Origin of the sequence: Arthrobacter sp. BPSS-3 (genome assembly GCF_044628475.1) — a bacterium.
In the GTDB taxonomy this organism is placed as follows: Bacteria; Actinomycetota; Actinomycetes; order Actinomycetales; family Micrococcaceae; genus Arthrobacter.
In genome coordinates, this window is the sequence record NZ_JBIMMV010000001.1 from 560,458 (window position 1) to 610,786 (window position 50,329).

A 50,329-nucleotide genomic window follows, 5' to 3' on the forward strand; every position below is an offset into this window, starting at 1 on the left:
GACTGGGGCAAGGCCCTGGGCAAGGGTGGCTACGACGCCACCATCTTCGGCTGGATCAACCCGGGTGTCGGCGTTTCCGGCGTCCCGCAGATCTTCAAGACCGGCAACGACTCCAACTTCAACAAGTTCTCCGACAAGGATGCTGACAAGTTGATGGACGAGCTGATCGTCACCACCGACAAGAGCAAGCAGGACGGCCTCATCCAGCAGATCGACAAGAAGATCTGGGATTCCGCGTACGGTCTGCCGCTGTTCCAGGCAGTGGGCGTTGACGCCTACTCCGACCGCATCACCGGTGTGAAGTACATGCCGAACCAGACCGGCGTCTGGTGGAACTTCTGGGAGTGGGCTCAGAAGTAGCCGACGACCGCAAGTAACACGTGCTGGCGAAAGGCGTCGGGACCAAGGCTCCACGGTCCCGACGCCTTTCTAGCGGCACCCCACAGAGGTTTGGCCCGCCGTATCCCCGCGGCAGGCGCGAACCCAGCAACCGGTCCCGGCAATCCCAGGACCTGAATACCGAGGTTGTACTCCCATGGTGACTTACGTAGTCCGGCGGCTCATGACGGCCGCCCTCATCCTTCTCGGCGCTTCCTTCCTGGTCTACCTCCTGACGGCGGCGTCCGGAGACCCCCTGGAGGAATTCCGGGTCAATAACTCCCCGCAGAAACAGGCCCTGATGGACGCCCGGACGCAGCTGCTGCAGCTGGACGTCCCCGCCCCGGTGCGCTACTTCCGCTGGCTCGGCGGAGCGGCCCAGTGCCTGGTGCCGTTCGCCAACTCCTGCGACTTGGGCAAGAACATCGCCGGGCAGCCCGTCACGGACGCCCTCGGCCACGCCCTGATCCAGACCCTGACCCTGGTCACCGGTGCCACGATCCTGGCCATCCTGATCGGCATCACACTTGGCATCATCACCGCCCTGCGCCAGTACAGCGCCCTGGACTACGGCGTCACCTTCATGGCGTTCCTGTTCTTCTCGCTGCCGATCTTCTGGGTCGCCGTCCTGCTCAAGGAATTCGGCGCCATCGGCTTCAACAACTTCCTGAGGGACCCCGACGTCCCGCTGCCCATTGCCCTGGCCATCGGCCTGGTCCTCGGCGTGATCGTCGCCGTCGCCGCCGGCGGCGCACTGCGGCGGCGGCTCACCGTCGGCGCCGTCGTCTTTGCCTTCGTCAGCGCCGTCCTGATCTACTTCTCCGCGACCCTCTGGTTCAAGAACCCGGGCCTCGGACCAGTGGTGATCGCCATCGCGGGCGTCGGCATCGCCTTCGCCGTCACCCTGCTCTCGGCGGGCCTGAAAAACCGCAAGGCGCTGCAATCCTCGCTGATCGCCGTCGCCGTCGGCGTCGTCCTCTACTTCGTGGTCCAGCCGCTGCTGGACCAGGCGACCTTCCTGATGATCGTGTTGCTGGCCGTCGCCGCGGTCCTGGTGGGCCTCGGCATCGGCTACCTGATGGGCGGCTACGACCGCGGCCAGTCCATGCGCGCCGCCGCGATCACCTCGTTCCTGGTCGGCGGAATGATCCTGCTGGACCGGTTCATGCAGGCCTGGCCGAGCTACTTCGACAACAGCCGCGTCCGCGGCCGCCCGATCGCCACGATCGGCGCCGGCACCCCCAACATCGAGGGCGACTTCTGGATCCTGGGCCTGGACTCCTTCACCCACCTGATCCTGCCCACCATGGCACTGATCCTCATCTCGCTGGCCAGCTACACCCGCTTCACCCGGGCCTCGATGCTGGAAATCATGAACATGGACTACATCCGCACCGCCCGCGCCAAGGGCGTCTCGGAACGGACCGTGGTCATGCGGCACGCCTTCCGGAACGCCCTGATCCCCATCGCCACCATCGTGGCCTTCGACATCGGCGGCCTGATCGGCGGCGCCGTCATCACCGAATCCGTGTTCTCGGTGCGCGGCATGGGCTTCCTGTTCCTGGACGGCATCTCCCACACCGACCCCAACCCGGTCATGGGCGTCTTCGTCTGTGTGGCCATCACGGCCATGGGTTTCAACCTCATTGCGGACCTCGCCTACTCCGCACTTGATCCGCGCGTAAGGGTAAAAGCATGAGCCAGCCAAGCCAGCAAGACGAAATCATGGCCGAGGACGCGGCCCTCAAGGGTGCCCCCGCGGCCGGCATAGAACCCGTCCTCGAAGCCAAGGGCCTGAGCCAGGGCCAGATCGTACGCAAGCGCTTCCTCGGCCACACCGGCGCGATCATCGGCCTGGTGGTCTTCGCCATCATCTTCCTGATGGCCTTCACCTCCGTGGGCTACCTCGGCATCCCCGGCTGGTGGAAGTACAACCACGAACAGGTCTCCGCCCTGGTCAACGACGGCGCCCCCACCTCCTCGCTCTGGCCGCTGGCCTGGGGCGAGCACCCCTTCGGCCAGGACCGGATCGGCCGCGACCTGTTCGCCATGACCATGCGCGGAGCGCAGCAGTCCATCACCGTCATGGTGGTCATCGGCCTGATCGCCGGCCTGCTCGGCGTCCTGGTCGGGGCGATTTCCGGCTACTTCCGCGGCTGGGCCGAGGCCATCCTGATGCGCCTCACCGACGTCATCATCATCATCCCGGCGCTGCTGCTCGCGGCGGTCATGGCGCAGATGGCCGGCCGGCGCGACTCCGGCAGCTGGTTCGCCTCCTTCGCCAGCAGCAACGGCGTCCTGGCCCTGGGCATCTTCCTCGGCCTGATCAGCTGGGTCAGCCTCGCCCGCCTCATGCGCGGCGAGTTCCTGTCCCTGCGGGAACGCGAATTCGTCGACGCCGCCCGGATCTCCGGTGCCAGCAACGCCCGGATCATCTTCAAGCACATCCTGCCCAACGCCGTCGGCGTCCTGATCGTCAACGTCACCCTCACCATGTCCGCGGCCATCCTCACCGAGACCGCTCTGAGCTTCCTGGGCGTCGGCGTCAAGGCCCCAGACACGTCCCTGGGCCTGCTCATCTCGCAGAACCAGCAGGCCTTCGCCACCCGGCCCTGGCTGTTCTGGTTCCCCGGCCTGTTCATCGTGCTGATCTGCCTGAGCATCAACTTCATCGGCGACGGACTGCGGGATGCCTTCGACCCGCGGCAGAAGAAGTTCAACGCCAAGAAGGCCCGCGAAGCCGACGCCGCCGCGGGCACCCCCGCCGGTTCTCCCGCTGCAGCGGGTGCCTCGCCGGCAGCGGAAAAGTCCGCGGTCACCGCCTTCGATGGCACCAAGGACGACTAAGGTGACAGCCCCGAACCCGGGCCGCAGGCTAGACGGCGGCGACGGTCCAGACGCTGGCCGCCAGCAGCACCACGGCGACGGCGATCGCCGCCCACCGCGGGGTCACGGACACCGCGGTGGTGGCGGCCTCGCCGGCGGCCAGGGCGCCGCTCTCCACCAGAGCCTGCCAGCGGCCGCGCACCAGCCGGGCGGCCTGGCCCGAGTCGGTGGTCTTCAGGTCTCCCGGGCGCACCGAGTTGCCCGGGCCGTAGCTGGTGTCCGGCAGCCCGCGCAGGTCCTCGGGGCGGGCGTTGCGGCCGCCCCAGATGCCCGGCGCGGGGGCTGCCCACGCGGCGTAGCTCTTTTGTGCCGTCACGAGCGTCAGGGCGTAGCCGGTGTCCACATGCACCAGCGCCGCCCACGGCACCTCGACGGACCGGAACGGGTTCTCCAGGGTGACCCCGCCGTCGTGCACCACGACGGCGGGAAGCCAAAAGAACTGCCAGCCCAGGAAGGCCACCAGCAGCAGGGGAGCGGTGCCCAGCAGCCCCGCGGGACCGGCCGAGGCCACCGTCACGACCAGGCCCAGCAGCCCCACACCCCAGGCCAGGCCGGCGAACCATTTATTGGTCCGGGCCTTGAAGATTTCGACGTTACCGGCATCGGGCGCTGTGCTCATGCCCCCCATATTTCAGCATTCCGGCCGAACGCACTAAATTCCCGGTGCGGCGGCCCGGCGGAAGGAACACCCCATCATGACTGACTTCATCACCGTGGACCCGGCGCAGCCCTCCGCCCCCGGCAAGGGCGACGTCGTCCTGGAGGTCCGCGACCTCAGCGTCGACTTCGGCGTGGACAAGAAATGGGTCCCGGCCGCCATCCGGCTGAACTACGAGGTCCGGGCCGGCGAGGTCCTCGCGATCGTCGGCGAGTCCGGCTCCGGCAAGAGCGCCAGCTCCATGGCGCTGCTGGGCCTGCTGCCGAGCAACAGCCGCGTCAACGGCAGCGTCAAGCTGGCCGGCAAGGAACTCCTCGGCGGCAGCGAAGCCAACATCAGGGCCGTCCGCGGCAAGGACGTCGCCGTCATCTTCCAGGAGCCGATGACCGCACTGAACCCGGTCTACACCGTCGGGGCGCAGATCGTGGAAACCATCCGGCTGCACAACGAGGTCTCCCCGGACCAGGCCAGGGAACGGGCCGTGCGGATGCTCGAGCTGGTGGAGCTGCCGGACCCGGAGAAGGCCTTCCGCTCCTACCCGCACCAGCTCTCCGGCGGCCAGCGGCAACGCGCCATGATCGCCCAATCGCTCTCCTGCGACCCCAAGCTGCTGATCGCCGACGAGCCCACCACGGCCCTCGACGTCACCGTCCAGGCCGAAATCCTGGACCTGATGCGGAACCTCCGTAACAAGCTCGACAGCGCGATCGTCCTGATCACCCACGACATGGGCGTCGTCGCCGACCTCGCGGACCGGATCGCGGTCATGCGCCGCGGCGTGATTGTGGAGACCGGCACGGCGGCGGAGATCTTCCACAACCCGCAGCACGAGTACACCAAGGCGCTCCTGGACGCCGTGCCGCACCTGGGCCAGGGCGGGGAGGCCGACGGTGACGTCGACGTCACCGCGGCCCTCGCCGCCGCCACCCAGGCCGACCTCGAGGCCATCCCGCACGAGGAACTCCTCCGCCGGGAACGGGCCAATGCCGCGGCCCTCGCCGCCGCCGCGGAGACCGCCAAGCCGCAGGGCGACCCGGTCCTGGAACTGACCGACGTCGCGATCGAATACCCCAAGCAGGGCCGGGTGCCGGCCTTCCGCGCGGTGGAGGGCGCCAACCTGGCGATCTACCCGGGCCAGGTCGTCGGCCTGGTGGGGGAGTCGGGCTCCGGCAAGACCACCATCGGACGCGCCGCCGTCGGCCTGCTGCCCGTCGCGGCCGGCACCATGAAGGTGGTGGGGCAGGACATCTCCGCCGCCAAGCGCAACGGCCGGCAGCTGCACGAGATGCGCCGCCACGTGGGCATGGTCTTCCAGGACCCGTCCTCCTCGCTGAACCCCCGCCTGCCCATCGGCGAGAGCATCGGCGAGCCGATGTTCCTGGCCGGCGTCGCGAAGGGTGCCGAGCTGCAAACCCGGATCGAGGCGCTGCTGGACCAGGTGGAGCTGCCGCGCAACTACCGCAACCGCTACCCGCACGAACTCTCGGGCGGCCAGAAGCAGCGCGTCGGCATCGCCCGGGCCCTCTCCCTGAAGCCAAAGCTGATGGTGGCCGACGAACCCACCTCCGCCCTCGACGTCTCGGTCCAGGCCAAGGTGCTGGAGCTGTTCCAGAACCTGCAGAAGGAACTCGGCTTCGCCTGCCTCTTCGTCACCCACGACCTCGCCGTCGTCGATGTCCTCGCCGACCGCATCTGCGTGATGCAGCGGGGCCGGATCGTCGAACAGGGCAGCCGCGACCAGATCCTGAGGAACCCCCAGGAGCCGTACACCCAGCGCCTGCTGGCCGCCGTGCCGCTGCCGGACCCGGAGAAGCAGCGGGAGCGGCGCGAGCTGCGGGCCCAGCTGCTCTCGGGCGCCAGCTAGGAGAGGGGCTCGGAGAGAGGCAACAGGGAGGGAATCCACGAGGAAGGGGAGAAGCGGGCACGTATCCTACCAGCCAGTAATCTGTGACTTGAAATACGTTGCGCTTGACGCTAGCCGTCACAGTGCTGTCGAGTCACGGTTTGGCAACGGAGTTCCATGATCTGGACATCTTGCGGTTAGGCTACTTCCATATGTAGGCCACGTCACAGGGATATCCCTGTGCCCGCGCCTGCCGGGAAGCACAAGTCTCTCCCGCAGAACTCCCACAACTCTTAGGAGGAGGAATGCGTTTTTCGCGCACTTCCAAAGCACTGGGCCTGGTGGCTATCGCTGCCATGACCCTGACCGGTTGCGGCGGCGGCGGTTCCAACACCGCCGGCGGCAGCACCGGTGGCGACACCAGCAAGGTCATCATTGCTGACGGTTCCGAGCCCCAGCGTCCGCTGATGCCTGCCGACACCAATGAAGTTGGCGGCGGCAAGGTCATCGACATGATGTTCTCCGGTCTGGTCAGCTACGACCCCAACGGCAAGCCCGTGAACGAACTGGCCGAGTCCATCGAGGGCAAGGACGGCCAGCACTTCACGATCAAGATCAAGAAGGACCAGAAGTTCACGAACGGCGAGGCCATCACGGCCAAGACCTTCGTTGACTCCTGGAACTTCGGTGCCGCCGCGAAGAACGCACAGCTCAGCGGTGGCTTCTTCGAGTCCATCAAGGGCTACGACGAGGCCAGCAAGGAAGGCTCCACGGTCGAGACCATGTCCGGCCTGAAGGTCGTTGACGACCAGACCTTCACCGTTGAACTCTCCCAGCCGGAATCCGACTGGCCGCTGCGCCTGGGCTACACCGCCTTCGTGCCGGTCCCGTCCGGTGCCCTGAAGGACCCGAAGGGCTTCGGCGAGAAGCCGGTCGGCAACGGCCCGTACAAGATGGCCGACGGCGGCTGGCAGCACAACGTGCAGATCCAGCTGGTCCCGAACCCGGACTACAACGGCCCGCGCAAGGCCAAGAACGCCGGCGTGACGTTCAAGATCTACCAGAACGACGACGCCGCGTACCAGGACCTGCTGTCCAACAACCTGGACATCCTGCAGACCATCCCGACGAGCGCCCTGAAGAACTACAAGTCCGACCTGGGTGACCGCACCATCAACAAGCCGTACGCCGGCAACCAGACCATCGCCATCCCGGAATACCTGCCGGAGTGGAGCGGCGAGGCCGGCAAGCTGCGCCGCCAGGCCATCTCCATGGCCATCAACCGCGATGAGATCACCAAGGTCATCTTCAACGGTGCACGCCAGCCCGCCAAGGACTTCACCGCCCCCGTGCTGGACGGCTACAGCGACTCGATCCCGGGTTCTGACAACCTGAAGTTCGACGCCACCAAGGCCAAGGACGCCTGGGCCAAGGCCGACGCGATCCAGAAGTGGGACGCTGACAAGACCTTCACCATCGCCTACAACGCCGACAAGGGCGGCCACAAGGCATGGGTTGAGGCTGTTGTGAACCAGCTGAAGAACACCCTCGGCATCAAGGTTGAGGGCAAGCCCTACGCCACGTTCAAGGAAGCCCGCAACGACGCCACCGCCAAGACCCTGACCGGTGCCATCCGCGCCGGCTGGCAGGCCGACTACCCGTCGCTGTACAACTTCCTCGGCCCGATCTACAAGACCGGTGCCGGCTCCAACGACGCGAAGTACGCGAACCCGACGTTCGACAAGGCCATCTCCGACGGCCTGAACGCCTCCACCGTCGCCGACGGCAACAAGGCCATGAACAAGGCCCAGGAAATCCTCCTGACCGACCTTCCGGCCATCCCCCTGTGGTACCAGGTTGCCCAGGGCGGCTGGAGCGACAAGGTCACCAACGTTGACTACGGCTGGGACGGCGTCCCGCTGTACTACAACATCAGCGGCAAGTAAATAACTGAACGACGGCGGGGGCTGCCTGGATTGGGGCCTCCGCCGTTGTTCTGCTTCCACTCTGTTTTCCGGACAGATCCCCGCAAGTTCTCCCTGACAGTCCGCCCTGACGGCCACCGCCTCGGGTGAACTCTGCAGCCCGTCCTCCGTGACCGACCCGGCGCCGGGCTGCAGTCCAAAGTGAAAAGGTTCTTCGATGAACAACTCCGCCGCATCCCTGGACCGGATGCCTGCTGACAAGGGTGTGCTTCGCTGATGGCGACTTACATCCTCAAGCGTTTTCTCCAACTGATCCCCGTCTTCCTGGGCGCAACGCTGCTGGTCTACTTCCTGGTCTTCAGCCTCCCCGGTGACCCGATCGTCGCCCTCTTCGGCGACAAGCCGGTCAACGAGGCCGTCGCCGCGAAGCTCCGCGCGCAGTACCACCTGGACCAGCCGTTCTGGATCCAATACCTGCTCTACCTCAAGAGCATCTTCACCTTCGACCTCGGCCAGGACTTCTCCGGCCGTCCCATCGCCGCCGTGCTGGGCGAGGTGTTCCCGGTTACCGCCCGCCTGGCCATCATGGCGCTGATCTTCGAGGCCGTCTTCGGCATCATCTTCGGCCTGATCGCCGGCCTGCGGAAGGGCAAGCTCTTTGACGCGACCGTCCTCGTGGCGTCCCTGATCGTCATCGGCATCCCGATCTTCGTCCTTGGCTTCCTGCTGCAGTTCACCATCGGCGTCCAGCTCGGCTGGGCCAAGCCCACGGTCAGTTCCGCGGCCACGGTGCAGGACCTGATCCTGCCCGCGATCGTGCTGGGCCTGGGCTCCTTCGCGTACGTGCTGCGCCTGACCCGCGCCTCGGTGATCGAGAACATGAACGCCGACTACGTGCGCACCGCCACCGCCAAGGGCCTGTCCCGGTTCCGCGTGGTCCGCGTGCACATCCTGCGCAACTCCCTGATCCCCGTCATCACCTTCCTGGGCGCGGACCTGGGCAGCCTGATGGGCGGCGCGATCGTCACCGAAGGCATCTTCAACGTGCCCGGCGTCGGCAACCGGCTCTACCGGGCCGTGCTCTCCGGCGAGGGACCCACGGTGGTCTCGATCGTCACCGTCCTGGTGCTGATCTACTGCCTCTCCAACCTGCTCGTTGACCTGCTCTACGCCTGGCTTGACCCGAGGATCCGCTATGACTCCTGAAACCAATCCCGCACGGCAGGACGCTTCGATGCCCGCCCCGCGCCACATCGAGCACTTCGTCGCCGACTTCTCCGAGACCCCGCTGCAGGCCACGGACAAGGTCAAGGAGGACCAGGCACCCCTGAGCCTCTGGGCCGAGGCCTGGCGCAACCTGCGCAAGCAGCCGCTGTTCCTGATCTCCGCGTTCCTGATCCTGGTGGTCGTGGCCGTGTCCCTCTTCCCGGGACTGTTCTCCGGCATCGACCCCACCTCCGAGGCCTGCCAGCTGGCCAACTCCGACGGCGGCCCCACCGGCGGCCACCCGCTGGGCTTCACCCAGCAGGGCTGCGACGTCTACGCCCGCGTCATCTACGGCACGCGCTCCTCCGTGACCGTCGGCCTGTTCACCACCATCGGTGTCCTGGTCATCGGCGGCATCATGGGCGCTCTGGCCGGCTACTACGGCGGCTGGGTTGACGCGGTCCTGGCCCGCATCAACGACATCTTCTTCGCGCTGCCGCTGATCCTCGGCGCGATCGTCGTCATGCAGCTGCCGATGTTCCGCTCCAACCGCACCGCGTGGACCCTGGTGCTGATCCTAATGGCGTTCGGCTGGCCGCAGATCGCCCGCATCACCCGCGGCGCCGTGATCGAGGTCCGCAACGCCGACTTCGTCACCGCCGCGCGTTCCCTGGGTGTCTCCAAGTTCGGCGCCCTGATGCGTCACGTCATGCCGAACTCGCTGGCCCCGATCATCGTCGTGGCCACCATCTCCCTGGGTACCTTCATCGTGGCCGAATCCACGCTGTCCTTCCTGGGCATCGGCCTCCCGCCCAGCGTGATGTCCTGGGGTAACGACATCCAGGCAGCGCAGGCCTCCCTGCGCTCGAACCCGATGCCGCTGCTCTACCCGGCCATCGCCCTCTCCATCACCGTTCTGAGCTTCATCATGCTGGGCGACGCCCTCCGTGATGCTCTCGATCCCAAAGCGCGCAAGCGATGAAAGGGGAAGCCATGAACACCCCTGTTGAAATCCGTGAAGAGGGAACGGCCGCCGTGCGTCCGCTCCTGGAAATCCGGGACCTGGCGATCACCTTCAAGACCGGCGGCGGCGACGTCAACGCCGTCCGCAACGCCCACCTCACCGTGATGCCGGGCGAAACGGTCGCGATCGTGGGCGAGTCCGGCTCGGGCAAGTCCACGACCGCGCTGGCCGCGATCGGCCTGCTGCCCACCAACGGCCGGGTCTCCGGCGGCCAGATCCTGTTCGACGGCGAGGACATCTCCAACGCCGGCGAGAAGCGCATGATCGAACTGCGCGGCAACAGCATCGGCATGGTCCCGCAGGACCCGATGTCCAACCTCAACCCGGTCTGGAAGATCGGCCAGCAGGTCCGTGAGACGCTCAAGGCCAATGGTCTGCCCGACGGTCCCGACGACGTCGCCAAGGTCCTCTCGCAGGCCGGCCTGCCGGACGCCGCACGGCGCGCCAAGCAGTACCCGCACGAGTTCTCCGGCGGCATGCGCCAGCGCGCGCTGATCGCCATCGGCCTGTCCTGCCAGCCGCGCCTGCTCATCGCCGATGAGCCGACGTCGGCCCTGGACGTGACCGTGCAGCGCCAGATCCTTGACCACCTGGACAAGATGACCACCGAGCTCGGCACCGCCGTGCTGCTGATCACCCACGACCTCGGCCTCGCCGCCGAACGCGCCGACAAGGTGGTCGTGATGTACCGCGGCCAGGTGGTGGAATCGGGTCCGTCGCTGGAACTGCTGCGCAACCCGCAGCACCCGTACACGCAGCGCCTGGTCGCCTCCGCGCCGTCGCTGGCGTCCCGCCGGATCCAGGTCGCCAAGGAGCAGGGCGTCGAGTCCGAGGACCTGCTCGCCCCCGCCGAGGAAGGCGTGGTCGAGGCCGCGAAGCCGGACGAGGTGCTCAAGATCGAGAACCTCCGCAAGGTCTTCAAGCTCCGCTCCGGCCTGGGCCGGTCCACCGACTTCACCGCGGTGGACGACGTGTCCTTCAGCGTCAAGCGCGGCACGACGACGGCGATCGTGGGGGAGTCGGGCTCCGGCAAGTCCACGGTGGCGCAGATGGTGCTGAACCTGCTCCAGCCCACCTCCGGCAAGATCGTGTTCGACGGCGTGGACACCTCGACGCTGAACGCCAAGGAAATCTTCGCGTTCCGCCGCCGTGTCCAGCCGATCTTCCAGGACCCGTACGGTTCCCTCGATCCGATGTACAACATCTTCCGGACCATCGAGGAACCGCTGCGCACCCACAAGATCGGGACCAAGGCCAGCCGGGAAAAGAAGGTGCGCGAACTGCTGGACCAGGTGGCCCTGCCGCAGTCCACCATGCAGCGCTACCCGAACGAGCTCTCCGGCGGCCAGCGCCAGCGCGTCGCGATCGCCCGTGCCCTGGCCCTCGATCCCGAGGTCATCATCTGTGACGAGGCCGTCTCCGCCCTCGACGTGCTGGTCCAGGCGCAGGTGCTGAACCTGCTCGCGGACCTGCAGTCGCGGCTGGGCCTGACTTACCTCTTCATCACCCACGACCTGGCCGTGGTCCGGCAGATCGCGGACCACGTCTGCGTGATGGAAAAGGGCAAGCTGGTGGAGACCGGTTCGACCGACGACGTCTTCGACGCGCCGCAGATGGAGTACACGAAGGCCCTGCTGAACGCCATCCCCGGCGCCAAGCTGATGCTCCCGCCGGACGTCGCCTAACCTCCAGGCAGGACGCCCCTGCGGGTCCGCACGAAGAAAGGGAGCCGGTGACCACCCCGCGGGGTGGTCACCGGCTCCCTTTTGTTTAGCTCTTCCCGGTCCTTACGTACCGCTGCTTAGTTGCCGGGCTCGGTGGTCACGGGCCCGGGCGGGGGAAGTTCGAGGCCCAGATCCTTGAGTTTGCCGGCCAGGATCGTACCCAGCGCGGCGTGGCCGGTGCTGTTCATGTGCACGCCGTCGGCCATCTGCGAGGTCAGGTTGTACTTGGTCAGCCAGTCGCCGGTGCTGATGAACGGGATGGAATGCCGGGCCGCAAGGCCGCCCAGCAGCGAATCCACCTGGGTCCGGCGACCGCCGCCGTAGTTCGCCCCGCGGGCCAGGGTGCCGATCATCGCCAGCCGGGCGGAGGGGTAGCGCTGCTTGAGGGAAGCGATCAGCCGCTCGGCGTTGGCCACGATCTGGGCGTCGGTGGCCCCGCGGGTGGCATCGTTGCCGCCGCCTTCCATCACAACCAGGGCGGGCGCGCCGTAGGGCAGTTTCCAGTCCCCGCGCTGCAGGGCGTCGACGTAGTTGCCGGTCTTCCCGTTCGCCGCGACATAGCCGGTTCCGCCCAGGCCGCAGAAGAAAACGTCGTACCCGGCCGCGGAGAGGCCCTGCCGGGGCCACCCGTTGGTCGGTTCGGACTGGGAGTCGCCGATCAGGAGCGCGGTCCGGGAGATGTTGGCCACGATGACCTCTTCCCGGCCGTTGGCCGGGTTGCGGTATACCGTGCCCGGGGCCATGGTGGCCGGGTTGGGCAGGGGTGCCAGCAGGGACTTCTGCCCGCCGGCGGCGACCGGTTCGCCGGACGCACCTGCACCCGCACGGGCCGCCGACTTTCCGGGTACGCCGGAGGCGGGGGCGCTGGCGCTGGCGCTGGCCGGTGAGTCCGGGCCGGACGAGGAAGTGGTGGGTGCCTGCCCGCAGCCGGCCAGGAGAACGCCGGTGGCGATCACAGGTGCGGCGTAGCGGGTCAGAGCCGAGGCGATTCGCATCTGGGGTCTCCGGGCTTTGCTTTTCTTTACCACGGCAATAATGCGGTACTTCGCTCCCAAAAGCCAGTGACATTCCTCACGTGGACACGACCCCGCCGGGCCGCCGCCGCCGTCGCCGGGCGCCGGGCCCGGTGCCCGGGGATCCCCGCGCCGGCGGGCGATTTAGGCCAATAAATGCCCGAGCCGCTAGAATGGATGCAGGTGCCCTGTGCGAACGGGCCATTCCTGTCGTGCGTTCCGGTCGGAAATGTCGCGATACAACAGCTGACTTCACCACTGAATCGAGCAATAACGCATGTCTGAAACCACCACCAACACTGCGGTAGCCACTGCATTGCGCAGTGACCTGCGCAACGTCGCGATTGTGGCCCACGTTGACCACGGCAAGACCACCCTGGTCGATGCCATGCTCAAGCAGACCAACTCCTTTGCCGAGCACAACCACCTCGAAGACCGCGTCATGGACTCCGGTGACCTGGAACGCGAAAAGGGCATCACCATCCTGGCCAAGAACACCACGGTGGCCTACAACGGTCCGTCCTCCAACGGCGAGACCATCACCATCAACGTCATCGACACCCCCGGCCACGCCGACTTCGGCGGTGAGGTCGAGCGCGGCCTGTCCATGGTCGACGGCGTCGTCCTCCTCGTGGACGCCTCCGAAGGCCCGCTGCCGCAGACCCGCTTCGTGCTGCGCAAGGCCCTCGCCGCGCACCTGCCCGTGATCCTGCTGGTCAACAAGACCGACCGTCCCGATGCCCGCATCGAGGAAGTCGTGCACGAGTCCATGGACCTGCTCCTGGGCCTGGCCTCGGACCTCGCGGACGAGGTTCCGGACCTGGACCTGGACAAGATCCTCGAAGTTCCCGTCGTCTACGCCGCCGCCAAGGTCGGCCGCGCCTCCCTCGAGCAGCCCGCCGACGGCACCGCCCCGGAGAACGAGGACCTGGAACCGCTCTTCAAGACCATCATTGAGCACATCCCGGCCCCGACCTACAACCCGGACGGTGTGCTGCAGGCACACGTCACCAACCTGGACGCCTCCCCGTTCCTCGGCCGCCTCGCCCTGCTCCGCATCTACAACGGCACCCTGCGCAAGGGCCAGACCGTGGCATGGGCCCGCGCCAACGGTGAGCTCAAGAACGTCAAGATCACCGAACTGCTGGCCACCAAGGCCCTGGACCGCGTCCCGGCCGAGTCCGCCGGACCGGGCGAGATCGTCGCCGTCGCCGGCATCGAGGAGATCACCATCGGTGAGACCCTGACCGACGCCGAGAACCCGCAGCCGCTGCCGCTGATCACCGTTGACGACCCGGCCATCTCGATGACCATCGGTATCAACACCTCCCCGCTGGCCGGCAAGGTCAAGGGCGCCAAGGTCACCGCACGCCAGGTCAAGGACCGCCTCGACAAGGAACTGATCGGTAACGTCTCCATCAAGGTCCTCCCGACCGAGCGTCCCGACGCCTGGGAAGTCCAGGGCCGTGGCGAGCTCGCCCTCGCCATCCTGGTCGAGCAGATGCGCCGCGAAGGCTTCGAGCTGACCGTCGGCAAGCCGCAGGTTGTCACCAAGACCATCGACGGCAAGATCCACGAGCCGATGGAACACATGACCATCGACGTGCCCGAGGAATACCTCGGCGCCGTGACGCAGCTGATGGCCGCCCGTAAGGGCCGCATGACCAACATGGCCAACCACGGCACCGGCTGGTGCCGCATGGAATTCATCGTTCCCGCCCGTGGCCTGATCGGCTTCCGCACCCGGTTCCTCACGGACACCCGCGGTGCCGGCATCGCCGCCTCGATCTCCGAGGGCTACGAGCCGTGGGCCGGCCCGATCGAATACCGCACCAACGGTTCGATGGTTGCCGACCGTGCCGGTGTCGTGACGCCGTTCGCCATGATCAACCTGCAGGAACGTGGCTCCTTCTTCGTGAAGCCCACCTCCGAGGTCTACGAGGGCATGATCGTCGGCGAGAACTCCCGCGCCGATGACATGGACGTCAACATCACCAAGGAAAAGAAGCTCACCAACATGCGTGCCGCTTCCTCGGACTCCTTCGAGAACCTGACCCCGCCGCGCGAGCTGACCCTCGAGGAATCCCTCGAATTCGCCCGCGAGGACGAATGCGTCGAGGTCACCCCGGAAGACATCCGTATCCGCAAGGTGATCCTGGACTCCAACGAGCGGGCCAAGGCCAACCGCGCCCGCGCCAAGGCCTAGGGTCCAGCCCGCCAGGGCATCGGCGCGTCCAGCGCCACCACGAGCTGCCGTCGGGCAGGCGGTCCAACCGCCGCCCGGCGGCAGAGCCGTTTAAGCGGCCCTCCCGGTTCTGCCGGTGCCGTGCGGCGCAGCGCCGTCCCGGCGCGCCGCGAAGTGATTGACAGCTGTCACCTCTACTGCAAAGCTGACCCGGTGACAGCCCAGAAACCCGCCGACTTCGCCGCGGATTCCGACGTCGGCGGGGACGCTGAGGCACCGGGGGACACTGCCCGGGAGGCCTCGCTCTGGCGTGACGCCAACTTCGGCGTCTTCTGGACCGCCCAGTCCCTTTCGCAGCTCGGCGCCCAGCTCGGACAGCTCGCGTTCCCCGTCCTGGCCGTGACCCTGCTGCGCGCCACCGAGTTCGAGGTGGGCATCCTCAACGCCGCCGGACTCGCCGCCTTCCTGCTGGTTGGGCTGCCTGCCGGCGCCTGGGTGGACCGCTGGCTCAAGCGCCGCACCATGATCCTCGCGGACCTGGTCCGGATGGTCGCGATCAGCGCCGTGCCCCTGCTCTGGTGGGCCGGTGCGCTGCAGGTCTGGCACCTCTACGTCATCTCCGCCGTCGTCGGCGTCGCCACCGTGTTCTTCGACGTTTCCTATCAGAGCTTCGTCCCCCTGCTGGTGCCCGCCCGCCACGTGGGCGAGGCAAACTCCAAACTCGAGGCCACGGCCCAGATCGCCCGGATCGGCGGGCCAGCCGCCGGCGGAGCGCTCCTGGCCGTGGTGACGGCGCCGGTGCTCTTTGTCGGCCAGTCCGTGGGATACCTGCTCTCCGCCGTGTTCCTGACCCGCACCCGCGACCGTGAGGAGCCCCGCCCGGCCCGGGAACACGGTTCGCTGGGCACCGAGATCCGCGAGGGCCTCTCCTTTGTGGTGCGGCACGAACTGATCCGCCGCGTGGTGCTCTGCACCGCCGGCATGAACTTCGCCAGCATGCTGGTGTTCACGCTGCTGCCGGTGCTGGTGCTCCGGCAGCTGGGGCTGGGTCCCCAGGGTATGGGCATCATCATGTCCGTCGGCGCCGCGGGCGGCCTGCTGGGCGCGGTGTCCGGCCCGTGGCTTGCCCGCCGGATCGGCGAGGGCCGGGTCATCCCGGCGGGGGCACTGCTTGGGTCGCTGGCGCTGGTGCTGGTGCCGGTGGCGGCCCTGCAGACCGAACCCGGCAACGCCCTGGTGCTGCTGACCATCTCCGAGTTCGGCACCACCTTCGGCGCGCTGGTCTACAACATTATGCAGCTGACCATGCGGCAGCGGGTCTGCCCGCCGCGGCTGCTGGGCCGGATGAACGCCTCCGTCCGCTGCGTCGTCTGGGGCGTCATGCCGGTGGCGGCCCTGATCGGCGGCTTCCTCGGCGAGTCAATCGGGATGGTGCCCGCCATGTGGCTGGGCGCCGCGCTGAGCCTGCTCTCCGTGGCGCCGGTGCTGTTCTCGCCGCTGATGTCCATGCGGAAGCTCCCGGACAGCGTCGAGGGACCCGCCTCCTAGGCTTCCTCCGGCCCGGCAGCGTCCTGGGATTTCTCCGGCTCAGTAGAGCCCGGCCTCACCCGCGGCGCCCGGCGGGGCGGAGGCGGCGGCACGGCCTTCGCCGCCACCACGGACGCCAGCGTGATGACCGTGTCCTCCCGGCGCGTGCGGACCGTGCACTCGGTACCGTCGCAACCCAGCAGCTCGCCCAGCGCGTCGGTCAGGCCGCCCTCGATGCGGTACCGGACCACCACCCGGGTGCCCGGCGCGGCGGAGGCCAGAAAGTCACGGGGCCGGGAAGGGGAATCGCTCACCGGACCATCCTAGGTCCGCGGGCAGACCGCCTGCCGCGGGCGTCTTGTGACGGCCGGGTAGGTTGGCGGGAGCGGGCTGGGGGATAATAGGCTCGGAAGTCAGCAGCCCGGCGCTCAGGCCGGGGCAGAACGCCCGGCGGAAGCCGGAGCCAACGTGGAGAGGCCAGGGTCGTGACGTACGTAATCGCGCAGCCGTGTGTAGATGTTAAGGACAAGGCATGCATTGAGGAGTGCCCCGTCGACTGCATCTACGAGGGCGAGCGTTCCCTGTACATCCACCCGGACGAGTGCGTGGACTGCGGTGCCTGCGAGCCGGTCTGCCCCGTCGAGGCGATCTACTACGAGGACGACACACCCGAAGAGTGGGCGGACTACTACAAGGCCAATGTGGAGTTCTTCGACGTGCTGGGTTCCCCGGGCGGCGCCGCCAAGATCGGCAACACCCACACCGACCACCCGATGATCGCCGCCCTGCCGCCGCAGAACCAAGACCACTAGGACGGATCCACGGTGACTTCTGCGGTGCGCAGCTTCGGCCTCAGCCTGCCCGACTACCCGTGGGAGGCGATGGCGCCCTACAGCGCCCGCGCCGCCGGGCACCCCGGGGGAGTGGCCAACCTGTCCATCGGCACCCCGGTGGATGACACGCCCGCCCTGGTCCAGGACGCCCTCCGGGCCGCGGCCAACGCTCCCGGCTACCCGACCGTGCACGGCACCCCGGCCCTCCGCGAGGCCATCGCCGCCTGGTTCGAGCGCCGCCGCGGCGTCCCCGGCCTCGACCCGCAGAACGTCATGCCCACAGTCGGGTCCAAGGAACTGGTGGCCTGGCTGCCGTTCCTGCTCGGCCTGAAGCCCGGCGACGTCGTCGTCCGGCCCACCGTCGCGTACCCCACCTACGACATCGGGGCCACGTTCGCCGGCGCGGAGCACGTCGCCGCCGACGACCTCGATGAACTCGACGCCGGCACCCGCTCGCGCGTCCGGCTCGTCTGGGTCAACTCCCCGGCCAACCCCACCGGCAGCGTCCGCGACGCCGAGTCCCTGCGCCGGATCGTGGCGCAGGCCCGTGAGCTGGGCGCCGTCGTCGCCTCCGACGAGTGCTACGCCGAACTCGGCTGGGGCGAATGGGACGTCCAGCGAGGCGGGGAACCCGTACCCAGCATCCTCGACCCGCGGGTGGCGGGCGGCTCCCACGAGGGGCTGCTGGCGGTCTACTCGCTGAGCAAGCAGTCCAACCTGGCCGGCTACCGGGCCGCCTTCGTCGCCGGCGACGGGGCCCTGATGGCCAACCTGGTCAACAGCCGCAAGCACGCCGGGATGATCGTGCCCTACCCGGTCCAGGAGGCCATGCGCGTGGCGCTCGGCGACGACGCCCACGTCACCGCGCAGAAGGACCTGTACCGCGGCCGCCGCGAGCGGATCGTTCCCGCACTGGAGTCCTTCGGGCTGACCATTCACGAGTCCCGCGCCGGACTCTACCTGTGGGCCACCGCGGGCGAGCCGACCTGGGACACGGTGGGGCGGCTGGCGGACCGCGGAATCGTCGTCGGCCCCGGGGTGTTCTACGGCGACGCCGGCAACGGCTTCGTGCGGGTGGCCCTCACGGCCAGCGACGAGCGGATCGCCACCGCCGCGGAGCGTCTGGCTACGGGACCGTAACGATGCTGTGACGCGGGGCACACAAAGCGCGGATTCGCCGCCTTGAAGGCCCTGCGGATTAGTACCACCCGCGAAGTCCCGGTACTTTTTAACTGACGATCAATGGTGGCTTTCCACAAGAAGGCAGCGCGGCCGTTGGAACCGGCATGTAGATGCGGATTCCGTGGGCGGCTTCACCAGATGTTGGATCAAGCTTTCAACAGGGGCCCAGGGCCTCATGAGGAGAATCCATGACTGAGACCACCAGCGCAACCCTGCGTCATGCAGGCGGCGAGCTTGAGCTCCCGCGCATCAAGGTTGTTGAAGGAAACGAAGGCTACGACGTTTCCAAGCTGCTGAAGCAGACCGGCGCCGTTGCCTTTGACCCCGGTTTCATGAACACGGCGGCCACCACCTCGGCCATCACATACATCGATGGCGACGCCGGCATCCTGCGCTACCGGGGTTACCCGATCGAGCAGCTCGCCGAGCACTCGAGCTTCCTCGAGGTGTCCTACCTGCTGATCTACGGCAACCTGCCGACGCCGGCCGAGCTGGAGGCCTTCGATCAGCGGATCCGCCACCACACCCTGCTGCATGAGGAGCTCAAGGGCTTCTTCAGCGGCTTCCCGCGCGACGCGCACCCGATGCCGGTGCTTTCCTCCGCCGTCTCCGCGCTGTCCACCTTCTACCAGGACTCGCTGGACCCGTTCAACGCCGAGCACGTCGAGGTTTCCACCTACCGCCTGCTGGCCAAGATGCCGGTCATCGCCGCATACGCGCTGAAGAAGTCCATCGGCCAGCCGATGCTCTACCCGGACAACTCCATGAACCTGGTGGAGAACTTCCTGCGCCTGAGCTTCGGCCTCCCCGCCGAGCAGTACGAGGTCGACCCGGTCGTTGCCAAGGCCCTGGACCTGCTGCTCATCCTGCACGCGGACCACGAGCAGAACTGCTCCACCTCCACGGTCCGCCTGGTCGGCTCCTCCAACGCCAACCTCTTCGCGTCCGTCTCCGCCGGCATCAACGCCCTCTTCGGCCCCGCCCACGGTGGCGCCAACGAGGCCGTCCTCAAGATGCTCCGCCAGATCCAGGCCGACGGCATCAAGCCCGAGGACTACATGGAGAAGGTCAAGAACAAGGAAGACGGCGTCCGCCTGATGGGCTTCGGCCACCGGGTCTACAAGAACTACGACCCGCGCGCCAAGATCGTCAAGGCCACGGCCCACGAGATCCTCAGCAAGCTCGGCGGCAACGACGAACTGCTCGAGATCGCCCTCCGCCTCGAAGAGAAGGCGTTGCAGGATGACTACTTCATCCAGCGCAAGCTCTACCCGAACGTTGACTTCTATACCGGCCTGATCTACAAGGCCATGGGCTTCCCGGAGAAGATGTTCACCGTGCTCTTCGCGATCGGCCGCCTCCCCGGCTGGATCGCGCAGTGGCGCGAGATGATCAGCGACCCGAACACCAAGATCGGCCGCCCGCGCCAGCTGTACACGGGAGAGCCGGAACGGAACTACCCGGCCGTCTAGGTCCCATCCAACGGCACTGCACTGCTGAGCACAGCCCGACGGCCGCGGGGGCGCACCCTTTTCCGGGGGCCCCCCCGCCGCCGTTTTCCGTGCCGGAAGTGCCCGTGGCTGGTACAGGAGTGACGGGTGGGACGGCGTGGTTCGCCGTTGACGGGGCACGTGCGTGCTAAAAAGGAGCAATGCCCAAATTTGTCGACGCTGTTTTGCGGCGCCAGGAAATTGTCGACGCGGTCTTCCGCATTATCGCCACCGACGGCCTGGAACGGGCGTCCCTGCGTGAGGTGGCCGACGAGGCCGGCTTGGCCGTCGGCTCCGTGCGGCACTACTTCGCCAGCAGCGACGAGCTGCTCATCCACTCCTTCAGCGTCGCCGTTGACAGCATCACCGGCCGGTTGCTCGGCGCCGAGGAGCAGCTCGTCGCGGCAGCCCCCGGCACCCCCGGCCACCGGACCGCCGTGCTGGCGCTGCTGGAGGAACTGCTGCCGCTCGATGAGGAGCGGGCCGTGGACGCCTGCGTCTGGATGGCCTTCAAGGCCGCAGCCCGTACCCGCCCTTTCCTGGTACCGGAGGCGGACCGCAGCCACCGGGCGGTGGCCGCCGTCGTCGGCCGTCTGGTCCTCACCCTCGCCGGAGACGGCGCGGAGCCGGACCAGCAACAGCTGGTCACCGAGGCCGAGCGGCTCCTGGCAACCCTCGACGGGCTGGTCCTGCATGCCTTGCTGCAGCCGGAATGGATGACGGCACAGGTGTGCCGCGACGTCCTGGAGGCGCACCTTTCGACACTGGATCGGCGGCACCCGGTCCCTGCCTGACCGCCGGGGACCATCACCTGCACCGCCACTAACCTGTGCCCGCCATTAACCTGTGCGGCCAACGGGAATACACTGAAAAAGTACGTCTTGCCAAGGGAGGCACATCGGATGCACCACACAGGCGGGCCCGGCTGGCGGATCACCATGGACACCTCGGGTCCCATGCTGATCGCGCTGTATGTACGGGACGCGGCCGGCCTGGAGACCGTGGGTCATCCGGTCCTCTGCCCGGTCGTTCCCAAGATCCATCCGTCGAACCATTCCCACCTGATCAACGAGGTGGGCGGGATGCCGGCACTGAAGACGGAGTGGGAGGCCTGGTGGTCACAGCTGCTCAAGGCGCACCCGGAGATGGAGCCCGAGCTGGGGCCGCCCGGTTTCCGTGCCTTCGGCAATTCCCCGGCCCTGCGGCGCGTGCTCCAGGCACACTTCGGCGCCGCGCTCAGCTGGGCCCGGGAGCGCCAGGGGGAGTACCGCGCGCTCGAGGCTGAACGGGACGCCAACGGCGCCTCGTCGATCCTGGCCGACATGGTCGAGGACCGCCTGCTGGAGGCCGGCAGGGATGCCCGCGACTTCGAGCTGACCATCATCGAACTGCCGCTGGCCGAGCCGCGGGCCTGGTACCTGGAGCCGGACAAGATCATCATGAGCTCGGCGCTGGCCTCGGACCCGGAGCTGCTCCGCAGCTACGTCCAGCCGGTCATCGAACTGCTGGCCTGATCGGGCGAACGTCGTCCGCGGCCGCCGGTCTTTGCGGCGTACCGGTCCCGGCTACTTGGCCGGTTCCGCCGCGACCGTGATGCTGACCTGGCCGGCCGGGGCGTCCCCGGGCTGCCAGCCGTTGTGGCCGGACCGGGTCCAGGTCTGGCCGTCGACGGCCACCGCGGTGATGGACAGCGACTTCGCGTTCGCCACCGCCCACTGGGCCACGGCCCACGCCCGGGTGTCCTGCGCCTGCACGGTGAGCGTGCGCCCCTCCGTGCCGGCGTCGAGCGCTCCGAATGCGGACGTCAGCCGCTGCTGCACGGCGGCCGGGTCACCGGCGGCGTCGGGGGCACGCAGCGTGCAGTCCAGGGACTGCGGCGACTGCCCGGTCAGTGCGGAGGCGAAGGCCCGGGCCGTGGGTTCGTGCTGGGCGTAGGCGCCCGGGTAGGCCGAACGCTGGACCTCCTGCGCGGCGGCGGTGATGGGCAGCGACTCATAGCCGGGAATCTTGACCAGCGCATCGTAGAAGGCGTTCGTGGCATGGTACGGGTCCATCACCTCGGCCTCGGTGCCCCAGCCTTGGGAGGGCCGCTGCTGGAAGAGCCCGCGCGAGTCCGGTCCGGCCTCGTCCCCGTGGCCGATGTTGCGGAGCTTGGATTCCTGCAGCGAGGTGGCCAGCGCAATGCTGGCGGCGCGGGCGGGCAGCCCGCGCCGCACCGCGATCGCGCTGATCAGGGCCGCGTACCCGGCCTGGTCGGTGGCGAGGTCCTCGTCCGCGCCGGGGACCTTGCAGCCCTCCGTCACCAGGGTCTCGGAGCGCTGCAGGAAGGCGACGGCGGTGTACACGGCGCCGCCCACCATCGCCAGGACCAGCAACAGCACGATCCTGCGGCGCCAGCCACGTCTGCGTGCCACGTCTATACTCCCTCGGGCCCCGCGGGGCCGGTCGAATCCTGAGCCGTCAGGCTCTCGGCCGGTGCCTAGTTGGCGTGCAGAGCCTCGTTGAGCTCCACGGTCTGTCCCTTGCGGGGCAGTACTTCCACCTGGCCGCTGGTGGAGTTGCGGCGGAACAGCAGGTTCGGGACGCCGGAGAGCTCCACTGCTTTGACGATCCGGGTGGTGTCCTCGCCGTCGGCGTCCTTCGGGCCCACCACGCGGACGCGGGTTCCGGCGGTGACGTACAGGCCGGCCTCCACCACGGAGTCATCGCCGATGCTGATCCCTACGCCGGAGTTCGCGCCCAGAAGGACCCGCTCGCCGAGGGAGATCTGTTCCTTGCCGCCGCCGGAGAGGGTGCCCATGATCGAGGCGCCGCCGCCGACGTCGGTGCCGTTTCCCGCGACGACACCGGCGGAGATCCGGCCCTCCACCATGGAGGTGCCGAGCGTGCCGGCGTTGAAGTTCACGAACCCCTCGTGCATGACCGTGGTGCCCTCGGCCAGGTGCGCGCCGAGGCGGACCCTGTCGGCGTCGGCGATCCGGACGCCCGAGGGAAGGACGTAGTCCACCATGCGCGGGAACTTGTCCACGCCGTAGACGGTGACGGCGCCGCGGCGGCGGAGCCGGGCACGGGTCATTTCGAAGCCCTCCACCGGGGCGGGGCCGAAGTTGGTCCAGACGACGTTGGGCAGTTTGCCGAAGATGCCGTCCAAGTTGATGCTGTTGGGCCTGACCAGGCGGTGCGAGAGCAGGTGCAGGCGCAGGTACGCGTCGGCGGTGTCCGCGGGGGCCTCATCCAGGTTGATCTGGGCGAAGATGACCTTCTGCTCGGTGCCGCGGTCGGCGTCGTCGCCTGCCGCCGCGATTTCCTGCAGCGACTGGTCCGCGTTGGCGACGTCCCGCAGGCTCTCCGCGGCGGTTCCGAGCGCCGGGGCCGGGAACCAGGCGTCCAGCACGGTGGCCGCGCCGTCGCGGGTGGCGATGGTGGCCACCCCGTAACCGTAGGCGGAGCGGGAGTCGGCGGGCGCGGCGGAGGAAGCGTTGTCAGTCATGCGCCCAAGTCTATCGACGGCCCCCGCCGTCTTCTAAAACGGTGACGGTGCGCGGACGCTACAGTGGGACGGTGACTGAGCAAAGCGCCCCCGCCCGCCTGGACCTGCACCAGGACGTGGCCCTCCTGACCGCAGACATCATCGACATCTTCAGCGTTTCGGGGGAGGAGCGCCGGCTGGCGGACGCCGTCGAGCACGCGCTCCGTGCCATCCCGCAGCTGGAGCTGACCCGCGACGGCGACGCGATCGTTGCCCGCACCTCGCTGGGCCGGCCCGAGCGGGTCATCCTGGCCGGGCACCTGGACACGGTGCCGCTGCCCACCACCGAGGGCTCACTCGGCACCGTCCCCTCCTACTGGGCCTCCGGCGCGCCGGGGGAGGGCATCCTCTACGGCCGCGGCGCCACCGACATGAAGAGCGGCGTCGCCGTGCAGCTGGCCCTGGCGGCCGGGATGTTCGACGGCGGCGCGGCACCGGACAAGGACGTCACCTTCGTCTTCTACGACCACGAGGAGGTCGAGGGCGTCAAGAGCGGCCTGGGCCGGCTGGTGCGCAACCACGGGGACCTTCTCGAGGGCGACTTCGCGATCCTGCTCGAACCCACTGACGGGACCGTCGAGGGCGGCTGCAACGGCACCATCCGCTTCGAGGCCACCACCGTCGGCGAGGCGGCCCACTCCGCGCGGGCATGGATGGGCAGCAACGCCATCCACGCCGCGGCGCCCATCCTGGAACGCCTGGCGGCGTACGAGCCGAAGACGGTCTCCGTCGACGGCCTGGACTACCGGGAGAGCCTGAACGCCGTGCGCGTCCACGGCGGCACGGCCGGCAACGTCATCCCCGACCGTTGCGTAGTGGAGATCAACTACCGCTTCGCTCCCGACAAGACCATGGCGCAGGCCGAGGCGCACGTGCGCGAGCTGCTGGACGGCTTCGACCTGGTCCGCACCGACGGTGCCGCCGGTGCCCGGCCCGGGCTGAACCATCCGGCCGCCGCGTCCTTCGTCGCCGCCGTCGGGGCCGAGCCGAAGCCCAAGTACGGCTGGACGGACGTCGCCCGCTTCAGCGAACTGGGCGTCCCCGCCGTGAACTTCGGCCCCGGGGACGCACTGCTGGCGCACAAGGACAACGAACACGTCGACGCCGCGGCCATCCGCGAATGCCTGCGCGCACTGCGCTCCTGGCTGGGACTGCCCGCCGCCGAGTAGGAACGCGTCGGCACTGAAACGCCCGAAACGCAGAACGGCCCGGAACCTGAGGTTCCGGGCCGTTCTGCGTCGAGGCTGTGTTGCTGGTGTGGCTGCGTTGCTGGTGGGGCTACGTTGCTGGTGGGGCTAGGCGTCGGCGGGGACGCTGGCCGCCGGGACCACCGCCACGCCCGGCTTGCGGGAGAGCCGGCGTTCCAGCCACTTCGCGATCGCGGCCAGGATCAGGCACATGCCCACGTACAGCACGGCAGCCACCATGGCGGCCGGGATGATCGGGGAGCCGTACTGGATCTGGCTGCCGAAGTACTTCGCCTGGAACAGGATCTCGTTGTAGGTCACGATGAACCCGAGGGCGGTGTCCTTCAGGATGACCACCAGCTGGGAGATGATGACCGGCAGCATGGACCTGACCGCCTGCGGGAGCAGGATGCTGGTCATGACCTTGCTCTTGGGCAGGCCGATCGCGTAGCCGGCCTCGCTCTGGCCGCGCGGCAGCGATTCGATGCCGGCGCGGAACACCTCGGCCAGGACCGAACCGTTGTACAGCACCAGGCCGGCCACGACGGCGGTGAAGGGCGTGATGCCCTGGATGCCGACGGTGGGCAGGCCGTAGTAGAAGATCATCATCAGGATCAGAAGCGGCACGGCACGGAACAGCTCCGTGAAGCCGTAGCACGGGGCGCTGATCCAGCGGCGGTCCGAGAGCCGGCCGAAGGCCAGCAGGATGCCGAGGATCAGGCTCAGTACGGCCGCGGTGCCGAAGGCCGACAGCGTGGCGCCGACGGACTGGAGGATGGTCTGCTGCACCAGCGGGAAGGTGAACAGCTGCCACTTCTTCGCCTCGAACTGGCCGCTTTCGGCGAACCGGAGCAGGACGAAGCCGATGATCAGCAAGATCACCAGGGCGGTGACGACGCCGAGGATCCGGTAGCGGGCACGGGACTTGGGGCCGGGGGCGTCAAAGAGGACGGAACTCATCGGGCAACCTTCCACTTCTGTTCAAGCTTTCGCTGCAGGGCGGAAAGGATGAAGACAAGGATGATGAACACCAGGGCCACCCAAAGCAGGCCGGTCAGGGCCGGCTCGCCGCGCTCGGAGAGGTTGGCGCGGATGGCGCCGGCCTCGAAGACCGAGAAGCCCGCAGCCACCGTGGTGTTCTTGAGCAGGGCGATGAAGACGCTGAACATCGGCGGGATCACGGCGCGGAACGCCTGCGGCAGGATCACCAGGGTAAGGGTCTGGGTGAACGGCAGGCCGATGGCGCGGGCGGCTTCGGCCTGGCCCACCGGCACGGTGTTGATACCGGAGCGGACAGCCTCGGCCACGTAGGTGGCGGTGTAGAGGCTCAGGCCGATGATCGCGGCGGTGGTGAAGTCGATCGGCACCAGGCCCAGCTTCGGGTAACCCAAAGCGAAGAAGAACAGCACCAGGGTCAGCGGGGTATTGCGCACCACGTTGACGTAGAGCGTCGCGGTCGCACGCATGGCGGGGACGGGGGACACCCGCAGGGCGGCGACGACGGTGCCGAGGATCAGGGCGAAGATCGCCGAGAAGAAAAAGAGGATGAGCGTGTTTCGGAACCCCGTAATGAAGAGGTCCGAGTTATTCAGCAGCGTATTCACAGAATCGTCGCTTTCGACAGTGGAAGAGGGGGCGGCCCGGAGGCCGCCCCCTCAACGCAGGTTTTAGTAGTTCTCTACTGCGGGCTGCTGGACCTTCGTGCCGGACTGGCCGAGCGTCTGGTCGTAGATCTTCTGCCAGACGGAACCGCCGTCGGTGAAGGTCTTGTTGATGAACTGGCGCAGGGCGGTGTCACCCTTCTTCAGGCCGACACCGTACTTCTCGGTGGTGAACGGCTGGCCGACAACCTTCAGGCTGTCCGGCTCCTGGGCGGCGTAGCCGAGCAGGATGGCCTGGTCGGTGGTGACAGCGTCAACCTGGCCGCTCTTGAGGGCCTCAACACACTGCGAGTAGGTGTCGAACTCGGTGGTCTTGGTGCCCGGGAAGTTGGCCTTGATGTTCTGGATCGGGGTGGAACCGGTGGCCGAGCAAACGTTCTTGCCGGAGAGGTCCTTCTCGCTGTTGATGCTGGAGTTGTCCTTCTTGACCAGGATGCCCTGGCCGGTGACGAAGTACGGTCCGGCGAAGTCGATCAGCTGCTTGCGCTTGTCCGTGATGGAGTAGGTGCCGACGTAGTAGTCGATGTCGCCGTTGGTGATGGCGGACTCACGGTTGGCGGACGGGATCGGCTTGAACTCGATCTTGTCCTTGCTCATGCCCAGGGACGCGGCAACCCACTTGGCGATCTCGATGTCGAAGCCGGAGTACTCGCCGGTGGCTGCATCCTTGAAGCCGAGGCCGGGCTGGTCCTGCTTGACGCCGATGCGGATCTTGCCGCTGGACTTGATCGCGTCGTAGGTCGGGCTGCCGGTCAGCGAGACGTTGTCGGCAACCTTGTACGGTGCCTGGTCCCCGCCGCCGGCCGGAGCAGCGCCGCCGGTGCTGCCGGAGCCGCCGCAGGCGCTGAGGGAGAGAGCCAGAGCCGCGGTGGCCGCGACGAACAGGGGCTTCTTCCCGTTAAAGAATTTCTTCATCGGATACCTTTCATTGGACGGCCGCCTGGCGGCGGCCGGAGAGAGATGCGGTGTGCTTAGTGGGTCAGGAGCTTGGACAGGAAGTCCTTGGCGCGGCTGCTCTTCGGGTTGGTGAAGAACTCCTCCGGCGTCTCGTCTTCGACGATCTGGCCGTCGGCCATGAAGACCACCCGGTCCGCGGCCTTGCGGGCGAAGCCCATTTCGTGGGTGACCACGATCATGGTCATGCCTTCCTTGGCGAGCTGGACCATGACGTCGAGGACCTCGTTGATCATCTCGGGGTCCAGCGCGGAAGTGGGCTCGTCGAACAGCATGACCTTGGGCTTCATCGCCAGGGCCCGCGCGATCGCCACGCGCTGCTGCTGGCCGCCGGAGAGCTGTGCGGGCAGCTTCGGCGCCTGCTGGCCGACGCCGACGCGCTCCAGCAGCGCCATGGCGTCCTTTTCGGCCTCGGCCTTGGAGGCACCCTTGACCTTGATCGGACCCAGCGTGACGTTCTCCAGGATCGTCTTGTGGGCGAACAGGTTGAAGGACTGGAATACCATGCCGACGTCGGCCCGCAGCTTGGCCAGGCCCTTGCCCTCGGCGGGAAGTTCCTTGCCGTCGATGGTGATGACGCCGTCGTCGATCGTTTCCAGTCGGTTGATGGTGCGGCACAGCGTTGACTTGCCCGAGCCCGAGGGGCCGATGACAACAACGACCTCTCCCTTGCGGACGTTCAGATTGATGTCCTTGAGGACATGCAACTGGCCGTAGTGCTTATTCACGGCCTTCAGGGAGACGAGGGCATCGCCGGGTACTTGAGTAGTCATAGGAAGAATCTAGCGAAGATTAGCCCCTTATGACGCCAATCACTCCCAGTTCGTCCACATCGTGACACAAGAGATACCCGTCACCCGGCGCCCCGGGACGCGCCCGGCGGGCCTCGGACATCCGGTGCCGCCGCGGGGCTTAGCCTTGGGGGCATGAAAAGCGAACCGCAGCCCGTGCCCGAGCAGCCCGCGTCCTCAGGCGGCAGTACCGCCGGCGGCAACGGGGGAGCCGGACGGCGGGAGAATCCGCCGGCCAACGGCATCCGGCACAAGGGCCCACTGGAACTTCGGCGCCGGGCGGCAAAGGTCACGATGTCCGACCAGACGCTCCTGGACACCAAGGGCCCCGGGCAGTTCGTGCACACGGATCCCTGGCGGGTGCTGCGGATTCAGAGCGAATTCGTCGAAGGCTTCGGTGCCCTGGCGGACCTGGGCCCGGCGGTCAGCGTCTTCGGCTCGGCCCGCACCCAGCCCGGCAGCCTGAACTACGAACTCGGCGTCGAGGTGGGCCGGAAGCTGGCCGAGGCCGGACTTGCTGTGATCACCGGCGGCGGTCCCGGTTCCATGGAGGCCGCGAACAAGGGCGCCGTCCAGGGCAACGGGGTCTCCGTGGGCCTGGGCATCGAGCTGCCATTCGAGCAGGGCCTGAACCAGTGGGTGGACCTGGGCATCAACTTCCGTTACTTCTTCGCCCGCAAGACCATGTTCGTCAAGTACGCGCAGGGCTTCATCGTGCTGCCGGGCGGGCTGGGGACCCTGGACGAGTTGTTCGAGGCGATGGTCCTGGTGCAGACCCGCAAGGTGACGTCCTTCCCAATCGTGCTGATCGGCACCGCGTTCTGGAGCCCGATGCTCGAGTGGATCCAGACGACGCTGGTTACCGAGGGCATGATGGCCGAGCAGGACCTGGACCTCGTCCAGGTGGTCGACGATCCGGCGCTCGCCGTCGAACTCATCGTCGAGGGGGCTGCCCGGCACCGCAACCCCAGCGGCAACAACCCCGGTGCGGCGCCCGGCGCGGAGGCCGCCCCGCACGCCTGACCGGCCGCGCCCCGGCTTCTCTGGCACCATGGAGCTGTGAGTTTTTTCCTCGTCTTCCTGGCGGTCGTGCTGGCAGCCGCCGCCATTTTCCTCGGAACGGACCTGGTGCCGCGGCTGTTCCGCCGCGGCCGCGGGGTGGGCCGGGCGTTCGACGACGGCTTCGATGAGCCGGTCGCGTCGCTGCCGGCCGTCCTGCTGCCCGAGGACGCGACGACGGCCGATATCGACCGGATCCGGTTCGCCGTGGGAGTCCGCGGCTACCGCATGGACCAGGTGGACCAGGTCCTGGACGAGCTGAAGGCGCAGATGACCCGCAAGGACCGGGAACTGGAGGACCTGAGGTCCCGGACCGGCGCGGAGACCGGGACGGCGCCCGCCGCTGAGCCGGGCCCCTCCACGCATTCCGCCCCGGCCACGCACCCGGCGCCGTGAACGAGCCCCGCCCCGTCCGCGAGGCGGGCCCCGCCGTCGAGTTCCGTCCCTCCGGCCCGGCCGCGCCGGAGGGCGTGAACGGCGCCCTGTGGCGGGTGATCGCAGGCGCGGGCGCCCGCGCCGCCCGGTGGCCCTGGTGGGTCCAGATCTCGGCGCTGTACCTTGCCGCCCGCCTGGTCAGTGCGTGCATCTTCGCCGGCGCAGCACTGCAGCAGGGCGTTAACCCGTGGTTCCCGCCGGAGCCGGACTACTGGAACTTCATCAACATCTGGGATGCCCGCTGGTACGGCGAGGCGCTGCGGAACGGCTATCCGTCCGAACTCCCGGTGGACGCGGCCGGCAACTTCAAGGAGAACGCCTGGGCGTTCTACCCGCTGTTCCCGCTGCTCGGCCGGGTGCTCAGCGGCCTGACGGGACTGGCCCCGGCAACCTCTCTCACCCTGATCGCCTCGGTAGCGGGGCTGGGCGCCGCCCTGGTGATCTACCGCCTGTTTCGGTTTAAGGCCGGTCACCGCACCGCGCTGTGGGGTTCCGTTTTCGTGGCGACCTTCCCCGTGGCTCCCATCCTCCAGGTGCCCTATGCCGAGTCGCTGAACCTGCTCCTGCTGGCGGCGGCGCTGCTGCTGGTGCTGGAGCGGCGGTACCTGTGGGCCATTCCGGTGGTGCTGCTGATGGACCTGTCCCGGCCCACGGGCGTCCCGTTCGCTGCGATGCTCGGGCTGTTGTTCTTGTACCGCCTGTATGGCCGCGTCCGCGCCGGGCGCCGCCACGGCCTACCCGGCCAGGCGGCCGTCGGCGGTCCCGCCGACCATACGCCCGCCGGGCTCTGGACGCTGGCCGCCCTGACCGCCGTCGCGGGCGTCGGTGCCCTGCTCTGGCCCGCGATCGCGTGGGCCGTCACCGGGGACATCCAGGCCTACACGCGGACCGAGACGGTGTGGCGGGGCCACGACTTGGTGCCCTTCAAGCCGTGGTTCGATACCGGTGTCCAGCTGTTCGGCCCGGTCCTGGGGCTGCTGGCACCCTTTGTGTTCGTGGCCCTGTTTGCGCTGCTGATGATGTCCAAGCCGGCGGTCCGGCTGGGGACCGAATTGCGCCTCTGGTGCGTTTGTTACGTGGGGTACCTGCTGGTGTTCCTGCACCCTCAAACCAGCACCTTCCGGATGCTCCTGCCGCTCTTCCCCCTGGCACTCAGCGCGGCCTGGATATCCCGATCCCGGGCCTACCGCGGCGCCGTGGTAGTCATGTTTTTGCTGCTCCAGCTGGTGTGGGTTGTGTGGCTCTGGGCCTGGGCCCAACTGCCCGGCGGCGGGGACTATCCGCCCTGATCTGCCGCTCCCAAGAATCTCCATCGATTAGCTACGCTCAGGTAATTGCGGGATAATGGTGCCCAAGCTAAGGAAAACTGAGTGTCAAACCCCGGCGTCCGCTCGCGGCCGGCGGGCAGCTTAATGGACCAAGCGGACACAGCCCGGCCGGGCTGGAAAGTCACGGGACAATTTGGAGGGGATATTCCGCATGGCTGCTATGAAACCGCGCACCGGCGACGGACCGATGGAAGTGACCAAAGAGGGTCGCAGCCTGATCATGCGGGTCCCGCTGGAGGGCGGGGGCCGGCTGGTGGTCGAACTTAATGCCGCTGAGGCCTCGAACCTCAGGGAATGCCTGGTCGGCGTCACCGAATAGGGCGCGGCCGGCACGGCTGGCAGGACAAGAACAAAGGGACCGGTTGCCGCGAGGCAGCCGGTCCCTTCTGCGTTTGCCGGGATTACTTCTTGACGGCCACCAGGAGTCCGTCGCCGGTGGGCAGCATGGCCGAGGCCAGCCGTTCGTCGTCGCGGATGGCCTTGCCGATCTGGCGCAGCACCACGGTGGTGGCCTCCCGGGCCGCGGGGTTGGCCACCCGGTCCTGGTCCAGGGCGTCGTTGACGATCAGCAGGCCGCCACGCTTGAGCAGCCGGATGGCCTGCTCCACGTAGCGCGGGTAGTTCGGCTTGTCCGCGTCGATGAAAACCAGGTCGTATGCGCTGTCGGTCAGCCGGGGGAGCACGTCGCCGGCGCGGCCGGAGATGGTGCGGGTGCGGTTGGCGGGGTTCCCTGCCTCCTGGAAGGATTCCCGCGCCGCGCGAAGGTGTTCGACGTCGACGTCGATGGTGGTCAGGACCGCCTGCGGGCCCAGGCCGCGGAGGATGCAGACGCCGGAGACGCCGGCCCCGGTGCCGATCTCGACGGCGGTCTGGGCCTTGGACGCGGCGGCCAGCACGGTAAGCACGGCGCCCACCCCCGGACCCACCGGCGTCACACCCAGTTGGAACGACCGCTCACGCGCGTGCAGCAAGACCTCGTCCTCGGCAGGCAGATCTTCTGCGTAGGACCAGCTTGTGGACTTATCGGCGCTCATGGGTATCGCTTTCCGGGCAGGAGGGGAGTGTTCCCTCCAGCGTACTGGGTCCGGCCCCGCGAACCGGCGCGGCATTCCGCCGATGGCGGAAGTCCCCGGGCGGGTCAGGAATTTCCCAGAATTTTTTGAAATGATGGCTATCCGCTCATCCCCACGGTGATCGGCGTCGAACCAGTGGTGCAGGAGCCTGCGGGAGCAGGCGCCACGGAGACGTAAACACCATCTGCGAGGGGAGTGGACAATGTCGGTTCTGGCAAATGTCCCAGTCAGTGATCACGCCCAGCCCGCGGCCGATGCCGAATGGGTCCGGCCGACGTGGGAGGAAGTGGTCACGAACCACTCTGCCAAGGTCTACCGCCTCGCCTACCGGCTGACGGGCAACAAGTACGACGCCGAGGACCTCACCCAGGAGGTCTTCGTCCGTGTCTTCCGGTCGCTCGAGAACTTCAAGCCCGGCACCCTCGACGGCTGGCTGCACCGCATCACCACCAACCTCTTCCTGGACCAGGCCCGCCGCAAGAGCCGGATCCGGTTCGATGCGCTGGCCGAAGACGCCGAATCCCGGATCCCCGGCCGGGAACCGGGCCCGGAGCAGAGCTTCGAGCTGAACAATCTGGACCTGGACGTGCAGGCCGCCCTCGAGGAGCTGCCGCCGGACTTCCGGGCCGCCGTCGTCCTCTGCGACCTGGAGGGCCTCTCCTACGACGAGGTCGCCGCCGCCCTGGACGTCAAGCTCGGCACCGTCCGCTCCCGCATCCACCGCGGCCGGACCTTGCTGCGCGAGAAGCTCGCCCACCGTGACCCCCGTCCGCAGCCCAAGGCCGCCCTGAAGCCCCGCCTGAAGATGCCGCGCATCGCCGGTTTGCTCTGACGGGACGATGGCACAGCTGAGAGTTCTCCTGGGGGGCCTGGCGTGTAAGTTCCTCGCCCGGCAGGCCCGGCGTGACCGGTCGGCCAGGGTGCTGCCCAGTGCGGCGGCCGAGCGCCGCCTCCAACGCCATCTGCAGCGTTGCGCCGGCTGCAGGCGGCGCCAGGCCCACGAGCGGCAGTACCTGCAGCGGCTCCGCAACGCCGCCGTCCCGGAGGCCAGCGGCGACCTGACCGCCCGGTTGCTGGCAAGGACCAGCGAGATGGCGCAGCAACCCGAAATCACGCGCCCGGGTACCGCACAGCCCCATGCCGCATCCCCCGGGGCCGGGACGCCTGCCGCCCGGCCCGTCGCCCCTGCACCGGCCCGCAACGCGCGGGTCCGGCTGGCCGCCGCCGTGACCGGGGGCGTGGCCGCAGCCACCTGCCTGACCGCGGGTACCGCCTACGTCCTCGGTGAAGAAAGCGGGGCTGCCGCCGGCGCGCCTGCCTTCACCGATGCGCTCACCCCGCCCGGAACCGGCCGCTTCGTCTCCGCCCAGATGGCCTCCGTCTCCGGCTGGCGGTTGAGCGGTGAACCGGACATCGCGCCGGCCGAATCGCTCAGCGCCGAGCAACTCTCCGCGCTTCGCGCCCGCGGCTGGGCCTGCCCCGAGTTTCGCGACCTCGGCTACCACCTCGCTTGGGCGCGTGCGGGCGCGGCGGACGGAAAAGACGTCCTGGAGCTGCGCCTGACCGACGGACAGTCCTTCGCCACGGTGCTGGAACAACACCCGGATCCCGCCGGTACTGCCGCTGGCTCTGAGGGCGCTGTGCCCGTCAACGTCCTCACCGGCCACCCGGCCCCGGCCGACGGCTTCGTGCCCGTCACGCTGAACGCTACGGCCGCCGACGCCGCAGGGCACGGGGCACCCGGTGTCCTCTGGGTCAACCGCCAGCCGCCCTACCGGGCCATCTACCGGACCGAACGCGCCACTTTCACCGTGGTCGCCGAGGCTCCGCCGGCCGAGACGGACGACGGCGTCGCCGCGGCGCTGCTGCCCGCCCAGCCCTCCACCGCGGGCCCCGGGGCCGGTGCTGGCGCTGCCCCGGCCGCGGAGTCCCTGCAGACCCGGCTGGGCCGGGGCCTGCAGCGCGTTGTTGAGCTCCTGGCCCGATGAGCGCCCGCATTTTCACCGGCACGCGGGGTGCCGGGGGACGTTCCGACGCCGAATCGTCGGCTCCCGGGACGAGAGGGTAATCTTCCTAGAGTGTTTGGAATCAACGGCCCGGAGTTCATTCTGCTGCTGATCATCGGCCTCCTGGTGATCGGTCCCAGCCGCCTCCCCGAATACACCCAGAAACTGGCGAATATCGTCAAGGAAGTCCGGCGGATGGCGTCCGGCGCGCGGGAACAGATCAAGGAAGAAGTCGGCATCGACATCGACGATGTGGACTGGAAGAAGTACGATCCGCGCCAGTACGATCCCCGCCGGATCATCCGCGAGGCCCTGCTGGAGGATGACACCAAGCCGGTCAGCGCCGGTGCTCCCGCGGCCGTAGCCGCCGCGGAGGAGCGGAAGCCCGCCCGGGTGGTGGAACGGCTGCCCGAGGGCGTGCCGGCCCCCTTCGACACCGAAGCCACCTAGGGGCAGCGAACCCCGTCCTAGGCGCCAGGCGCCGGATGCCGTACGCTCAGCGGGGCTGGAGTCCCAGCGGGCGGCCGGCGAGGTTCCGGGGGACGGAGGCGAGCCGGCCCGCGATGGCGTCCAATGCCGCCGCGGCCGGGGTTTCCGGGTGCGCCAGCACCAGCGGGGTGCCGGCGTCGCCGCCCTCGCGCAGCAGGATCTCCAGCGGAATCTGGCCCAGGAGCGGCACGTCGGCGCCGACCGTGGCGGAGAGCCGCTCGGTGAGGACCTTGCCACCGCCGCTGCCGAACAGCTCCATCCGGCCGCCGTCGGGCAGCTGCAGGTAGGACATGTTCTCGACGACGCCCGCCACCGTCTGCCCGGTCTGCGCGGCGATGGTGCCGGCACGTTCGGCGACGTCCGCCGCGGCAGCCTGCGGGGTGGTGACCACCAGGAGCTCGGCACCGGGCAGCAGTTGCGCCACGGAGATGGCGATGTCCCCTGTACCCGGCGGCAGGTCCAGGAACAACACGTCGAGGTCCCCGAAGTAGACGTCCGTCAGGAACTGCTCCAGCGCCCGGTGCAGCATGGGCCCGCGCCAGGCCACCGGCTGGTTCCCGGCGACGAACATGCCGATGGAGATGACCTTCACGCCGTGGGCCACCGGCGGCAGGATCATGTCGTCCACCCGGGTGGGGGCGGCGGTGATGCCCATCAGCGCCGGAACGGAGAAGCCGTGGACGTCGGCGTCGACGATCCCCACCCGCAGACCCTTCGCCGCCAGCGCGGAGGCGAGGTTGACCGTGACGGAGGACTTGCCCACGCCGCCCTTGCCGCTGGCCACGGCGTAGACCTTGGTGAGGGAGCCGGGCTGGTTGAAGGGGATGCCGCGGACACCGCCCGGGCCGCGCAGCATCTCCTTGAGCGCGTCCCGCTGTTCCTGCGTCATCACCTTGAGCTCGACGTCGACGGCGGTGACGCCCGGGACGGCGGCCAGCGCCGCCTCGCAGTCGGCGGTGATGGTGCCGCGCAGCGGGCAGCCGGCGATGGTCAGCAACACGCTGATCCGCACCCGGCCGTCGTCGGAGACCTCCACCGCGTCGACCATCCCGAGCTCGGTGATGGGGCGGCGCAGCTCCGGGTCAATGACGGTGGCCAGCGCGGCGCGGACCGCCGTTTCCAGTCCGGGCGCGCCGGAGTGATCCTGCAGGGTGTTCACCAATGTCAGCTTTCGGGGACCGAGCGGCGGCCCTGGGTCTCGGCGCCGCCGTCGACGCGGACGCGGGGGATCTGCTGGGTGCGGGGACCGCGCTGCTTGTCCCGGCGTTCCCTGAGGTGCTCTTTGACCTTGTCCCGCGGGTTGTCCGGACCGGCGCCGGGTTCGTCCTGGTTGCGGAGCTCCTCCTGCGCCTCCAGCATGTCCTCCAGCAGGCTGCGCAGTTCCGCGCGGACGTAGTCGCGGGTGGCGACTTCGCGCAGCGCGATGCGTAGGGACGCCAGTTCCCGGGTCAGGTATTCGGTGTCCGAGAGGTTCCGTTCGGCGCGCTGCCGGTCCTGCTGCAGCGAGACGCGGTCCCGGTCATCCTGGCGGTTTTGGGCCAGCAGCAGCAGGGGAGCGGCGTAGGAGGCCTGGAGCGAGAGCATCAGGGTCAGCAGCGTGAAGCCGAGGTCCTTGGAGTCGAACTGCCAGTCACTGGGCGCCCAGGTGTTCCAGGCCAGCCAGAAGACACAGAACACGGTCATGTACACCAGGAACTGTGGCGTTCCCATGAAGCGGGCGAAGCCCTCGGTGGCGTGGCCGAACGCGTCCGGGTTGGGTGAGAGCTTGGGCAGGATGCGTTGCCGGCCGCTCAGCGGGGTGTCGAGGGTGCCGGCGGAGCGGGTGCCGGGACGGACGTTGGAGTTCCGGGGGGTGCTGAGTTCAGCCAATGCGGCCTCCAAGCTTCCTTATCGGGGCGTCATCCTCGTGGGCGCGCCAGTCGTCGGGCAACAGATGATCAAGCACGTCGTCAACAGTCACCGCCCCGACAAGCCGGCCGTCGTCGTTGACCACGGGAAGCGAGTTGAGGTTGTAGGTGGCCAGGGTGCGGGCCACCTCGCTGATGTGCGCCTGGTCGGAGACGGGCTCCAGATTTTTGTCCACCAGATTGCCCAAGGGTTCAGGCGGCGGGTAACGCAGCAGCTGCTGGATGTGGACGACGCCGAGGAACCGCCCGGTGGGGGTCTCCAGCGGCGGCCGGGCAATGAAGATCGAGGACGCCAGGGCGGGGGAGAGCTCCTCTCGGCGGACGTGCGCCAGGGCCTCGGCCACGGTCGCCTCGGGCGGGAGGATCACCGGGACCGGGGTCATCAGGCCGCCGGCGGTGTCCTCGTCGTACTCGAGCAGGCGCCGGACGTCCTCGGCGCCCTCGGGCTCCATCAGCTGCAGGAGTTCCTCGGCCTGGGCGGAGGGGAGCTCGGCGAGGAGGTCGGCGGCGTCGTCCGGGTCCATCTCCTCCAGCACGTCGGCGGCGCGTTCGACGTCGAGGGCGGACAGGATCTCCACCTGGTCACCCTCGGGCATCTCCTGGAGCACGTCGGCGAGTCGTTCGTCCTGAAGTTCGCTGGCCACCTCGAAACGGCGCTTGTCGCTCATCTCCTGCAGGGCCTCGGCGAAGTCGGCCGGCTTGAGGTCCTCGTGGGTGGCGACGAACTGGGTGGCGGCTTGCGGCTCGGTGCGGGCGCCCTGCTGCGCGTCGGCCCAGTCGATGATGAGGGTTTCGTTGCGGCGCAGCCGGCTCAGCGGCGAGAGCGAGTGGCCGCGGCGGACGAAGAGCTTGCTGACAAACCAGTCACCCGAGCGGTGCCGGTCCATCGCGATGTCCTCGATGGTGGCGTCGCCGCTGCCGTCGGCCAGGGTCACGCGCCGGTCGAACATCTCGGCGACCACCAGGGTCTCGGCGCCGCGCTGTTCGAAGCGGCGCAGGTTCACCAGCCCGGTGCAGATCACCTGGGTCTGGTCGATCGAGGTGATGCGGGTCATCGGCACGAAGACGCGCTTCTTGCCCGGGACCTCGACGACGATGCCCACCACGTGGGGTGCGCCGCGGTTGCCGCGGGAGAGCACGACGACATCGCGCAACCGGCCGAGACGGTCGCCCAGGGGGTCGAAGACGTCCAGTCCGAGGAGGCGCGCGACAAATACCCGCGAAAGAGTGGTGCTCACTCCTACAGGCTACCGAGTCTGCTCTCTTTTAGCTGAATTTGCAGTCACCCACCAGCTCGATGGGTGAGAATGGGCCTATGTCAAACATTTTTGGTGGTCCGAAGGCCAACGTTCCGGGCGGGGCGGACGATGCCCGCGCCGTCCCCAAGGGTGACACGGTCGGTTCCTACAGCTCCTACCTGGACGCCCAGAAGGCCGTGGACTACCTCGCGGACCAGCAGTTCCCCGTGCAGCTGGTCTCGATCGTGGGCAACGAGCTGAAGATGGTGGAGCGGGTCACCGGGCGGCTGACGTATCCCCGGGTGGCGCTCTCCGGCGCGCTCAGCGGCATGTGGTTCGGCCTGTTCGTCGGCGTCATGCTCTCCTTCTTCTCCACCTCGGACGGCTACTTCTCCATCATGACCTCCGTGCTGATGGGCGCCGCGTTCTTCATGCTGTTCGGCATCGTCACCTACGCCATGCAGCGCGGCAAGCGTGACTTCACCTCCACCAGCCAGGTGGTGGCCACCAACTACGACGTGGTGGTGGCCTTCGAGGCGTCCCACGAGGCGCGCCGCCTGCTCCAGCAGCTGCCGATGAACCGCTCCGACGCGGCCGGCTACCAGCAGCACACCCCGCAGCAGGGCCAGCAGCCCTGGGGCGGCCACCAGCAGAACGGTCCCCGGCAGAATGGTCCGCAGCAGACCGGACCCCAGTACGGCGGCCCGCAGCAGGGCCAGCCGCAGGGCCCGCAGCGTCCGGCCGGCTGGACCGACCCCTACGGCCAGCGCTCCCCGGAAGCCGGCCAGCAGCCGGGCCAGCAGCAGCCCGGACCCCAGCAGGGCCCGTACGGTGCCCCGGCCGGCGAGCAGAACCAGCAGCCCGCCCGCCCCTCCGCCGTCCGCTACCCGGACCTGCCGGACGGACGCCCTCAGTACGGCATCCGGGTCGGCGATGCGCCGAAGCAGGAGGGCCAGCAGCCCGAGGGCGGCCAGCAGCAGCAGTAGCTGAACCCAAGAGACAAAGAGAGGACCCCCGGCGCTGCGCCGGGGGTCCTCTCTCGTAGGTGGGGTCGGGTGCCTACTGGGCGTCGACTTCCTGGTAGATGCCCGCCATCCAGGACTCGACGTCGTCGGCCTTGCGCGGCAGGGCGGCGCTGAGGTTGACCGGGCCGTCCTCAGTCATCAGGATGTCGTCCTCGATCCGGACGCCGATGCCGCGGTACTCGGCAGGGATGGCCAGGTCCTCGTCCTTGAAGTACAGGCCCGGTTCGATCGTGAAGACCATGCCGGGCGTGAGCACACCGTCCAGGTACAGCTCACGCTTGGCCTGGGCGCAGTCGTGCACATCCAGGCCCAGGTGGTGGCTGGTGCCGTGCGGCATCCAGCGCCGGTGCTGCTGGCCCTCGACGCTGATGGCCTCCTCCACGGAAACCGGCAACAGGCCCCACTCGGACAGGCGCTCGGCCAGGACCGTGGTGGCGGCGGTGTGGATGTCGCGGAACTTGGTGCCGGGCTGGGCGGCGGCGAAACCGGCGTCGGCGGCGTCCAGGACGGCCTCGTACACCTTGCGCTGGATCTCGGAGAAGGTGCCGTTGGCCGGCAGGGTGCGGGTGACGTCGGCGGTGTAGAGCGAGTCCGCCTCGACGCCGGCGTCCAGCAGGAGCAGTTCGCCCGCGTTGACCTTGCCGGTGTTCCGGGTCCAGTGCAGCACCGTGGCGTTGTTGCCGGACGCGGCGATGGTGTCGTAGCCGAGTTCGTTGCCTTCTTCACGGGCGCGGGCGAAGAACGCGCCCTCGACCACGCGCTCGCCGCGGTGGTGGGTGAGCGCGCGCGGAAGGGCCTTAACCACCTCGGTGAAACCTTCCACCGTGGCGGCGACGGCGATTTTCATTTGCTCGATTTCCCACTCGTCCTTGATCAGGCGGAGTTCGGAGAGGGCCTCGCTGAGCTTCTCGTCGAGGGCGTCCAGCACGCCGAGGTCCAGGTTTTCCGGGTCCTTGGCGGTGTTGTAGCGGGCGGTGTCCACGAGGGCGTCGATGTTCTCGTCGACCTTGCGGACGAGGCGGATGGAGATCCCGCCGATCTCGGGCGCCCCGACGTCCTTGGTGATGGCCAGTTCGAGTTCGGCCAGGTCGGCGGTCGCCAGGCCCAGGCGGGCCTTGAACTCGGCGAGGGTCGGGCGGGCGCCGATCCAGAATTCACCGGAGCGGGCGTCGGCGTAGAACTGTTCGGTGTCGCGGCCGGCCAGCGGACGGAAGTACAGCGTCGCGTGGTGGTGGCCGCCGTCGTCGCCCTTGCCCTCATCCGTGGGCTCCAGGATCAGGACGGCGTCGGGCTCGTGGTCCAGGCCGAGGCCGGTCAGGTGCGCGAACCCCGAGTGCGGGCGGAAGCGGTAGTCGCAGTCGTTGGAGCGGACCTTCAACGGGCCGGCCGGGATCACCAGGCGTTCACCCTTGAACTGCTCGGAGATGGCCTTGCGGCGGGAGGCGGCGTGGCCGGCGACGGCGTCCCGTTCCGGCAGCTCTGCCGGGGCGGCCGCCCAGTTGCTGGCCATGAAGGCCTTGAAGGCCTCGGAAGCGGGGCGCTGGGAGCGGTTGTTGACGCGCTCTTCGAGGGGCTGGGAAGCGGAGATCTGGGTGTTATCTGCATCGTTCACGTCCCCATCGTCTCACCAGCGGCGCGGCTTAGGCCAACAGGCCGCCCGGGGCCCGGAGGCACCCCGATCTACTAGGCTGGGCAGGTGAGGATAGACCTGCATGCCCACTCGAATGTTTCCGATGGAACCCAGCCGCCGGCGGAGCTGATCGCCGCCGCCGCGGGGGCCGGACTCGACGTGGTGGCCCTGACCGATCACGACACCACGGACGGCTGGGCCGAGGCCTCCGCCGCGGCCTTGAAGCTGGGGGTGGCCCTGGTCCCGGGCATGGAGGTCTCGTGCCGGACCCGCGAGGGCATCAGCGTGCACCTGCTCAGCTACCTGCACGACCCCGCCCACCCGGGGCTGCTGGAGGAGATCACCAAGTCCAAGGACGCCCGCTTCACCCGGGCCGAGCGGATGGTCAGCCTGCTGGCCGAGGACTACCCGCTCAGCTGGGACGACGTGATCCACCACGTGGCCCCCGGCGCTACCCTGGGCCGCCCGCACATCGCCGACGCGCTCGTGGCCGCCGGCGTCGTCGAGGACCGGAGCGAGGCCTTCGAGACGATCCTGACCTCCCGGTCCCGCTACTGGGTGCAGCACTACGCCCCGGATCCGGCGGCCGCCGTCGAACTCGTCCGGGCCGCCGGCGGGGTCCCGGTCTTCGCCCACCCGGTGGCGTCCTCCCGCGGCCGGATCGTCGGCGAGCACACCTACCGGGAGATGATCGACGCCGGCCTGGCCGGCCTCGAGATCAACCACCGGGACAACCCCGAACAGGGCCGGGCCTTCCTGCGCCGCCTGGCCACCGAGCACGACCTGCTGGTGACCGGCTCCTCCGATTACCACGGCGCCGGGAAGCCGAACCTGCTGGGTGAGAACACCACCGCCCCGGAGGTGCTGGCACGCATCGAGGAACTCGCCAGCGGCACCGCGGTGGTGCGCTGATGGACTGGATCGACCTGCAGCTGCTGGCCTCGGTGATCGTGACGCTCTTCGTGATCATGGACCCGCCGGGCACGGTGCCCATCTTCATGTCCCTGACGGCGCAGATGAACGCGAAGGAACGCAACCTTTCGGCCCTGCAGGCGCTCGTGGTGGCCACCGGCGTGATTGTCACCTTCGCGATTTTCGGCCAGTCCATCCTGAACTACATGCACATCTCCCTGGCGGCGCTGCAGGGCGCCGGCGGCCTGCTGCTGGTCCTTATCGCGCTGCAGTTGCTGACCGGGTCCACCGGCGGGGAGGAGAGCGCGGCGAAGTACACGAACGTGGCGTTCGTCCCGCTGGGCACGCCGTTGATGGCCGGACCTGGCGCGATTGTCGCGGTGATGGTGTTCGTCCAGCGGTCCTCGACGGTGCCGCAGTACCTTGCGGTGGGCGTGGGCATCGCCGTGACGCTGGCGTCCCTGTACCTGGCGATGCGGTTCGCCGGGCTGGTGCAGCGGGCGCTGGGGGAGAACGGCGTCGAGCTGGTCACCCGGATTGCCGGCCTGTTGCTTTCGGCGATCGCCGTGCAGATGATCGCCGACGCCGTACACTCCTTCGTGAAGAGCTGGATGTAGCGCTCAGGCCCAGTTCTCAGGCCGGGCTCTCAGGCAGGCGGCGTGGCCGGGTGGGCGGTGAACTCGGCGGCGCCGGACAGGCGCTTGGCCATGACGTCGATGGCCGCCTGGTTCTGGTCCACGCAGACGAATTTGCGGCCCAGCTTTGAGGCCACGGCGCCTAGCGTCCCGGAGCCGGCGAAGAAGTCCAGGCACCAGTCCCCGGGCCGGCTGGAGGCTGCCACCACGCGGCGGATCAGCCCCTCGGGCTTCTGCGTCGGGTACCCGGTCTTCTCCCGGCCGGTGGGGGAGACGATGGTGTGCCACCAGACGTCGGTGGGCAGCTTGCCGAGCTCCCGCTTGGCCGGCGTGACCAGACCCGGCGCCATGTACGGCTCCCGGTCCACCTCGGCGCTGTCGAAGTGGTACTTCGCCGGGTTCTTGACGTACACGAGGATGTTGTCGTGCTTGGTGGGCCAGCGGAACTTCGCGCGGGCGCCGTAGTCGTAGGCCCAGATGATCTCGTTGAGGAAGCACTCGCGGCCGAAGATCGCGTCCAGCATCACCTTGGCGTAGTGCACCTCGCGGTAATCCAGGTGCAGATAGAGCGTGCCGTCATCCGCCAGCAGCCGCCACGCCTCCACCAGCCGTGGCTCCAGGAAAGACCAGTAGTCGCTGAAGGCGTCGTCGTAGCTGTGCAGGGCGCCCTTGATCGTGTCGTAGGAGCGGCCCTTGAAACCCACCCGGTCGCCCACGCCGTCGGCGTTGAGCACCATCTTCGTTTCCTGGCGCTTCTGGACCCGGCCGGTGTTGAAGGGCGGGTCCACGTAGATGAGGGTGAAGGCGCCGTCCGGCAGCGTCTGGAGGTACTCCGCGTTGTCCGCGTGTACCACCAGGTTGCTGCCGTCCGGCGCCCAGACGGAGTCAGGCATGGTGGGGATTAGGCCTCGGCGCTGCGCGTCGCGGTACCGCCCTGGGCCTCCCCGGAAACCACTTCGCCGTTGTGGCGGCGGGTCCGGGTGCGGCGGCGGGCACGGGTGGCCCGGTCAACCTCGGTGGCGGACGTCGCGGCGGCGGCGCGGCCGGTGGCCTCCGCGGGCGCTGCGGCCGTCTCCTGCTCGGGGGCGGTCCGACGACGGCGCGAACCTTCGCGGGTGCCTTCGCGGGAGCCTTCGCGCGAACCGGAGCGGGAGCCGGAACGTCCGCCCTCGCGGCCGCCTTCGGACGAACCGGCCCGCGAACCCTCGCGGCCGCCGGAGCGTCCGCCCTCACGGGAGCCCGAGCGGCCGCCGTCGCGGGAGCCGGTGCGGGCGCCGTCACGTCCGCTGCTGCGCGGGTTCTTCTTGCCGGTCTCGCCTAGGTCCTCGAGTTCCTCGGCGTCCACGCCGGCCAGGACGCGCTTGTCGCGCGGCAGGCGGCCCTTGGTTCCCTCGGGGATATCCAGGTCCTCAAACAGGTGCGGGGAGGAGGAGTAGGTCTCGATGGGTTCCGGAACGCTCAGGCCGAGGGCCTTGTTGATCAGGCCCCAGCGCGGCATGTCGTCCCAGTCCACGAAGGTCACGGCGGTGCCCTTGTTGCCGGCGCGGCCGGTGCGGCCCACGCGGTGCAGGTAAATCTTCTCGTCCTCGACGCACTGGTAGTTGATCACGTGCGTGACGTCGTCGACGTCGATGCCGCGGGCGGCGACGTCGGTGGCGACAAGGACATCCACCTTGTTGTTGCGGAAGGCGCGCAGCGCCTGTTCGCGGGCGCCCTGGCCGAGGTCACCGTGGATGGCGGCGGCCGCGAACCCGCGGTCCACGAGTTCCTCGGCGACCTTTGCGGCGGTGCGCTTGGTCTTGGTGAAGATGATGGTCCGGCCGCGGCCGCGGGCCTGCAGGATCCGGGCCACCACCTCGACCTTGTCCATGCTGTGGGCGCGGTAGATCAGCTGGCGGATGTCCCGCTTTGTCAGGCCCTCGTCCTCGGGGTCCGCGGCGCGGATGTGGGTGGGCTGGCTCATGTAGCGGCGGGCCATGGCGATGACCGGGCCGGGCATGGTGGCGGAGAACAGCAGGGTCTGGCGCACGGCCGGGGTGGCGGCGATCAGCGTCTCGACGTCGGGCAGGAAGCCCAGGTCCAGCATCTCGTCGGCCTCGTCGAGGATGACCATCTTCACGTTCTTGAGCACCAGGTGCTTCTGCTTGAACAGGTCGATCAGGCGGCCGGGGGTGCCGACGACAACCTCCACGCCCTTCTGCAACGCATCGACCTGCGGCTCGTACGCGCGGCCGCCGTAGATGGTGGCGATCCGGGCGTTGCGCTTGCGGGCCGCGTTCTGCAGGTCGTTGGCGACCTGGACGGCGAGCTCGCGGGTCGGGACGATCACGAGGGCCTGCGGGGCACCCGGTGTCGGGAGGGCGTCGTAGCCGGCGTCGTCGCGGCCGACGACCCGCTGCAGCGCGGGGATGCCGAAGCCGAGGGTCTTGCCGGTACCGGTCTTGGCCTGGCCGATGATGTCGTGGCCGCCCAGGGCCACCGGCAGGGTCATGGCCTGGATGGGGAACGGGTGTGTGATCCCGGCGTCGGCCAGGGACTCGACGATGTCGGCGCGGACGTTGAAGTCGGCGAACGTCTTTTCCGGAAGGGCGTGGGGCGCCTCGTCGGAGCTGATGGTTTCTTCCGGTTCGATCGATTCCGTGCCGGATTCGTCGGTCAGAAGCTGATGCGTGTGCAATTCACTCACGGGGAGTTTCCTTATTCATTTGGGTTGCGCTGCCTGCTCGACGGGGCGGCGGAGGGCCGTTCCGGAGCACGCTCGGTAGGCGCAAGCAAGTCCAGTGGAGCCGATCGCGGGCTATCTAGATGCTGGCACTGGGACCAGCGGGTGTGTCTCAAGATCGCGTAGGGGCGGGCTTGTTGATTCGAAATTACGAGGAAATCAACGACCGGGCATCCATTACTACCCTTCCAGTCTAGCCGTTCGGCCCCTGCGTCCCCGACGGCGCGGCCGTTGCGGCGCGGTGCGGCCTCAGCCGGCGAGCTCCAGCCGCACCTCGCGGGCGGCGATGTCAGCCGAGACGACGCGTACCCGGACCAGGCTGCCCGACTCCATCTCACCCGGGCATCGGGCGGTCACGGCCGGCTCTGCGATCTGCACGATTCCGGACGGACCGTTGCCGTTGGGTTTTGTCCCGTTCCCGTTGCCGTTGCCGGCCCCCGCGCCGTTACCGTTGGCGGGCTTCGACCCGGAAATGACGACGGCGTCGAACTCCTGGCCGACGTGGTTGACTAGCAGCGCCGCCTCGACCGTGTCCAGGGACATCCGCTCCAGCTTCCCGGCGAGCTGGTCCGAGGCCGCCATGATCGCGGGCAGGGACGGCAGCGCCTCCCGGGCCCAGGCGGGAACTTCAGCGCCGTTCGAGAGCGCCTCGCAGATGACCAGGACGAACCGGTCGATCAGCCGCCGCAGCGGGGCGGTGGAGTGCGCGTACGACGCGCCGATGGCGGATTGGATGGCGTCGTCCGGGACGCTGCCATCGAACGGGGTGTAGCCGGCGCCGCGGAACAGCATCCCGGCCGAGTGCAGGATGGCCAGCTGCTTGGGGTCTGTGGGGTCCAGGGTGCGCAGGTATTCCCCGTAGCTGGTCTCCCCGTCCCACGGCTTGCCGAGCGCTCCGGTCTGCCGGCGGAAGTGGCGCAGGGAGCGTTCGTCCGGCGCGGGCATGGTCCGCAGGATGCCCACCTTGCCCTTGAGCATCAGGCCCGCGGCGGCCATTCCGGTCATCAGCGAGATCTGCGCGTTCCAGTCCTCCACCGGCAGCGGGGGAGCCGCGACGATCCGGTAGCCGCCGTCGGGGAGCTGTTCGATTTCCTGGTCCGGCATGTTCAGGCTCGCTCCGCCGCGCTGCCGCTCGAGCTCCACCCGCTTGCCGCCGACCTCTTTCAGCAGTTCCAGGACGGGGGCGGCCGTGCCGGCGTCGAGGTCCGCCTGCACCCCGGCGTAACTGAGCTTGGCGCGGCTGATGACCCGGGCGCGGCGCACCAGGACCGAGGACACCTCGGCGGCGGCGTCGAGCTCGAACTCCCAGACGAAGGCCGCGCAGAGCTGGCCGGCCAGGAGGCTGCCGGCGGCCTCGCTGATGACCTCGGGGTGGAGCGGGATGCGGCCCTCGGGCGTGTAGAAGGTCTGCCCGCGGCGGCGCGTCTCGGCGTCGAGCGGGCCGCCGGGGGCCACGAAGGACGGGACATCGGCGATCGCGTAGAAGACCTTGTATCCGTCGCCGGAGCGGTCAATGAACAGGGCCTGGTCCAGGTCCGTGGACGACGCCGGGTCGATCGTCACGAACTCCACGTGGGTCAGGTCCAGGCCGGGAAGTTCGTGCCCGGCCACCGCCGCCTCGGCGTCGCGCAGCGCCTCCTTGGGGAACGGCCCGGGCAGTTCCAGGACGGTGCGCAGGGCCTTCAGCGCCTCGGCGAGCTGGTTTTGCTGCTGGCGGACGCTCGGCGTCAGGCGATGGTGAGACACGAAAGTCAGGGTAGCCCGAAATCCGCCGCTAGTCTTGAACGATGAGCACTCCGACGCCGGATTCCGCCCGCGATCACCGCTTTCTCACGGACCTGCTCGGCGTGATGGCCTACAGCGAACTCTCCGCCTTTGAACGGCTCTCCTCCGACGCCCGCTACGCGCCCGCCCTCCGGGACAGGGCCGTGCTGGGCCGGCTGGCGGTGCGGGAGTTCGAGCACTACGAACTCGTGTGCGCCCGGCTGCGGGACATGGGCGAGGACGTGGAGGGCGCCATGGTGCCGTTCCAGCGCTCGGTTGACCACTTCCATGAGCGGACGCGGCCGGCCGACTGGTTCGAGTCGCTGATGAAGGCGTATGTCATCGACACCGTCTCCGCCGACTTCTACCGTTCCCTGATTCCGCGGCTGGATCCCGCCACCGCGGCCCTCGTGGAGCAGGTCCAGGCCTCCGAAGAGGCCACCGGGGTGCTGCGTGAACGGCTCAAGCAGGCCCTGGCCGACGATCCCCGGCTGGCCTCCCGGCTGGCGCTGTGGGCACGGCGGCTTCTCGGCGAGGCGCTGACCCAGGCGCAGCGGGTCGCGGCCGACCACGCTTTCCTGGCCGTCCAGGGTTCGGAAGCAGCGGGCAACGGGGCAACGGGCAACGGCGTCCCTGCGGGCACGGATCCGGTCCGGGCGCTGCTGACTTCGCTGGCCACGGCGCACTCCCGCCGGATGACCCTGCTGGGCCTGGCCGGGTAGAGGGCCTGCGGCCGGTGAGGCCGAGGCGACCGGCCGCGCTTACGCACGGCCGCGACTAAGCCCGGGCGTCGAGGGCGGCGAGCAGGGCCTGCGCCGCAGCGGCGGGGTCGTCCGCCTTGGTGATCGCCCGGACCACCACGATCCGCCGGGCCCCGGCGTCGAGGACCTGCTCCACATTTGTCAGGTCGATGCCGCCGATCGCGAACCACGGCACGACGCCGGCCACCTTGCCGCCGTCGCCAGCGGCCTCGGCGCGCTCGATCGCGTCGGCGGCGTAGCGGACCAGGTCCAGGCCGACGGCGGCCCGGCCGGGCTTGGTGGGTGTCGCCCAGACCGGGCCCACGCAGAAGTAGTCCAGCCCGCTCCGGCCCGGCGCGGCGGCGATGGCGGCGTCGACCTGCTCCGGGGTGTGGGTGGACAGGCCGATCACGGTGTCCTTGCCGAGGAAGTCCCGGGCCGCTCCGAACGGAATGTCCTTCTGCCCGATGTGGAACACCGGGGCACCGGCCAGCGAGGCCAGGTCGGCGCGGTCGTTGACGGCCCAGAGCCGGCCGTGGCGCGCCGCGACCGTGTGCAGGACCTCCAGCAGCTCCAGTTCCTCCGCGGCTTCGATGGTCTTGTCGCGGAGCTGGATGATGTCCACGCCCCCGGTAAACGCGGCATCGACAAAGGCTTCAAAGTCTCCGCGGTCCTTGCGGGCATCGGTGCAGAGGTACAAACGGGCGGTGCTGTGGACATCCTGGCTCATGCCCCAAGCGTAGTTCCTCTAAACTGGGCGCATACCGCGGGAGCCCCGCACGCCGTCGACGGCGCAGGGCTGAGAGGGCGTCAGAGCCGACCACTTGACCTGATCCGGCTAGTACCGGCGTAGGGAAGGAACCCATGAACACCACCCCCAGCCCTAAGGCCCGGCCGCACGGCCCCGGTGCCCGGCCTGACGGCCCCCTCGACGCCGTCGTGATTGGCGGGGGCGTGATCGGCCACGGCATCGCCTGGGAACTCCGGCGCTCCGGACGCACCGTGGCGCTGATCGACGACGCCCCCGGGGACGGCGCCAGCTGGGCCGCCGCCGGGATGCTGGCACCCGTCAGCGAACTCCACTACCAGGAGGAGGGACTGCTGCCCCTGATGCTGGAGTCCTCCAGGCTCTGGCCCGCCTTCGCCGGCAGCCTCGCCGACGGCGGCGACGGGGGAGCCGGCACCGGCTACCTCACGACGCCGACCCTCGCCGTGGGCGCCGACGCCGCGGACCGGCAGGCGCTCGCGGACCTGCGCGCCCTCCAGGTGGCCTCCGGACTGTCCGTCGAACCCCTCACCGTGCGGGAGGCCCGCCGCCGCGAACCGTTGCTCAGCCCGGCGATCTCCTGCGCCTTCGAGATCCCCGCCGACCACCAGGTGGACCCGCGCCGCCTGATCACCCGGATCAGAGCCCTGCTGGCAGCCGACACCGCATTCCGGGCCGTCCCGCACCGCGCCGCGGGCCTAATCGAGGCGGACGGCCGGATCGCCGGCGTGCGGCTCAGCGGGGGAGAGGAGATCCGGTCGGCCGAGACCATCGTGGCCAACGGCCTGGGCGCCGCCGCCCTGCAGGACCTCCCGGCCGGGCTCACCCTGCCGCTGCGGCCGGTCCACGGCGACATCCTCCGGCTCCGGGTGCCCGAACGCCTGCGTCCATTGCTGAGTTCCACCGTGCGCGGGCTGGTCCGGGGTGTCCCGGTCTACATCGTTCCGCGCGGAGACGGAACCGTGGTGGTTGGCGCCACCCAGCGCGAGGACCAGGCCGGGGACCTGGGCGTCTCCGCCGGAGGGGTCTACCAGCTGCTGCGCGATGCCCAGCAGCTGGTCCCGGCCGTCGCCGAGCTGGAACTCGTCGAGGCCACGGCCAGGGCACGCCCCGGCACCCCGGACAACGCCCCGCTGCTGGGACGGGTCCGTGCCGCCGGCGGCGGCCACGTTCCGGGCCTGGTGATCGCCACCGGCTTCTTCCGGCACGGTGTGCTGCTGACCCCGGCGGCCGCGGCCATCTGCCGGGAGCTGCTGGACGGCACCCCGGACCCGCGCTGGGACGGGTTCCTCCCGGACCGCTTCGACCGCCCACGCACCGACGCTGAGCACAACCAGTCGACCAGCTTAACCAACGCTCTCCACCCCGCGACCCACAGGACAACCGCATGAACATCACCCTCAACGGGAAGCCGCACGCGCTCCCGGACAACGCCACGGTCGGCGCCCTCGTCAGCGGCGTCACCGGCCGGCCCCTGGCGGACAACGGCCAGGCCACGGACGGACGCAAACTCGGCGTCGCCGTCGCGCGCAACGCCGAGGTCGTGCCCCGCAGCCGGTGGCACGCAACAGAACTCATCGAGGGCGACGACGTCGAACTCGTCACCGCGGTACAGGGAGGATGAACGGCATGAACGAAGCAGACACCGCGCAGGAGCCCGCCGTGAAGGCCACGGCGCACCGCGACCCGGTGACCTTCGACGGCGTGGAGCTGGGCTCCCGGCTCATCATGGGCACCGGCGGCGCACCCAGCCTCGACGGCCTCGGCGCCGCACTGGAAGCGTCCGGAACGGAACTGACCACCGTGGCGATGCGCCGCTACTCCCCGGCAGAGAGCGGATCGCTGTTCCAACTGCTGGCCGACCGCAACATCCGGGTGCTGCCCAACACCGCAGGATGCTTCACCGCCCGCGACGCGGTGCTCACCGCCGAACTGGCCCGCGAGGCGCTGGAGACGGACTGGGTGAAGCTCGAAGTGATCGCCGACGAACAGACGCTGCTTCCGGACGCCCTGGAACTGGCCGACGCCACCGAACAGCTGGTGGCGCGCGGGTTCAAGGTCTTCGCCTACACGAACGACGATCCGGTCCTGGCGTTGCGCCTGGAGCACCTCGGTGCCACGGCCGTCATGCCGCTGGGCGCGCCGATCGGCACCGGCCTAGGCATCCTGAACCCGCACAACATCGAACTGATCGTCTCCCGGGCCTCGGTACCCGTGGTCCTCGACGCCGGCATCGGCACGGCCTCGGATGCGGCGTTGGCCATGGAGCTGGGCTGCGATGCCGTGCTGCTGGCCACAGCGGTGACCCGGGCGCAAAACCCGGTGCTGATGGGGGAGGCGTTCAAACACGCCGTCGCCGCGGGCCGCCTGGCCCGGCTGGCTGGCCGCATCCCGCGCCGCGAGCACGCGCTGGCATCCTCCGGCATGGAAGGCCGCGCCGAGTTCCTCTAGCCGCGGCGCCCGTATGGGTAAAGGACGATATTGGTGGGGTGGGGACCAATCCGTGGGGCGGGTGTTACCGAAGTACTTCTGACAGACCAAGCCGGTCCCTTCGGTTTGATCAGGCCGCGTTCGCGGGCCTGGGCCGGGCTTTTCCCCATTCGT

General features: G+C 68.9%; 48 protein-coding genes and 1 riboswitch (1 of these 49 cut by a window edge). Of the genes, 30 read left to right on the plus strand and 18 right to left on the minus strand.

Annotated features, from left to right (window positions below; translation table 11 throughout):
* From ACFVY3_RS02710 to ACFVY3_RS02720, 3 genes are all read left to right on the plus strand, one after another.
* On the plus strand, positions 1–360 hold the final stretch of the coding sequence (locus ACFVY3_RS02710; protein ID WP_290255795.1) for an ABC transporter family substrate-binding protein. Its footprint begins 1,422 nt before the window's first position; only the last 360 of its 1,782 coding nucleotides appear in the window; its start codon lies off the left edge, out of view; it ends in the stop codon at positions 358–360.
* Between the two features lie 175 nt (positions 361–535).
* Positions 536–2,077, plus strand: a complete 1,542-nt coding sequence (locus tag ACFVY3_RS02715) for an ABC transporter permease (RefSeq protein WP_400158676.1) — start codon at positions 536–538, stop codon at positions 2,075–2,077.
* Between the two features lie 26 nt (positions 2,078–2,103).
* On the plus strand, positions 2,104–3,225 hold the full coding sequence (locus tag ACFVY3_RS02720; RefSeq protein WP_290256469.1) for an ABC transporter permease: 1,122 nt from the start codon (positions 2,104–2,106) through the stop codon (positions 3,223–3,225).
* A 28-nt stretch (positions 3,226–3,253) separates the two neighbouring features.
* Here the strand turns inward: ACFVY3_RS02720 and ACFVY3_RS02725 are convergent, their stop codons facing one another.
* Positions 3,254–3,883 carry a PH domain-containing protein gene (locus ACFVY3_RS02725; protein WP_400158677.1) on the minus strand — a complete coding sequence of 210 codons (630 nt, stop codon included), beginning with the start codon at positions 3,881–3,883 and terminating at the stop codon, positions 3,254–3,256.
* Positions 3,884–3,959: 76 nt separating this feature from the next.
* Between ACFVY3_RS02725 and ACFVY3_RS02730 the strand changes: the two genes are divergently transcribed.
* From ACFVY3_RS02730 to ACFVY3_RS02750, 5 genes are all read left to right on the plus strand, one after another.
* Positions 3,960–5,786, plus strand: coding sequence for an ABC transporter ATP-binding protein (locus ACFVY3_RS02730; protein ID WP_377972008.1), 1,827 nt, complete (start codon positions 3,960–3,962; stop codon positions 5,784–5,786).
* A gap of 284 nt (positions 5,787–6,070) precedes the next feature.
* A complete protein-coding gene (locus tag ACFVY3_RS02735) occupies positions 6,071–7,711 on the plus strand; it encodes an ABC transporter substrate-binding protein (protein WP_290255791.1) in 1,641 nt (546 codons plus the stop codon).
* A gap of 255 nt (positions 7,712–7,966) precedes the next feature.
* The gene (locus ACFVY3_RS02740) at positions 7,967–8,896 is read left to right on the plus strand and encodes an ABC transporter permease (RefSeq protein ID WP_400158678.1); all 930 of its coding nucleotides are present in this window, start codon (positions 7,967–7,969) and stop codon (positions 8,894–8,896) included.
* Positions 8,886–9,878 (plus strand): ABC transporter permease, encoded by a 993-nt coding sequence (locus ACFVY3_RS02745; RefSeq protein ID WP_290255789.1) that lies wholly within the window; start codon positions 8,886–8,888, stop codon positions 9,876–9,878. Before ACFVY3_RS02740 ends, ACFVY3_RS02745 begins: the two co-directional genes overlap by 11 nt.
* Before the next feature lie 11 nt (positions 9,879–9,889).
* Complete coding sequence (locus ACFVY3_RS02750) at positions 9,890–11,605, plus strand: ABC transporter ATP-binding protein (RefSeq protein WP_400158679.1); 1,716 nt, start codon at positions 9,890–9,892, stop codon at positions 11,603–11,605.
* Between the two features lie 116 nt (positions 11,606–11,721).
* On the opposite strand, the gene ACFVY3_RS02755 is transcribed toward ACFVY3_RS02750, so the two are convergent.
* A complete protein-coding gene (locus tag ACFVY3_RS02755; protein ID WP_400158680.1) occupies positions 11,722–12,639 on the minus strand; it encodes an SGNH/GDSL hydrolase family protein in 918 nt (305 codons plus the stop codon).
* Positions 12,640–12,934: 295 nt separating this feature from the next.
* On the opposite strand from ACFVY3_RS02755, the gene typA reads away from it, so the two are divergent.
* Both typA and ACFVY3_RS02765 read left to right on the plus strand, forming a co-directional pair.
* Entirely contained in the window at positions 12,935–14,863 is a 1,929-nt protein-coding gene (typA, locus tag ACFVY3_RS02760; RefSeq protein ID WP_290255786.1) for a translational GTPase TypA, read from the plus strand.
* Positions 14,864–15,055: 192 nt separating this feature from the next.
* A complete protein-coding gene (locus tag ACFVY3_RS02765; protein ID WP_364133078.1) occupies positions 15,056–16,390 on the plus strand; it encodes an MFS transporter in 1,335 nt (444 codons plus the stop codon).
* On the opposite strand, the gene ACFVY3_RS02770 is transcribed toward ACFVY3_RS02765, so the two are convergent.
* Positions 16,387–16,683: a hypothetical protein gene (locus ACFVY3_RS02770; RefSeq protein ID WP_364133075.1), complete on the minus strand. Its 297-nt coding sequence runs from the start codon at positions 16,681–16,683 to the stop codon at positions 16,387–16,389. The genes ACFVY3_RS02765 and ACFVY3_RS02770 overlap by 4 nt on opposite strands.
* 171 nt (positions 16,684–16,854) lie before the next feature.
* Between ACFVY3_RS02770 and fdxA the strand changes: the two genes are divergently transcribed.
* From fdxA to ACFVY3_RS02795, 5 genes are all read left to right on the plus strand, one after another.
* A complete protein-coding gene (gene fdxA / locus ACFVY3_RS02775; RefSeq protein ID WP_290255783.1) occupies positions 16,855–17,181 on the plus strand; it encodes a ferredoxin in 327 nt (108 codons plus the stop codon).
* 12 nt (positions 17,182–17,193) lie between these two features.
* Positions 17,194–18,342: a succinyldiaminopimelate transaminase gene (gene dapC / locus ACFVY3_RS02780; protein WP_364133072.1), complete on the plus strand. Its 1,149-nt coding sequence runs from the start codon at positions 17,194–17,196 to the stop codon at positions 18,340–18,342.
* A 230-nt stretch (positions 18,343–18,572) separates the two neighbouring features.
* Positions 18,573–19,856 carry a citrate synthase gene (locus tag ACFVY3_RS02785; RefSeq protein ID WP_290255781.1) on the plus strand — a complete coding sequence of 428 codons (1,284 nt, stop codon included), beginning with the start codon at positions 18,573–18,575 and terminating at the stop codon, positions 19,854–19,856.
* 179 nt (positions 19,857–20,035) lie between these two features.
* On the plus strand, positions 20,036–20,668 hold the full coding sequence (locus ACFVY3_RS02790) for a TetR/AcrR family transcriptional regulator (protein WP_400158681.1): 633 nt from the start codon (positions 20,036–20,038) through the stop codon (positions 20,666–20,668).
* 108 nt (positions 20,669–20,776) lie between these two features.
* Positions 20,777–21,388: a hypothetical protein gene (locus tag ACFVY3_RS02795; RefSeq protein ID WP_400158682.1), complete on the plus strand. Its 612-nt coding sequence runs from the start codon at positions 20,777–20,779 to the stop codon at positions 21,386–21,388.
* Between the two features lie 51 nt (positions 21,389–21,439).
* Here ACFVY3_RS02795 and ACFVY3_RS02800 read toward each other — a convergent pair whose 3' ends face one another.
* Entirely contained in the window at positions 21,440–22,288 is an 849-nt protein-coding gene (locus ACFVY3_RS02800) for a hypothetical protein (protein WP_400158683.1), read from the minus strand.
* A 65-nt stretch (positions 22,289–22,353) separates the two neighbouring features.
* A complete protein-coding gene (gene dapD / locus ACFVY3_RS02805) occupies positions 22,354–23,364 on the minus strand; it encodes a 2,3,4,5-tetrahydropyridine-2,6-dicarboxylate N-succinyltransferase (RefSeq protein WP_400158684.1) in 1,011 nt (336 codons plus the stop codon).
* A 71-nt stretch (positions 23,365–23,435) separates the two neighbouring features.
* Here dapD and dapE point away from each other — a divergent pair, with 71 nt between their 5' ends.
* A complete protein-coding gene (gene dapE, locus ACFVY3_RS02810) occupies positions 23,436–24,572 on the plus strand; it encodes a succinyl-diaminopimelate desuccinylase (RefSeq protein ID WP_400158685.1) in 1,137 nt (378 codons plus the stop codon).
* Positions 24,573–24,698: 126 nt separating this feature from the next.
* Here the strand turns inward: dapE and ACFVY3_RS02815 are convergent, their stop codons facing one another.
* The 4 genes from ACFVY3_RS02815 to ACFVY3_RS02830 form a co-directional block, all read right to left on the minus strand.
* Positions 24,699–25,550, minus strand: coding sequence for an amino acid ABC transporter permease (locus tag ACFVY3_RS02815; RefSeq protein ID WP_290255776.1), 852 nt, complete (start codon positions 25,548–25,550; stop codon positions 24,699–24,701).
* Positions 25,547–26,194 (minus strand): amino acid ABC transporter permease, encoded by a 648-nt coding sequence (locus ACFVY3_RS02820; protein WP_290255775.1) that lies wholly within the window; start codon positions 26,192–26,194, stop codon positions 25,547–25,549. Before ACFVY3_RS02820 ends, ACFVY3_RS02815 begins: the two co-directional genes overlap by 4 nt.
* 63 nt (positions 26,195–26,257) lie before the next feature.
* Positions 26,258–27,166 (minus strand): glutamate ABC transporter substrate-binding protein, encoded by a 909-nt coding sequence (locus ACFVY3_RS02825; RefSeq protein ID WP_290255774.1) that lies wholly within the window; start codon positions 27,164–27,166, stop codon positions 26,258–26,260.
* A 56-nt stretch (positions 27,167–27,222) separates the two neighbouring features.
* On the minus strand, positions 27,223–27,978 hold the full coding sequence (locus tag ACFVY3_RS02830; protein WP_290255773.1) for an amino acid ABC transporter ATP-binding protein: 756 nt from the start codon (positions 27,976–27,978) through the stop codon (positions 27,223–27,225).
* Between the two features lie 312 nt (positions 27,979–28,290).
* Between ACFVY3_RS02830 and ACFVY3_RS02835 the strand changes: the two genes are divergently transcribed.
* The 4 genes from ACFVY3_RS02835 (at position 28,291) to ACFVY3_RS02850 (ending at position 31,137) form a co-directional block, all read left to right on the plus strand.
* Positions 28,291–29,019 (plus strand): TIGR00730 family Rossman fold protein, encoded by a 729-nt coding sequence (locus ACFVY3_RS02835; protein ID WP_400158707.1) that lies wholly within the window; start codon positions 28,291–28,293, stop codon positions 29,017–29,019.
* A 36-nt stretch (positions 29,020–29,055) separates the two neighbouring features.
* Positions 29,056–29,451 (plus strand): DivIVA domain-containing protein, encoded by a 396-nt coding sequence (locus tag ACFVY3_RS02840; protein ID WP_400158686.1) that lies wholly within the window; start codon positions 29,056–29,058, stop codon positions 29,449–29,451.
* Positions 29,452–29,525: 74 nt separating this feature from the next.
* The gene (locus tag ACFVY3_RS02845; protein ID WP_400158708.1) at positions 29,526–30,779 is read left to right on the plus strand and encodes a hypothetical protein; all 1,254 of its coding nucleotides are present in this window, start codon (positions 29,526–29,528) and stop codon (positions 30,777–30,779) included.
* Positions 30,780–30,969: 190 nt separating this feature from the next.
* Positions 30,970–31,137 carry a DUF3117 domain-containing protein gene (locus tag ACFVY3_RS02850; protein ID WP_290255770.1) on the plus strand — a complete coding sequence of 56 codons (168 nt, stop codon included), beginning with the start codon at positions 30,970–30,972 and terminating at the stop codon, positions 31,135–31,137.
* A gap of 82 nt (positions 31,138–31,219) precedes the next feature.
* Here ACFVY3_RS02850 and ACFVY3_RS02855 read toward each other — a convergent pair whose 3' ends face one another.
* Positions 31,220–31,852, minus strand: coding sequence for an O-methyltransferase (locus tag ACFVY3_RS02855; protein WP_290255769.1), 633 nt, complete (start codon positions 31,850–31,852; stop codon positions 31,220–31,222).
* 241 nt (positions 31,853–32,093) lie between these two features.
* Between ACFVY3_RS02855 and sigE the strand changes: the two genes are divergently transcribed.
* From sigE to ACFVY3_RS02870, 3 genes are all read left to right on the plus strand, one after another.
* The gene (sigE, locus tag ACFVY3_RS02860; RefSeq protein ID WP_290255768.1) at positions 32,094–32,723 is read left to right on the plus strand and encodes an RNA polymerase sigma factor SigE; all 630 of its coding nucleotides are present in this window, start codon (positions 32,094–32,096) and stop codon (positions 32,721–32,723) included.
* Between the two features lie 7 nt (positions 32,724–32,730).
* Positions 32,731–33,879, plus strand: a complete 1,149-nt coding sequence (locus tag ACFVY3_RS02865) for a hypothetical protein (protein WP_400158687.1) — start codon at positions 32,731–32,733, stop codon at positions 33,877–33,879.
* 90 nt (positions 33,880–33,969) lie between these two features.
* Entirely contained in the window at positions 33,970–34,347 is a 378-nt protein-coding gene (locus ACFVY3_RS02870; protein WP_290255766.1) for a twin-arginine translocase TatA/TatE family subunit, read from the plus strand.
* Positions 34,348–34,393: 46 nt separating this feature from the next.
* Here the strand turns inward: ACFVY3_RS02870 and ACFVY3_RS02875 are convergent, their stop codons facing one another.
* The 3 genes from ACFVY3_RS02875 to ACFVY3_RS02885 are packed head-to-tail and all read right to left on the minus strand — an operon-like array spanning position 34,394 to position 37,531.
* Entirely contained in the window at positions 34,394–35,536 is a 1,143-nt protein-coding gene (locus ACFVY3_RS02875) for an Mrp/NBP35 family ATP-binding protein (protein WP_400158709.1), read from the minus strand.
* Positions 35,537–35,550: 14 nt separating this feature from the next.
* Positions 35,551–36,267 (minus strand): DUF1003 domain-containing protein, encoded by a 717-nt coding sequence (locus tag ACFVY3_RS02880; protein ID WP_400158688.1) that lies wholly within the window; start codon positions 36,265–36,267, stop codon positions 35,551–35,553.
* Positions 36,248–37,531 (minus strand): magnesium transporter MgtE N-terminal domain-containing protein, encoded by a 1,284-nt coding sequence (locus ACFVY3_RS02885; protein WP_290255761.1) that lies wholly within the window; start codon positions 37,529–37,531, stop codon positions 36,248–36,250. Before ACFVY3_RS02885 ends, ACFVY3_RS02880 begins: the two co-directional genes overlap by 20 nt.
* A 77-nt stretch (positions 37,532–37,608) precedes the next feature.
* Here ACFVY3_RS02885 and ACFVY3_RS02890 point away from each other — a divergent pair, with 77 nt between their 5' ends.
* The gene (locus ACFVY3_RS02890; RefSeq protein WP_400158689.1) at positions 37,609–38,517 is read left to right on the plus strand and encodes a general stress protein; all 909 of its coding nucleotides are present in this window, start codon (positions 37,609–37,611) and stop codon (positions 38,515–38,517) included.
* 73 nt (positions 38,518–38,590) lie between these two features.
* Here ACFVY3_RS02890 and ACFVY3_RS02895 read toward each other — a convergent pair whose 3' ends face one another.
* Entirely contained in the window at positions 38,591–40,168 is a 1,578-nt protein-coding gene (locus tag ACFVY3_RS02895; protein ID WP_400158690.1) for an aminopeptidase P family protein, read from the minus strand.
* An 84-nt stretch (positions 40,169–40,252) separates the two neighbouring features.
* Between ACFVY3_RS02895 and ACFVY3_RS02900 the strand changes: the two genes are divergently transcribed.
* Positions 40,253–41,098 (plus strand): PHP domain-containing protein, encoded by an 846-nt coding sequence (locus ACFVY3_RS02900; protein ID WP_364133030.1) that lies wholly within the window; start codon positions 40,253–40,255, stop codon positions 41,096–41,098.
* A gap of 8 nt (positions 41,099–41,106) precedes the next feature.
* Positions 41,107–41,715 carry a MarC family protein gene (locus tag ACFVY3_RS02905; RefSeq protein WP_400158710.1) on the plus strand — a complete coding sequence of 203 codons (609 nt, stop codon included), beginning with the start codon at positions 41,107–41,109 and terminating at the stop codon, positions 41,713–41,715.
* 29 nt (positions 41,716–41,744) lie between these two features.
* On the opposite strand, the gene ACFVY3_RS02910 is transcribed toward ACFVY3_RS02905, so the two are convergent.
* From ACFVY3_RS02910 to ACFVY3_RS02920, 3 genes are all read right to left on the minus strand, one after another.
* Positions 41,745–42,626: a DNA-methyltransferase gene (locus ACFVY3_RS02910; protein ID WP_400158691.1), complete on the minus strand. Its 882-nt coding sequence runs from the start codon at positions 42,624–42,626 to the stop codon at positions 41,745–41,747.
* A gap of 8 nt (positions 42,627–42,634) precedes the next feature.
* Positions 42,635–44,419 (minus strand): DEAD/DEAH box helicase, encoded by a 1,785-nt coding sequence (locus ACFVY3_RS02915; protein WP_400158692.1) that lies wholly within the window; start codon positions 44,417–44,419, stop codon positions 42,635–42,637.
* A gap of 285 nt (positions 44,420–44,704) precedes the next feature.
* A complete protein-coding gene (locus tag ACFVY3_RS02920; protein ID WP_400158693.1) occupies positions 44,705–46,201 on the minus strand; it encodes an RNB domain-containing ribonuclease in 1,497 nt (498 codons plus the stop codon).
* A gap of 41 nt (positions 46,202–46,242) precedes the next feature.
* On the opposite strand from ACFVY3_RS02920, the gene ACFVY3_RS02925 reads away from it, so the two are divergent.
* Positions 46,243–46,941, plus strand: a complete 699-nt coding sequence (locus ACFVY3_RS02925) for a ferritin-like fold-containing protein (RefSeq protein WP_400158694.1) — start codon at positions 46,243–46,245, stop codon at positions 46,939–46,941.
* A gap of 55 nt (positions 46,942–46,996) precedes the next feature.
* On the opposite strand, the gene thiE is transcribed toward ACFVY3_RS02925, so the two are convergent.
* The gene (thiE, locus tag ACFVY3_RS02930) at positions 46,997–47,689 is read right to left on the minus strand and encodes a thiamine phosphate synthase (RefSeq protein WP_400158695.1); all 693 of its coding nucleotides are present in this window, start codon (positions 47,687–47,689) and stop codon (positions 46,997–46,999) included.
* A 26-nt stretch (positions 47,690–47,715) separates the two neighbouring features.
* Positions 47,716–47,833, plus strand: a riboswitch (TPP riboswitch).
* Here thiE and thiO point away from each other — a divergent pair.
* The 3 genes from thiO (at position 47,824) to ACFVY3_RS02945 (ending at position 50,176) form a co-directional block, all read left to right on the plus strand.
* Positions 47,824–49,116, plus strand: coding sequence for a glycine oxidase ThiO (gene thiO, locus ACFVY3_RS02935; RefSeq protein ID WP_400158696.1), 1,293 nt, complete (start codon positions 47,824–47,826; stop codon positions 49,114–49,116). It overlaps the preceding riboswitch by 10 nt.
* Positions 49,113–49,349: a sulfur carrier protein ThiS gene (gene thiS, locus ACFVY3_RS02940; protein ID WP_290255751.1), complete on the plus strand. Its 237-nt coding sequence runs from the start codon at positions 49,113–49,115 to the stop codon at positions 49,347–49,349. Before thiO ends, thiS begins: the two co-directional genes overlap by 4 nt.
* Before the next feature lie 5 nt (positions 49,350–49,354).
* Positions 49,355–50,176 carry a thiazole synthase gene (locus ACFVY3_RS02945; protein ID WP_290255750.1) on the plus strand — a complete coding sequence of 274 codons (822 nt, stop codon included), beginning with the start codon at positions 49,355–49,357 and terminating at the stop codon, positions 50,174–50,176.
* Positions 50,177–50,329 lie beyond the last annotated feature (153 nt).

Coding starts and splice junctions, on each gene's coding strand:
- ACFVY3_RS02850 (WP_290255770.1), top strand. CDS start 30,970: ATGGCTGCTATGAAACCGCGCACCGGCGACGGACCGATGGAAGTGACC.
- ACFVY3_RS02790 (WP_400158681.1), top strand. CDS start 20,036: ATGCCCAAATTTGTCGACGCTGTTTTGCGGCGCCAGGAAATTGTCGAC.
- ACFVY3_RS02815 (WP_290255776.1), bottom strand. CDS start 25,550: ATGAGTTCCGTCCTCTTTGACGCCCCCGGCCCCAAGTCCCGTGCCCGC.
- thiE (WP_400158695.1), bottom strand. CDS start 47,689: ATGAGCCAGGATGTCCACAGCACCGCCCGTTTGTACCTCTGCACCGAT.
- ACFVY3_RS02745 (WP_290255789.1), top strand. CDS start 8,886: ATGACTCCTGAAACCAATCCCGCACGGCAGGACGCTTCGATGCCCGCC.
- ACFVY3_RS02795 (WP_400158682.1), top strand. CDS start 20,777: ATGCACCACACAGGCGGGCCCGGCTGGCGGATCACCATGGACACCTCG.
- ACFVY3_RS02830 (WP_290255773.1), bottom strand. CDS start 27,978: ATGACTACTCAAGTACCCGGCGATGCCCTCGTCTCCCTGAAGGCCGTG.
- sigE (WP_290255768.1), top strand. CDS start 32,094: ATGTCGGTTCTGGCAAATGTCCCAGTCAGTGATCACGCCCAGCCCGCG.
- ACFVY3_RS02945 (WP_290255750.1), top strand. CDS start 49,355: ATGAACGAAGCAGACACCGCGCAGGAGCCCGCCGTGAAGGCCACGGCG.
- ACFVY3_RS02855 (WP_290255769.1), bottom strand. CDS start 31,852: ATGAGCGCCGATAAGTCCACAAGCTGGTCCTACGCAGAAGATCTGCCT.
- typA (WP_290255786.1), top strand. CDS start 12,935: ATGTCTGAAACCACCACCAACACTGCGGTAGCCACTGCATTGCGCAGT.
- ACFVY3_RS02725 (WP_400158677.1), bottom strand. CDS start 3,883: ATGAGCACAGCGCCCGATGCCGGTAACGTCGAAATCTTCAAGGCCCGG.
- ACFVY3_RS02730 (WP_377972008.1), top strand. CDS start 3,960: ATGACTGACTTCATCACCGTGGACCCGGCGCAGCCCTCCGCCCCCGGC.
- ACFVY3_RS02785 (WP_290255781.1), top strand. CDS start 18,573: ATGACTGAGACCACCAGCGCAACCCTGCGTCATGCAGGCGGCGAGCTT.
- thiS (WP_290255751.1), top strand. CDS start 49,113: ATGAACATCACCCTCAACGGGAAGCCGCACGCGCTCCCGGACAACGCC.
- thiO (WP_400158696.1), top strand. CDS start 47,824: ATGAACACCACCCCCAGCCCTAAGGCCCGGCCGCACGGCCCCGGTGCC.
- ACFVY3_RS02835 (WP_400158707.1), top strand. CDS start 28,291: ATGTCCGACCAGACGCTCCTGGACACCAAGGGCCCCGGGCAGTTCGTG.
- ACFVY3_RS02890 (WP_400158689.1), top strand. CDS start 37,609: ATGTCAAACATTTTTGGTGGTCCGAAGGCCAACGTTCCGGGCGGGGCG.
- ACFVY3_RS02740 (WP_400158678.1), top strand. CDS start 7,967: ATGGCGACTTACATCCTCAAGCGTTTTCTCCAACTGATCCCCGTCTTC.
- ACFVY3_RS02910 (WP_400158691.1), bottom strand. CDS start 42,626: ATGCCTGACTCCGTCTGGGCGCCGGACGGCAGCAACCTGGTGGTACAC.
- dapD (WP_400158684.1), bottom strand. CDS start 23,364: ATGACTGACAACGCTTCCTCCGCCGCGCCCGCCGACTCCCGCTCCGCC.
- ACFVY3_RS02735 (WP_290255791.1), top strand. CDS start 6,071: ATGCGTTTTTCGCGCACTTCCAAAGCACTGGGCCTGGTGGCTATCGCT.
- ACFVY3_RS02750 (WP_400158679.1), top strand. CDS start 9,890: ATGAACACCCCTGTTGAAATCCGTGAAGAGGGAACGGCCGCCGTGCGT.
- ACFVY3_RS02865 (WP_400158687.1), top strand. CDS start 32,731: ATGGCACAGCTGAGAGTTCTCCTGGGGGGCCTGGCGTGTAAGTTCCTC.
- ACFVY3_RS02715 (WP_400158676.1), top strand. CDS start 536: ATGGTGACTTACGTAGTCCGGCGGCTCATGACGGCCGCCCTCATCCTT.
- ACFVY3_RS02755 (WP_400158680.1), bottom strand. CDS start 12,639: ATGCGAATCGCCTCGGCTCTGACCCGCTACGCCGCACCTGTGATCGCC.
- ACFVY3_RS02720 (WP_290256469.1), top strand. CDS start 2,104: ATGGCCGAGGACGCGGCCCTCAAGGGTGCCCCCGCGGCCGGCATAGAA.
- ACFVY3_RS02925 (WP_400158694.1), top strand. CDS start 46,243: ATGAGCACTCCGACGCCGGATTCCGCCCGCGATCACCGCTTTCTCACG.
- ACFVY3_RS02825 (WP_290255774.1), bottom strand. CDS start 27,166: ATGAAGAAATTCTTTAACGGGAAGAAGCCCCTGTTCGTCGCGGCCACC.